The 46220-nt window shown below is 73.3% G+C and carries 33 protein-coding genes and 2 pseudogenes; 5 read left to right on the top strand and 30 right to left on the bottom strand.

What is annotated here, in order from left to right; genetic code table 11:
- Positions 1–117: pseudogene (locus tag AB0Q99_RS31835) on the top strand (ATP-binding protein); the annotation flags it as partial.
- Between the two features lie 76 nt (positions 118–193).
- Here AB0Q99_RS31835 and cimA read toward each other — a convergent pair.
- The 4 genes from cimA to AB0Q99_RS31815 form a co-directional block, all read right to left on the bottom strand.
- Positions 194–1798, bottom strand: coding sequence for a citramalate synthase (gene cimA / locus AB0Q99_RS31830; RefSeq protein ID WP_363577305.1), 1605 nt, complete (start codon positions 1796–1798; stop codon positions 194–196).
- A gap of 389 nt (positions 1799–2187) precedes the next feature.
- A complete protein-coding gene (locus AB0Q99_RS31825; protein ID WP_363577303.1) occupies positions 2188–3300 on the bottom strand; it encodes a branched-chain amino acid aminotransferase in 1113 nt (370 codons plus the stop codon).
- A gap of 245 nt (positions 3301–3545) precedes the next feature.
- Positions 3546–4583 carry a 3-isopropylmalate dehydrogenase gene (locus AB0Q99_RS31820; RefSeq protein ID WP_363577301.1) on the bottom strand — a complete coding sequence of 346 codons (1038 nt, stop codon included), beginning with the start codon at positions 4581–4583 and terminating at the stop codon, positions 3546–3548.
- Between the two features lie 59 nt (positions 4584–4642).
- The gene (locus AB0Q99_RS31815) at positions 4643–5209 is read right to left on the bottom strand and encodes a Uma2 family endonuclease (RefSeq protein WP_363577299.1); all 567 of its coding nucleotides are present in this window, start codon (positions 5207–5209) and stop codon (positions 4643–4645) included.
- 158 nt (positions 5210–5367) lie between these two features.
- Here AB0Q99_RS31815 and AB0Q99_RS31810 point away from each other — a divergent pair, with 158 nt between their 5' ends.
- Positions 5368–7854 (top strand): YfhO family protein, encoded by a 2487-nt coding sequence (locus AB0Q99_RS31810; RefSeq protein ID WP_363577297.1) that lies wholly within the window; start codon positions 5368–5370, stop codon positions 7852–7854.
- A gap of 74 nt (positions 7855–7928) precedes the next feature.
- On the opposite strand, the gene AB0Q99_RS31805 is transcribed toward AB0Q99_RS31810, so the two are convergent.
- From AB0Q99_RS31805 to AB0Q99_RS31685, 25 genes and pseudogenes are all read right to left on the bottom strand, one after another.
- Positions 7929–11285 carry a S8 family serine peptidase gene (locus AB0Q99_RS31805; protein ID WP_363577295.1) on the bottom strand — a complete coding sequence of 1119 codons (3357 nt, stop codon included), beginning with the start codon at positions 11283–11285 and terminating at the stop codon, positions 7929–7931.
- A gap of 264 nt (positions 11286–11549) precedes the next feature.
- Positions 11550–11711, bottom strand: a complete 162-nt coding sequence (locus AB0Q99_RS31800; protein ID WP_363577293.1) for a hypothetical protein — start codon at positions 11709–11711, stop codon at positions 11550–11552.
- 346 nt (positions 11712–12057) lie between these two features.
- On the bottom strand, positions 12058–13644 hold the full coding sequence (serA, locus tag AB0Q99_RS31795) for a phosphoglycerate dehydrogenase (protein WP_363577313.1): 1587 nt from the start codon (positions 13642–13644) through the stop codon (positions 12058–12060).
- Between the two features lie 243 nt (positions 13645–13887).
- Complete coding sequence (gene ilvC, locus AB0Q99_RS31790; RefSeq protein WP_363577291.1) at positions 13888–14886, bottom strand: ketol-acid reductoisomerase; 999 nt, start codon at positions 14884–14886, stop codon at positions 13888–13890.
- Positions 14887–15007: 121 nt separating this feature from the next.
- Positions 15008–15532 (bottom strand): acetolactate synthase small subunit, encoded by a 525-nt coding sequence (ilvN, locus tag AB0Q99_RS31785; RefSeq protein ID WP_363577289.1) that lies wholly within the window; start codon positions 15530–15532, stop codon positions 15008–15010.
- Between the two features lie 32 nt (positions 15533–15564).
- A complete protein-coding gene (locus AB0Q99_RS31780) occupies positions 15565–17418 on the bottom strand; it encodes an acetolactate synthase large subunit (protein ID WP_363577287.1) in 1854 nt (617 codons plus the stop codon).
- Positions 17419–17745: 327 nt separating this feature from the next.
- Complete coding sequence (locus AB0Q99_RS31775) at positions 17746–20652, bottom strand: EAL domain-containing protein (RefSeq protein ID WP_363577311.1); 2907 nt, start codon at positions 20650–20652, stop codon at positions 17746–17748.
- A gap of 524 nt (positions 20653–21176) precedes the next feature.
- On the bottom strand, positions 21177–24224 hold the full coding sequence (locus AB0Q99_RS31770; protein ID WP_363577285.1) for an AAA family ATPase: 3048 nt from the start codon (positions 24222–24224) through the stop codon (positions 21177–21179).
- A gap of 134 nt (positions 24225–24358) precedes the next feature.
- Positions 24359–24517, bottom strand: a complete 159-nt coding sequence (locus AB0Q99_RS31765) for a hypothetical protein (protein ID WP_363577283.1) — start codon at positions 24515–24517, stop codon at positions 24359–24361.
- Positions 24518–24754: 237 nt separating this feature from the next.
- Entirely contained in the window at positions 24755–26257 is a 1503-nt protein-coding gene (gatB, locus tag AB0Q99_RS31760) for an Asp-tRNA(Asn)/Glu-tRNA(Gln) amidotransferase subunit GatB (RefSeq protein ID WP_363577281.1), read from the bottom strand.
- Complete coding sequence (locus AB0Q99_RS31755) at positions 26254–26904, bottom strand: hypothetical protein (protein ID WP_363577279.1); 651 nt, start codon at positions 26902–26904, stop codon at positions 26254–26256. The genes gatB and AB0Q99_RS31755 overlap by 4 nt, the downstream gene beginning before the upstream one ends.
- Positions 26901–28214 (bottom strand): AAA family ATPase, encoded by a 1314-nt coding sequence (locus AB0Q99_RS31750; protein ID WP_363577277.1) that lies wholly within the window; start codon positions 28212–28214, stop codon positions 26901–26903. The genes AB0Q99_RS31755 and AB0Q99_RS31750 overlap by 4 nt, the downstream gene beginning before the upstream one ends.
- A 69-nt stretch (positions 28215–28283) precedes the next feature.
- Entirely contained in the window at positions 28284–28544 is a 261-nt protein-coding gene (locus AB0Q99_RS31745) for a hypothetical protein (protein WP_363577275.1), read from the bottom strand.
- On the bottom strand, positions 28541–30034 hold the full coding sequence (gene gatA / locus AB0Q99_RS31740) for an Asp-tRNA(Asn)/Glu-tRNA(Gln) amidotransferase subunit GatA (RefSeq protein WP_363577273.1): 1494 nt from the start codon (positions 30032–30034) through the stop codon (positions 28541–28543). Before gatA ends, AB0Q99_RS31745 begins: the two co-directional genes overlap by 4 nt.
- 5 nt (positions 30035–30039) lie before the next feature.
- On the bottom strand, positions 30040–30336 hold the full coding sequence (gene gatC / locus AB0Q99_RS31735) for an Asp-tRNA(Asn)/Glu-tRNA(Gln) amidotransferase subunit GatC (protein ID WP_363577271.1): 297 nt from the start codon (positions 30334–30336) through the stop codon (positions 30040–30042).
- Positions 30337–30536: 200 nt separating this feature from the next.
- A pseudogene (locus AB0Q99_RS31730) lies at positions 30537–32285 on the bottom strand (bifunctional diguanylate cyclase/phosphodiesterase); the annotation flags it as partial.
- 385 nt (positions 32286–32670) lie between these two features.
- Positions 32671–34959: an NAD-dependent DNA ligase LigA gene (ligA, locus tag AB0Q99_RS31725; protein ID WP_363577269.1), complete on the bottom strand. Its 2289-nt coding sequence runs from the start codon at positions 34957–34959 to the stop codon at positions 32671–32673.
- An 18-nt stretch (positions 34960–34977) separates the two neighbouring features.
- Positions 34978–35988: a methionine synthase gene (locus tag AB0Q99_RS31720; protein WP_363577267.1), complete on the bottom strand. Its 1011-nt coding sequence runs from the start codon at positions 35986–35988 to the stop codon at positions 34978–34980.
- 83 nt (positions 35989–36071) lie between these two features.
- The gene (locus AB0Q99_RS31715) at positions 36072–36761 is read right to left on the bottom strand and encodes an SDR family oxidoreductase (protein ID WP_363577265.1); all 690 of its coding nucleotides are present in this window, start codon (positions 36759–36761) and stop codon (positions 36072–36074) included.
- Positions 36762–36774: 13 nt separating this feature from the next.
- The gene (locus AB0Q99_RS31710) at positions 36775–37299 is read right to left on the bottom strand and encodes a TIGR00730 family Rossman fold protein (protein ID WP_363577309.1); all 525 of its coding nucleotides are present in this window, start codon (positions 37297–37299) and stop codon (positions 36775–36777) included.
- 96 nt (positions 37300–37395) lie between these two features.
- Positions 37396–37809, bottom strand: a complete 414-nt coding sequence (locus AB0Q99_RS31705) for a type II toxin-antitoxin system VapC family toxin (RefSeq protein WP_363577263.1) — start codon at positions 37807–37809, stop codon at positions 37396–37398.
- A gap of 31 nt (positions 37810–37840) precedes the next feature.
- Positions 37841–38107 (bottom strand): prevent-host-death protein, encoded by a 267-nt coding sequence (locus AB0Q99_RS31700; RefSeq protein WP_363577261.1) that lies wholly within the window; start codon positions 38105–38107, stop codon positions 37841–37843.
- 34 nt (positions 38108–38141) lie between these two features.
- Positions 38142–38699, bottom strand: coding sequence for a Uma2 family endonuclease (locus AB0Q99_RS31695; protein WP_363577259.1), 558 nt, complete (start codon positions 38697–38699; stop codon positions 38142–38144).
- A 129-nt stretch (positions 38700–38828) separates the two neighbouring features.
- On the bottom strand, positions 38829–39965 hold the full coding sequence (gene mnmA / locus AB0Q99_RS31690; RefSeq protein ID WP_363577257.1) for a tRNA 2-thiouridine(34) synthase MnmA: 1137 nt from the start codon (positions 39963–39965) through the stop codon (positions 38829–38831).
- A gap of 50 nt (positions 39966–40015) precedes the next feature.
- Entirely contained in the window at positions 40016–41197 is a 1182-nt protein-coding gene (locus AB0Q99_RS31685; RefSeq protein ID WP_363577307.1) for a cysteine desulfurase family protein, read from the bottom strand.
- A gap of 331 nt (positions 41198–41528) precedes the next feature.
- Here AB0Q99_RS31685 and AB0Q99_RS31680 point away from each other — a divergent pair, with 331 nt between their 5' ends.
- Positions 41529–42296, top strand: coding sequence for an IclR family transcriptional regulator (locus AB0Q99_RS31680; protein WP_363577255.1), 768 nt, complete (start codon positions 41529–41531; stop codon positions 42294–42296).
- On the opposite strand, the gene AB0Q99_RS31675 is transcribed toward AB0Q99_RS31680, so the two are convergent.
- Positions 42202–42861: a trimeric intracellular cation channel family protein gene (locus AB0Q99_RS31675; protein ID WP_363577253.1), complete on the bottom strand. Its 660-nt coding sequence runs from the start codon at positions 42859–42861 to the stop codon at positions 42202–42204. The genes AB0Q99_RS31680 and AB0Q99_RS31675 overlap by 95 nt on opposite strands.
- Positions 42862–43503: 642 nt before the next feature.
- On the opposite strand from AB0Q99_RS31675, the gene AB0Q99_RS31670 reads away from it, so the two are divergent.
- On the top strand, positions 43504–44709 hold the full coding sequence (locus AB0Q99_RS31670) for a cytochrome P450 (protein ID WP_363577251.1): 1206 nt from the start codon (positions 43504–43506) through the stop codon (positions 44707–44709).
- Positions 44706–45977, top strand: coding sequence for an MFS transporter (locus tag AB0Q99_RS31665; protein WP_363577249.1), 1272 nt, complete (start codon positions 44706–44708; stop codon positions 45975–45977). Before AB0Q99_RS31670 ends, AB0Q99_RS31665 begins: the two co-directional genes overlap by 4 nt.
- Positions 45978–46220 lie beyond the last annotated feature (243 nt).

Below are 46220 nucleotides of genomic sequence, written 5' to 3'. Positions count from 1 at the left end.
GCCCTCCAACTCAGCGCCGACACCCCCGTCGTCACCCTCGACGCCCGACGCCGCGACAGCGCCAAGAGCGCCCTCATCACCCTCGTCGAACACGCCCTCCTCGCCCGACTGCGGTGACCCAGGCGCCCGTGACCCGTCGGACCTCACCCGAAGTCCGACGGGTCGTCGCCGTGCCCCCGGCCGGGTGCCCGGTCTACTCGGTGGGCTCCAGCCCGGCACGGATCAGGCCGTAGGTGTACGCGTCCTCCAGCGCCAGCCAGGAGGCGGCGACCACGTTGTCCGCGACGCCGACGGTGGACCAGGTGGACGTGCCGTCGGTGGACTCGATCAGCACCCGGGTCTTGGACCCGGTGCCGTGCTGGCCCTCCAGGATGCGGACCTTGTAGTCCACCAGCTCGAAGGTGGCCAGCGGCGGGTAGATGCCCTCCAGCGCGGTGCGCAGCGCCTGGTCCAGCGCGTTCACCGGGCCGTTGCCCTCGCCGACGGCCGTGCGGCGCTCGCCCTTGGCCCAGAGCTTGACGGTCGCCTCGTTGCCGGAGACCCCCTGCGGGCCCTGCTCGCTGATGGTCCGCCAGGACTCCAGGGTGTAGAAGCGGTCCCGGCTGCCGCGCACCTCGTCGCGCAGCAGCAGCTCGAAGGAGGCGTCGGCGGACTCGTAGGTGTAGCCGAGGTTCTCCTGCTCCTTCACCTTGGCGACCACCCGGCCGGCCAGGTCCCGGTCCGTGGACAGGTCGTAGCCGAGCTCCTTGCCCTTGAGCTCGACGGAGGCCCGGCCGGCCATGTCGGAGACCAGCATCCGCATGGTGTTGCCGACCCGCTCGGGGTCGATGTGCTGGTACAGGTCCGGGTCGACCTTGATCGCGGAGGCGTGCAGGCCCGCCTTGTGGGCGAAGGCCGAGTAGCCGACGTACGGCTGGTGGGTGGAGGGGGTCAGGTTGACCAGCTCGGCGATCGCGTGCGAGATCCGGGTCATCTCGGCCAGCCGGCCCGCGGGCAGCACCCGGCGGTCGTACTTGATCTCCAGCGCGCCGACCACCGGGAACAGGTTGGCGTTGCCGACCCGCTCGCCGTAGCCGTTGGCCGTGCACTGGACGTGGGTCGCGCCGGCGTCCACCGCGGCCAGGGTGTTGGCGACCGCGCAGCCGGTGTCGTCCTGGGCGTGGATGCCGAGCCGGGCGCCGGTCGTGGCCAGGACGTCGGCGACGATCTCCCGGACGCCGGCCGGCAGCATCCCGCCGTTGGTGTCGCAGAGCACCACCACGTCCGCGCCGGCCTCGTGCGCGGTGCGGACCACGGCGAGGGCGTACTCCCGGTTCGCCCGGTAGCCGTCGAAGAAGTGCTCGCAGTCGATGAACACCCGGCGGCCCCGCGAGCGCAGGAACTCCACGCTGTCCCGGACCATCTCCAGGTTCTCGTCCAGGGTGGTGCGCAGCGCCAGCTCCACGTGCCGGTCGTGCGACTTGGCGACCAGGGTGATCACGGGGGCGCCCGAGCCGACCAGCGCGGCCAGCTGCGGGTCGTCCGCGGCCCGGCCGCCGGCCCGGCGGGTGGCGCCGAAGGCGACCAGCTGCGCGTGCTCCAGCTCAAGCTCGGCGGCGGCGCGGGCGAAGAACTCGGTGTCGCGCGGGTTGGCCCCGGGCCAGCCGCCCTCGATGAAGCCGACCCCGAACTCGTCCAGGTGCCGGGCGATGGCCAGCTTGTCCGCCACCGTCAGGTTGATGCCCTCGCGCTGGGCGCCGTCGCGCAGCGTGGTGTCGAACACGTGGAAACTGTCGTCGGTACGGCTGACCTCGGTCATGACCCCTGGTTCTCCGTTCGGGGAGGTTCGTACTGCTCTGGCCGGATGGGTGGTCCCGGCTCCACTGTCCAGGATCTCGCGCGCGGCCCCGGTGTCCCCGGGCCCTTCGTGGGGGCCCTCGGCCGGTCCGGGTGGCGGTGCTCGACGGGGCGGTGCCCGACAAAGCAAAAGACCCCTCGCGGGTGCGAGAGGTCTGCGCGCGGGTCTGGACGCTCGTGGTCGCTCCGCATCGGGTCCTGCGGGAGCGGTCACTGCGGACCGGCGCGCCTGCTGCTAATGATCAGCGAAAGCGAGGACACCCTCGCAGTCTGGCACAGCTCCCGGGATCCGGCCCGCCCGTCTCGCGATGCGAAACGCGGCAGGCCGGAGCGGGTGCGGGCGTCCCGGAATCAGACGATCTTGTGCAGCCAGCCGTGGGTGTCGGGGGTCTGGCCGCCCTGGATCGACAGCAGCGCCTTGCGCAGCTCCATGGTGACCGGGCCCGGCTCGCCGGTGCCGACGGTCCAGTCGGCGGCGGCGGACTTCACCGAGCCGACCGGGGTGATGACGGCGGCGGTACCGCAGGCGAAGACCTCGGTGAGGGTGCCGTCGGCGTTGGCCTGCTGCCACTCGTCGGTGGAGATCTTCCGCTCCTCGACGGCGTAGCCGAGGTCGGCGGCGAGCCGGAGCAGCGAGTCTCGGGTGATGCCGGGCAGCAGGGCGCCGGACAGCTCCGGGGTGACGATCTTCGCGTCCGCACCCTCGCCGAAGACGAAGTACAGGTTCATGCCGCCCATCTCCTCGACCCACCGGTGCTCGGCCGCGTCGAGCCAGACGACCTGGTCGCAGCCCTTCTCGGCGGCCTGGGCCTGGGCGACCAGCGAGGCGGCGTAGTTGCCCGCGCACTTGGCGGCGCCGGTGCCGCCGGGCGCGGCCCGGACGTACTCCTTGGACAGCCAGACCGAGACCGGCTTGATGCCGCCCTGGAAGTAGGCGCCGGCCGGCGAGGCGATGATCATGAAAAGGTAGGAGTTGGCCGGACGGACACCCAGACCGACCTCGGTGGCGAACATGAACGGGCGCAGGTAGAGGCTCTGCTCCGGCTCGTTCGGGACCCACTCCTGCTCCTGCCGGACCAGCAGCTCCACGGCCTCGACGAAGGTCTCGACCGGCAGCTCCGGCATCGCCAGGCGGCGGGCCGAGGCCTGGAAGCGGGCGGCGTTGGCCTCCGGGCGGAAGGTGGCGATGGAACCGTCGGCCTGGCGGTAGGCCTTCAGGCCCTCGAAGATCGCCTGGCCGTAGTGCAGGGTCATGTTCGCCGGGTCGATCTCCAGCGGCGCGTACGGCGCCAGCTGGGCGTCGTGCCAGCCCACGCCCTCGGTCCAGCGGACGGTGACCATGTGGTCGGTGAAGACCCGGCCGAAGCCGGGGTTGGTCAGCCGGGCCTCGCGCTCCGCTGCGGGCAGCGGGTGGGCGGAGGGCTTGAGGTCGAACGTGATGGGCGCCTGGGTGGGCGTGCTCATGGCTGTTTCCTTCACCGTGGGGTTGGTCCGGGCCCCACCGCCGCGGAGACGCCCCGGCGATCGAACGCCGGAACGAACGCACAGCGGCACGGCCCACTGTCGATACTCGCATCCAGAGGGCCGTGCCGAACAGCCGCCGACTCCTTTGAGAGCTGCAAGCTGCGGTTATGCGGTCCGGCCCACCTGGCCGGAAACCTTGTCGGATCCGGCCCGCTAGCCGGAACCCCGATCTCGGATCCGGCCCGCTAGCCGGATACTCGACCGGCGAGCGCGTCGCCGACCCGGGAGGTGCTGCGGGTGCCGGAGCGCTCGGCCAGGTCCGCCGCGACGGCGGCCTCGACCCGGGCGGCCTCGGCGGCGAAGCCGAGGTGCTCCAGCAGCATGGCGACCGACAGCACGGTGGCGGTCGGGTCGGCCTTGCCCTGGCCGGCGATGTCCGGCGCCGAGCCGTGCACCGGCTCGAACATGGACGGGAACTCGCCGCTCGGGTTGATGTTGCCGCTCGCGGCCAGGCCGATCCCGCCGGTGACGGCCGCGGCCAGGTCGGTGAGGATGTCGCCGAACAGGTTGTCGGTGACGATCACGTCGAAGCGCTCGGGCTGGGTGACGAAGAAGATGGTCGCCGCGTCGACGTGCAGGTAGTCGGTGGTGACCTCGGGGAACTCCGCGCCGACCTCGGCGAAGATCCGCGTCCACAGGTGCCCGGCGTGCACCAGCACGTTGTTCTTGTGCACCAGGGTGAGCTTCTTGCGCGGCCGCGCCTGGGCCCGGCGGTAGGCGTCGCGCACCACGCGCTCGATGCCGTACGCGGTGTTCAGGCTGACCTCGGTGGCCACCTCCTGCGGCGTCCCGGTGCGCAGCGTGCCGCCGTTGCCGACGTACGGGCCCTCGGTGCCCTCGCGGACGACCACGAAGTCGATGTCCGGCTCGCCGGCCAGCGGGGACTTCACCCCGGGGAAGAGGCGGCCCGGACGCAGGTTGATGTGGTGGTCGAAGGCGAACCGCAGCTTGAGCAGCAGCCCGCGCTCCAGCACGCCCGACGGCACGCTCGGGTCGCCGATGGCGCCCAGCAGGATCGCGTCGTGCGACTTCAGCTCGGCCAGCACGTCGTCCGGCAGCGTCTCCCCCGTCCGGTGGTAACGCCGGGCCCCGAGGTCGTACTCGGTGGTCTCCAGCTTCACATCGGCGGGAAGCACGGCACCCAGGACCTTGAGGCCTTCGGCCACCACTTCCTGGCCGATGCCATCACCCGGGACAACTGCGAGACGAATGGTGCGAGACATGCTCGGACCCTACTCCGCCGTCCCAGGGGCTGACACCTGGCGTCCACCATCCGGACGGATCAGCTCAGGTCGATCTCGACCGGGAACGGCCGGTCGACCTTCAACTGCTTGTGGTAGATCCCGGTGATGACATAGGCAGGAGTCGCCGGGTCCAACTCGTACACGTGGACGATCGGTTTCCCGTCGTCATCACTCTCGACCCGCCAGAAGTGCTTGATGCCCGCCGCCGCGTACTTGCGCGGTTTGGCGCCCCGGTCACGCTCCTCGGATTCCTCGGACACGACCTCGACGGCCAGCAACACGTCCACCGCCTCGCAGAAGGTCTGCTTCGGGCCGGTGACCCCCCGCTCGTCGACGACGAGCAGATCGGGCTCGGGCCGATTGCGCCGGTCCAGCCTGACCGTCATCTCCCGCCAGACCTGCCATCCCGTCGGCGCGGCATCTTCCAGCGCCCGCTCCAGCCTGCGGAGCGTACGCATGTGGAACGTGGTCTGTGGACTCACGAAGATCAGGCTCCCGTCGATCAGCTCGGTGTGCGGCGGGAGATCGGGCAGCCGGTCGAGATCCTCTGCGGTGTAGCCACCAGCAGGAGGCCGGATCCAGTCGGGGTACGGCGCGATGCTCATGGTTCCTCCCATACGGGGATCCTGACGGCCTTCCCAGGCTACTCGGCAAGGCCGTCCGGGACGCCACTCCTTCGAAGGAGCGCGTACGCCGCGTCCCGCGCCGGGGGCGCGCTTAGGGTGGCGAGGTCCGGGGTCCACTGGCAGAACGGGGCGCGTCGGTGAGGGACGAGCGGCGGCGGGAGGTGCTGGTCTGCGGGGGTGCGGCCGGGCTGGCGACCGGCGGGTACGCGCTGGCGGCGGGCCTGCGCGGGCAGTGGCCGACCGGCGCGGACGCGATCGCGGTGCCGTACCACGCCCACCTGTGGGACCTGCTGCACGGGCGGACCACCGGGGACCTGCTGTTCAACTGGAACAGCGGCTACGGCGTCCCGTTCCTGGCGGACTTCTTCGCCTACCTGATGAACCCGTTCTCCTGGCTCACCGCGCTCCTCCCCCGCGACCGGGGCGAGTTCGCCGTCCTCCTGGTCACCCTCGCCACCATCGGCCTCGGCACCGCGCTGATGGCCCGCCTGCTCGGCCGCCTCCACTCCGGACCGGGCCCGCTGCGGGCGCTCGCCGCCGTCGGGTACGGGCTGTGCGCCTGGGTACTGGACGTCGGCGGAGCCGCGCCGATGTGGCTCTGGGGCCTGGTCTCACTGCCGCTGCTCGGCCTCGCCGCCGACTGGTGCCTGCACGAGCGGCGCTGGGTGGCCGGGACCCTGTGCGTCGCCCTGGCCTGGGCGGGCAACCTGTACACCGCCGCGCTGGCCACCCTGGCCGCCGGACTCCTCTTCGCCGTCCGGCTGTTCGCCACCGCGCGGCCGCTGCGCCAACGGGTCCGGGCCACCGGCCGGGCCGTCACCATGGCCACCACCGGGGTGCTGCTGGCCTCCCCGGTGCTGTTCGTCGCGGTCCGGGCCGCGCGGAACGCCCAGCCCGAGTCCCCGGTCGAGCCGCTCGGCCCGTCCGGCCTCGGCGGGCACCTCGCCCAGCTGCTGCCCGCCACCCACGGCGGGCTGGGGCTGCCGGACGCGGCGATCGGCCTGCTCGGACTGCTGCTGGTGTGCGGGCTGCCGTTCAACCGGCGGGTACGGCCGCGGGTGCGGGCGGCCTGGTGCGCGGCGCTGGCGCTGGTGGGGCTCGGCTTCGTCTGGACCCCGACCCTCCTGGTCTGGCACGGCCTGGCCATCCCGGCCGGCGGGCCGTACCGGGTCGCCTTCGTGCTCAGCGGGCTGCTGGTGCTGGCCGGCTGGGTGTCGCTGGCGCACCGGCCGGACCCGCTGACCCTGCTCGCCGGCGCCGCCGTGGTCGCGGTGATCGCCGGGCTGGCGGCGGGCCTGTACTCGGTCCGCCCCGCGACCTGGGTGCTGCTGACCGCCGGCGGCACGGTGCTGGTCGCCGCGCTGTGGGTCCTGGACCGCCGGCACACCGACCGCCGGGCGACCACCGTCGCCACCTGGGTGATCGGCGGCGTGGTGCTCGGCAACGCCGTCTGGTCCGGGTACGCGGCGCTCGGCACGACACCCTCCGGCAGCGTCTCCCCGGCGGCCGTACGGGCCGGGCACGCGGCGGTCCGCGCGGCCGAGGACTGGCCGCTGGGCCGCAGCGACCCCGGCCCGCACGCCTTCACCCCCAACGACCCGCTGCTGCTCGGCGGCCAGGGCGGCGGCTACTTCAGCGGCTACCTGCCGACCGTCGCCGCGCTGCTGCCGCACGACCTCGGCGCGGGCTGGACGGCCGGCGGGCGGCAGACCGAGAGCGTCACCGACCCGGTCGGGCAGGCGCTGTTCGCCGTCCGCGCCCATCTGGACGACGGCCCGCCGCCGTACGGCTTCACCCCCGTCCGGGCCGCCGCGCCACCGCCGGTGACGGTGCTGCCGCCGGGCACCCGGCCGGACACCACCTCGGTCTGGTCCCGGCAGGAGTCGCTGCTCGGCAGCCGGGTGTACGACGCCCCGCTGCCCGTTCCGGCCGGCGGTCCGGCGCCCACCCTGCACGGCACCAGCGGCTGGTCGGTGCCGCCCGGCGACGAGGGCACCGTCCTCACCGCCGCCTGCGCGCCCGGCTCGACGGCCTTCTTCCACGGCCTCTGGTACCGGGGCACGGTCAGCGGCCTCGGCACCGGCTACCGCAGCGACGGCGAGCAGCCCACCACGGCCGTGGCGATCCACCTCCTGGGGACCGTCCCGGCGGACGGGGTGGTCCGGGTGACGCTGCGGTCCGACGCCGTCAGCCAGGTCCCGGCCCGCCCGATCGGCTGCCTGCGGACCGGCGCCCTGGACGCCGCCCTCGCCCGGCTCACCGCCACCGGCGCCACCCGGGTCGAGGCCGGCGGGCACACCCTGGCGGCGGCCCTCCCGGCGGGCTCCACGGGCACCGCGCTGCTCTCCGTCCCGGCCACCGAGGGCTGGACCTGCGCCGTCGACGGCGGCCCGCCGGCCGTCCCCACCCCGGTCCTGGGGATGATCGGCGTCCCGCTCGGGCCCGGCGCCTCCCGGATCGCCTGCTCCTTCCGCCCGCCCGGCCTCACCGAGGGGCTCACCGTCGCCTCCGCCACCGCCGGCGCCCTCGCCCTGGTCGCGGTCTTCAGCCGGCTCACCCGCCGTCCGACCCGCACCCCCCGCCGCGAACGGCGCGCGGCCGCGGGCGCGGACGCGGACGTGTAGCGCGTCCCCGGACGCACCGGGGGCGGCCCACCGACCGGTGTCGGCGGGCCGCCCCTGGTGACCGGATCCCCGGGTCAGGGCAGGGTCAGCACCTCGGCCCGCCGCGCGCCCCGGTTGAGGTGGTGCAGCAGCAGGAGCCCGGCGCCGTCGCCCGCCGTGCGGTGCACGGCGAGGAGGGCGCCCGGGCCGACCGGCGCCATCACCGCCGGGGGCCCGGTGAGACCGACCCGGGCCGCGAGGGCCGGGCGCAGGACGTCCACCGGGACGATCGGCCGGGTACCGCGCAGGCCGACGGCGGCGAAGGCCTCCGCCGGATCCGGCGTGCCGGAGCCGGCGACGCCGGTCCAGACGCCGTAGCGGACGGTGCTGTGACCGGGGCCGATGCCGGGCAGGGCGCTCAGCCGGACGGGCAGCAGCAGCACGTCGCCGTCCAGCAGCGCGGTGTCGGTGTCACCCCAGCGGGCGTTGAGCGGCTGGACGTCGAGTTCGGCCCCGGTGCGGGCGTCGAGGGCCCGGGAGACCAGGACGTCGCTGCCGCGCAGCCGGTCGGCCTTGAGGATGACGTCGGTGCTGCCGTCCCCGTCGGTGTCCAGCCCGACCCGCACGCCGTACAGCCCGACCGGGGTGGCCGCGGGGGCCCACAACTGCGCGCCCACGTACAGCCGTTCGGTGTCGACGGCGGCGCCGACCGCCCGCAGGTTCGCGGCCCGTTCGCCGGGGTGCTCGACGCAGACCTCCTGCCCGGGATCGGTGCCCTCCCCGGCGCCGTCCGGCCGGATGCCCGACCCCGGCCCGACGGCGGCGCCGCTGCCGGGCGGGCAGTCGGCCCAGCGGGCCCCCTCGCCGCCGAGCGCGAGGGCGGTGACCAGTCCCGGCGTCGCGCCCGGCGCCGCGCTGCCGCCGAGCGTGACGAGGTCGCCGTCCCGCGCGGTGCGGACGGCGGCCGTCACCGCGAGGTCGCCGGCCGGCCGCGGGGCGGCGAGCACCGGGACCCGCAGCTGCGGCAGGGCGCCGTCCGCGACCGGGGTCAGCAGCACCCGCCCGGAGAGTTCGCCGCGGTAGCTGCGCGCCTCGCCGCCCTGCACGGTGTCGATGGTCGGGTCGGGCGCCCGGCCCAGCGTCCCGGGGACGGCGAGCGTCACCCGCACCCGCGCGGTGCCGCCCGCCGGGACGTCGACCCTGGCCGGGGCCACCTCGAACGAGGCGCCGGGCAGCTCGGTGGCCGCCGCGTAGCCGGTGCGGTACGCCAGCGGCCGGTCCGCGTGGTTGCGGACCTCGATCTCCCGGGTGAGCGCGGTCGGCCCGCCGACCTCGACCGGCCCGAACGAGACGCCGACGCCGCCCTCCTCGGCGCCCTCCCCCGCCGCGTAGGCGACGACCGGCGTGCGGACCGCCTGGTCGACCCGGACCCGCCCGGCCCCGGTGCGCTCGGGACCGTAGACCGGCCCGCCGTGGTCGTCACCGACGTAGGTGTCCGTGGTGGTGTTCATCAACGCGGCCTTGACCTGCTCGACCGGCCAGTCCGGGTGCGCGGCCCGGACCAGCGCGGCGAGCCCGGCGACGTGCGGGCTCGCCATCGAGGTGCCGCTCTCGCGCTGGCCGGCCGTGCCGCTGCCGACCAGCGCGGACCAGATGCTCTCGCCGGGCGCCGCCAGGTCGGGCTTGACCACGCCGGGCACGCCGATGCCGCGCGAGGTGAAGTCGGTGAGGGTGTCGGCCCGGGCCGGCTGGTCCTGCCCGACCGAGCCGTGCAGCGGGTTTCCGGGGGCGGCGAGCCGGACCCGCACCGGCCCGGCGGCCGCGGCCCGCCGCAGGCGCTCGCCGTCGGCGCGGGCCAGCAGGGCGGCCGGGATGCGGTCGTCGCCGGCGATCTCGGCGAGGTGGTCGGTGTCGGCGGCGTACAGCGCGCCGATCGCGCCCGCGTCGGCGGCGTGGTCGGCCCGCGGGCCGGAGTTGCAGGCCCGGTCGGCGTCCCTGGTCTTCCAGGCGAGCAGCGCGATCTTCCCGGCCAGCCGCTGCCGGTCGGCCTCGTCGAAGGCCGCGCAGCCGTCCGACTGGTCGGCGGGCAGGGCGAGTTCGCCGCTCACCTCGGAGCCGGCCCAGCCCTGGTAGCGCTCGCTCCAGTGCGCCGGGACGACCCCGGCCAGGGCGGCGGGGTCGAGCACGGTGATGCCGTCCACGTCGGCGTGCCCGTGGACGGAGGCGGCGACGGTGATCGCCCGGGCGGCGGTGCCGGGGCTGCCGCCGATGCCGTAGACGTCGCCCTCGTTGCCCGCGGCGGCGACCACGACGGTGCCCAGCGCGGCGAGCCGGTCGACGGCCAGCGCGTCGGTGTCGTCGGCGCTGCCGAAGCGGCTGCCGAGCGAGAGGTTGACGACGTCCAGCCGGTCGCCCAGGTCGCCGTCGCCGTTCGGGTCGGCGGCCAGGTCGAGGGCCTCGGTGAGCCGGTCGGTGGAGCCGTCGCAGCCGAACACCCGGATCGCGTACAGCTGGGCGCCGGGTGCGGCGCCGGGGCCGACCCTGAACGCGGCCGGGTCGAGCCCGGGCCCGTACGGACCGGTGTACGGCCGGCCGTCGGCGGTGACGCCGTACCCGGCGGCGGTGCCGGCGACGTGGGTGCCGTGCCCGTTGCGCACGCAGTCGAGCGGGTTGTCGCCGGGGTGCGGCACCGGCTGGTGGTGCGGGGAGGCCGGGTCCGGGTCGTAGTCGTCGCCGACCAGGTCCCGGCCGCCGACCACCTTGGCGTTGGGGAACAGCGCGGGCGGCGCGGGCTTGCCGCGCTCGACCGAGCGGAAGGCCTCCTCGGTGCCGGGACCGCCGAAGTCGGCGTGGGTGTAGTCGATGCCGCTGTCGATGATCCCGATCCGCACGCCCTGCCCGGTGTCGCCGGCGAGCGCGGCCGCACCGGCCCAGACCTGCGGGGCGCCGGTCAGCGGGACGGAGTGGGCGTTGTCGCGCCGCTTGTCGACGATCGGGTGGACGGCCCGGACGCCGGGCAGCGCCCGCAGCGCGGGCAGCCGGTCGGCGGGCGCGCTGACCGCGAGGCCGGTGAGCAGGGTGCGGGTGCGGTAGAGCTCGCGGGTGGCGGGTGCGGCCCGGTGGACGGCCCCGGCGAGCCGGTCGAGCGCGTCCCCGGCCAGGGCCCGCTGGGCGGCGCCGGCCCGCGCGGCCTCCCGGCGGACGGCCTCCGGGGAGCGCTGCTCCCGTCGGGCCCCGTCGGCGGCGCGCCGCCAGGCGGGGCCGGCCGCCTCGGTGCCGAGTTCGAGCAGGACGGAGGCCGTTCGGCCGGCCCCCGGCGGTCCCGCGGTCGGTGGCCCCGCGGTCGGTGGGCCGCCCGCCGCCGGAGTGGCGGCGAGGACGGCGCTCCCGGCCAGCAGGGTCAGGGTGAGGCCGATCCGGACGAAGGGTCGGCGGACGGTTGGCAGACGCACTGGGCCCTCTCCCCCGGCCGGGGGGACTGATCCGCACTCCGTGTCGCTGACGCCCGCCCGCGCGGCCGTCGATCACCCTTCCGGGGGCCCCAAATTAGGATGATCGCGCCGGGCCGGACGAGCAACTTCCCTCGAACGGAACGGGGTTGCACTCTACGGAGTGACATGTCGTCAGCCCGTTCGGCCCAGTAGGCCGATGAACGCCACCGGTTCGGGCGGCCCGGCACCGGCCGCTCGGTGATGACCGGCGGTGCTCGGCGGCGCTCAGTGGTGGCCGGTCACGCCGCCGTTGTCCCGGCGGTCCAGCGAGCGCTGCAGGGCCGCGGCCGCGAACGGGTTCCGCTCGGCCGCCCGGCGGCGGCGCGGGGCGCGGACGGGGGTGGCGGCGGGGGCGGAGGTGGCGTGGCGGTCGGCGGTGGGAGGCATACCGGTGCTCCTTGGAAACGGCGCTGCCGGGGCGAGCGCGAGGGTGTGGGAGACGCAGGCGCCGCGCGTCCCGGGAAGGGTGGCGGTGGCGGCGGGAGGGAACGCGCGGAGCAGGGGTCACCTGCCCGTGGGGGCGCACGCGCACACGGGCCGCGCGCCCTGGCTACAGGGGCGGCACACCGTATGGCTCTTCCACGGTACGACCCCACCCCGGCCGTGTCTGCACGAATACTTGGATTTCCTACTATCTGAGACGGGGGTCACCCGGGAGCACGCAGCAGGGCCCGGACCACCGGTCGAACGGTGGTCCGGGCCCTGCTGGGGAGACCGGTCGGGGGCCGGAGGATCAGCCCAGGTCGACCGAGCGCGCGAAGCGGGCGCCGATCTCGGCGGCGATCACCGACAGCACCTCCTGCGGGATCTCGCTGTCCACGGTGATGGAGGCCAGCGCGCCGCCGCCGTCCCGGGCGACCTGCATGCCGGCGATGTTGATGCCGGCGTCGCCGAGGTGGCGGCCGAGCACGCCGACCACGCCGGGGCGGTCCTCGTACTTGAAGAAGGCCATGTGGTCGGTGAGCGCCACGTCCACGTCGAAGGCGTCCACGCCGACGATCTTCTGGGTCTGCTTGGGGCCGGCCAGCGTGCCGGAGATGGCGATCTCCTCGCCGTTCGCGAGGGTGCCGCGCACGGTGATCACGTTGCGGTGCTCGGGGCTCTCGCTGGAGGTGGTCAGGCGGACCTCGACGCCGCGCTCCTGGGCGAACAGCGGGGCGTTGACGTAGGACACCGTCTCCGCCACCACGTCCTCGAACACGCCCTTCAGCGCGGACAGTTCGAGCACCTTCACGTCGTGCTGGGTGATCTCGCCGCGGACCTCGACGTCGAGCCGGACGGCCACCTCGCCGGCCAGCGCGGTGAAGATCCGGCCGAGCTTCTCGGCCAGCGGCAGGCCCGGGCGGACGTCCTCGGCGATCACGCCGCCCTGGACGTTCACGGCGTCCGGTACCAGCTCGCCGGCGAGCGCGAGGCGCACCGACCGGGCGACCGCGATGCCCGCCTTCTCCTGCGCCTCGTCGGTGGAGGCGCCCAGGTGCGGGGTGGCGACCACGTTGTCGAAGGCGAACAGCGGGGAGTCGGTGCACGGCTCCTTGGCGTACACGTCCAGGCCCGCGCCGGCCACCCGGCCCTCGCGCAGCGCGCTCGCGAGCGCCTCCTCGTCCACGATGCCGCCGCGGGCGGCGTTCACGATGCGCACGGTCGGCTTGACCTTGTGCAGCGCCTCGTCGCCGATCAGGCCGATGGTCTCGGGGGTCTTGGGGAGGTGGACGGTGATGAAGTCCGAGACCTCCAGCAGCTCCTCCAGGGTGACCAGCTTGACGCCCATCTGCGCGGCGCGGGCGGCCTGGATGTAGGGGTCGTACGCGACGATCTTCATCCCGAACGCGGACATCCGCTGGGCGACCAGGACGCCGATCCGGCCGAGGCCGACGACGCCGAGGGTCTTCTCGCTCAGCTCGACGCCGGTGTACTTGTTGCGCTTCCACTCGCCCTGCTTGAGCGCGGCGTTGGCCGGCGCGATGTTGCGGGCGACGGAGATCAGCAGGCCGCAGGCGAGCTCGGCGGCGGTGACGATGTTGGAGGTCGGAGCGTTGACGACCATCACACCGGCCTTGGTGGCGGCGGCGACGTCCACGTTGTCCAGACCGACACCGGCCCGGGCGACCACCTTGAGCTTGCGGGCGGCGGCCAGCGCCTCGGCGTCGACCTTGGTGGCCGAGCGGATCAGGATCGCGTCGACGTCGGCGATCGCGGTGAGCAGCTCGGTGCGGTCGGCGCCGTTGCAGTGCCGGATCTCGAAGTCGGGGCCGAGGGCGTCGACGGTGGCGGGCGACAGCTCTTCGGCGATCAGAACGACGGCGGTCTTGGATGTCACAGTGCTCACGACAGTGTGTCCTTAACTCTGCGGTTCCCCCGGCACGTAGGTGGCGTGGAAGGGCGGGGGAAGGTGGCATGCCGCGTAGGTAGACGCACGACGCTGTGGGCCTGACGCGCACTCGGAGTGTATCGACGGGCTGGGTGCCAGGCTGCTCCCGTCCGGCGAAATCACCCGGACGAGAGCAGCCTACTTGTACAAGCGAGTTACAAAATCGAGCCGTTCAGGACGGCTCGTCGAGGATCAGGCCTTCTCGTTGACCCAGCTCATCAGCGAACGCAGCTTCTTGCCGGTGGTCTCCAGCAGGTGGTCCTCGTCGGCCTTCTTGTACTCGTTGTACTTGGGCAGGCCCGCCTTGTACTCCGCGATCCAGGTGTTGGCGAAGGTGCCGTCCTGGATCTCGGCGAGGACCTTCTTCATCTCGGCCTTGGTGTCGGCGGTGATGATCCGCGGGCCGGTGACGTAGTCGCCCCACTCGGCGGTCTCGGAGACCGACCAGCGCATCTTCTCCAGGCCGCCCTCGTACATCAGGTCGACGATGAGCTTCAGCTCGTGCAGGCACTCGAAGTAGGCGATCTCCGGCTGGTAGCCGGCCTCGACCAGGGTCTCGAACCCGGCCTTCACCAGGGCGGCGGTGCCACCGCAGAGGACGGCCTGCTCACCGAACAGGTCGGTCTCGGTCTCCTCGGTGAAGGTGGTCTTGATGACGCCGGCCTTGGTGGCGCCCAGGCCCTTGGCGTACGACAGCGCCAGGGCGAAGGCCTGGCCCGAGGCGTCCTGCTCGACGGCGACGATCGCCGGGACGCCGCGGCCCTCCTCGTACTGGCGGCGGACCAGGTGGCCCGGGCCCTTCGGGGCGACCATGCAGACGTCGACGTCCGCCGGGGGCTTGATGAAGCCGAAGCGGATGTTCAGGCCGTGGCCGAAGAACAGGGCGTCGCCGGCCTTCAGGTGCGGGGCGATGTCCGCCTCGTAGACGTCGGCCTGGATCGGGTCCGGGACCAGGATCATGATGACGTCGGCCTCGGCCGCGGCCTCGGCCGGGGTGACGACGCGCAGGCCGGCCTCCTCCGCCTTGGCACGGGACTTGGACTCCGGCTTCAGGCCGACCCGGACGTCGGCGCCGGAGTCGCGCAGGGACAGCGCATGGGCGTGGCCCTGGCTGCCGTAGCCGATGACCGCGACCTTGCGGCCCTGGATGATGGACAGGTCGGCGTCGTCTTCGTAGAACAGCTCGGCCACGGGGGCACATCTCCTTGCATCATGGTGCCGGGGTTCGCGGTATTCACCGTATTCGGTCCCGGCGGTTGTGGGGTCTTCGCTTCAGGGTTTGAGACGGGACGGGTCGCCGTCCCGCACCGTCCTACGCGCTGCGGTCCAGGGCGCGCAGCGACCGGTCCGTGATGGAACGGGCGCCGCGGCCGATGGCGACCAGGCCGGACTGGACCAGCTCCTTGATGCCGTAAGGCTCCAGCATCCGGAGCATGGCCTCCAGCTTGTCCGAACTGCCGGTGGCCTCGATGGTCACCGCTTCGGGCGACACGTCGACGGTCTTGGCACGGAAGAGCTGGACGATCTCGACGATCTGCGACCGGGTCTCGTTGTCGGCGCGGACCTTCACCAGGACCAGTTCCCGCTGGATCGCAGCGGTCTGGTCGAGTTCGACGATCTTTATCACGTTCACGAGCTTGTTGAGCTGCTTGGTGACCTGTTCCAGCGGGAGGTCCTCGACGTTGACCACGATCGTCATCCGGGACACGTCCGGGTGCTCGGTCGGGCCGACGGCGAGGGAGTCGATGTTGAAGCCCCGCCGGGAGAACAGGGAGGCGATGCGGGCGAGCACGCCGGGCTTGTTCTCGACCAGGACGGAGAGGGTGTGCTTGGACATGTGGTTCCTCAGTCGTTCCGGTAGGGGCGGGATCAGTCGGAGTCGTCGCCGAAGTCGGGGCGGACGCCCTTGGCGAACTGGATCTCGTCGTTGCTGGTCCCGGCCGCGACCATCGGCCAGACCATGGCGTCCTGGTGGACGATGAAGTCGATGACGACCGGGCGGTCGTTGATCTCCATCGCCTGCTTGATGACCGCGTCGAGGTCCTCGGGGCGCTCGCAGCGCAGGCCCACGCAGCCCATCGCCTCGGCCAGCAGGACGAAGTCGGGGATCCGGGTGCCCTGGGCCGGCGGCTCGATGCCGTCGTGGCCCGGGCCGGCGTGCAGCACGGTGTTGGAGTAGCGCTGGTTGTAGAACAGCGTCTGCCACTGCCGGACCATGCCCAGCGAGCCGTTGTTGATGACCGCGACCTTGATCGGGATGTCGTTCAGGGCGCAGGTGACCAGCTCCTGGTTGGTCATCTGGAAGCAGCCGTCGCCGTCGATCGCCCAGACCGGGGTCTGCGGGCGGCCGGCCTTGGCGCCCATCGCCGCGGGGACGGCGTAGCCCATGGTCCCGGCGCCGCCGGAGTTCAGCCAGGTGCCGGGCTTCTCGAACCGGATGAACTGCGAGCTCCACATCTGGTGCTGGCCCACGCCCGCGGCGTAGATCGCCTCGGGGCCGACCAGCCGGCCGATCCGCTCGATGACCTGCTGCGGCGAGAGCTCGCCGTTCGGGGCCGGCTCGTAGCCGATCGGGTAGGTCTTCTTCCACTCGTCGAGCTTCTCCCACCACTCGGCGTAGTCGCCCTTGTGGCCGGCGTCGAACTCGGCCTGGACGGCGACGATCAGATCGGCGAGCACCTCGCGGGCGTCGCCGACGATCGGCACGTCCGCCGGGCGGTTCTTGCCGATCTCGGCCGGGTCGATGTCGGCGTGGACGATCTTGGCGTACGGGGCGAAGCCGTCCAGCTTGCCGGTGACGCGGTCGTCGAAGCGGGCACCGAGGGTGAACAGCAGGTCGGCCTTCTGCAGGGCGGTGACGGCCGGGACGGAGCCGTGCATGCCGGGCATGCCCAGGTGCTGCGGGTGGCTGTCCGGGAAGGCGCCGAGCGCCATCAGGGTGGTGACCACCGGGGCGCCGGTCAGCTCGGCGAGGATCCGCAGCTCGGCGGTGGCCTGCGCCTTGATCACGCCGCCGCCGACGTACAGCACCGGGCGCTTCGCGCCGACCAGCATCTTCGCGGCCTCGCGGATCTGCTTGGCGTGCGGCTTGGTGACCGGACGGTAGCCGGGCAGGGCGGCCTCGACCGGCCAGCGGAAGGTGGTGGTCGCCTGCAGCGCGTCCTTGGCGATGTCGACCAGGACCGGGCCGGGGCGGCCGGTGGCGGCGATGTGGAAGGCCTCGGCGATCACCCGGGGGATCTCGGCCGGGTCGGTGACCAGGTAGTTGTGCTTGGTGATCGGCATCGTGATGCCGCAGATGTCCGCCTCCTGGAAGGCGTCGGTGCCGATCGCCTTGGAGGAGACCTGGCCGGTGATCGCGACGATCGGGACCGAGTCCATGTAGGCGTCGGCGATCGGGGTGACCAGGTTGGTCGCACCCGGGCCCGAGGTGGCCATGCAGACCCCGACCCGGCCGGTGGCCTGGGCGTACCCGGTGGCGGCGTGGCCGGCGCCCTGCTCGTGGCGGACCAGGATGTGGCGCACCTTGGCGGAGTCCATCAGCGGGTCGTACGCGGGAAGGATGGCCCCGCCCGGGATCCCGAAGACGGTGTCCGCGCCCACGGCCTCCAGGGAGCGGATGAGCGACTGGGCGCCGGTCATGGTCTCGACGACGTGCTGGGGAGCGGGAGCGTTGGCGGCCGGGTTGTCCCCGCGGCGGGGGGATGCGGCGTGCTCGGTCATCTGCCTGTCTCTTCTCGGGTTTTGCCGACCCGGCTGCGGGCCCCGGTGCTGCGAGGGTGGGGTCCCGGTCCGGGTCGATCGCCGGCTCTGCCTCAATCGTCCCGCGCGGTCCGACGAGGCGGACGTCTCGGGCGGCCGAGGCCAGGGGTCTTGCGGGGTGGAACAGCGTCAGTGCAACAAAAAACCCCTCGTGCCCAAGGGCATGCGAGGGGTGGCGCGTCGGTCTGTCACGAGCAGGGCGTGCGAGCCCTGTCAGCCGACGCGCCCGCCAAGTACGAGAATTCGGGTGCGCATGGCAACGACCATCCTCCCGTCCGGGGTGGCGTGTCAAGCAGGTGGGACGACCGTCTCGCCATGCGGACCCCCGGTCGGACCGCCGACGGCCCGGTGTTCGGGCAGGTCAGAGCCGCAGTGGTGAGGTACGACACGTCCCGGCGCGGCCTCCGTCCGGCCACTCGTCCGGGTGTCGGCGGCCGGAAAACCGCGCCGGGCGGGGAGCGAGCCCAGCGGCTTCGGCACCGGGTAACCGCGGCGGGCCAGCGCGCGGCGCAGCCGGGGTTCGTCCAGCGGCGGGGCGAAGGCCGAGCCCTGGGCCCGCCCGCAGCCCAGCTCCTGCAGCACGGCGACCTGGCGGGGCAGGTCCACCCCCTCGGCGGCGGTGGCCATCCCGAGGTCACGGCCGAGCCGCAGGGCGTGCCCGGCGAGCGTGCGGGCGAGCGAGGACTCGCCGAGGTCCTGGACCAGCGTGCGGTCCAGCTTGAGGCCGTCCAGGGGCAGCCGGGCCAGGGCGCCGAGCGAGCCGCTGCCGGCTCCGTAGCCGGCCAGCCAGGTGGGGACGCCGAGCCGGCGCAGCGCGGCCAGCCGGCGGCCGAGTTCGTCGGCGAGCGAGTCCGGTCCCATCCGGGACACCTCGATCACCAGCTCGCCGGGCCCCAGCCCGCTGTCGCGCAGCGCGGCGGCCACCGCCTCGTACAGGCCGGGCGAGCAGAGCCGCTCGGCGCAGAGCCGGACGGCCACCGGGACGGGCTCCGACGCGCCCTGGCCCCGGCCGGGCCGGCCGCGCCGGGCGGCGGCGGCGGTGGCCGCCTCGTGGACCAGCCAGCGGGAGAACCGGGCGGCCGCGTCACCGTGCTCCGTGGAGCGCAGGAACTCGGCCGGGGTGAGCAGCAGGCCGCCCGCCGAGCGCCAGCGGGGCTGCGCCTCGACGCCGGTCACCGTGCCGTCGGCGAGGTCCACCACGGGCTGGTGGACCAGGGTGAAGCCACCCTCCCGGACGGCGAGTCTGAGCCGTTCGTCCAGTTCGGTGCGGCGCTCCAGGTCGGCCCGCATGGCGGGGGTGTAGAGCACCACCCGGCCCTTGCCCTCGGACTTCGCCCGGTACATCGCGAGGTCGGCGTTGCGCATCAGCTCGTCGGCGGCGGTCCTGGGGTCGGCGGCGGGGCCGCGTTCGGGGGTGCCGAAGGCGATGCCGATGCTGGCGGCGACGCCGAGTTCGGCGCCGCCGATCCAGTAGGGCTCGGAGAGCGCGACGCGCAGCCGGTCGGCCAGCTCGTGGACCTGGAGGCGGCCGAGCGGGCCGCAGACCAGCGCGGCGAACTCGTCGCCGCCGAACCGGGCGACGGTGTCCCCGCAGCGGACGGCGCCCTGCAGCCGGCGGGCGGCCTGCACCAGCAGCTCGTCGCCGACCTGGTGCCCGGCGGAGTCGTTGACCGCCTTGAAGCCGTCCAGGTCGAGGAAGAGCACGGCGATCCCGGCGCCGGTCCCGCCCTGCTGGCCGCGGGCGCCGAGGGCGGCCCGCAGCCGCTGGGCGAACAGCGCCCGGTTGGGCAGGTCGGTGAGCGGGTCGTGGAACGCGTTGTGCTGCAACTGGGCCTGGAGCATGACGCGTTCGGTGACGTCCCGGCTGTTGAGCAGCAGCCCGTCGCGGTGCCGGCTGACCGTGGACTCGACGTGCAGCCACTCGCCGCCGCCGGAGCTGATCCGGCACTCGACCCGGGCGGAGGGCTCGGCGGTGCCCGGGGTGCGGTGGGTGGTGAGCCGGACCCGCGCGAGGTAGCGGCGGACCTCGGAGAGCACCCGGTCCACGTCCTCGGCGTGGACCAGGTCCAGCAGGTTGCCGCCGACCAGCTCCTCCGGGTCCCGGCCGTACACGCCGAGCGCGGCCGGGGAGACGTAGGAGAGCACGCCGTTGGCGCCGGCGATCATGATGACGTCGCTGGAGCCCTGCACCAGGGAGCGGAAGTGCGCCTCCTTGTGGGCGAGTTCCTGGGCCAGCGACAGGTTGTCGAGCAGCATCACGCCTTGCCTGAGGATCAGTGCCAGCCCGACGGTGCACGCGGCCGCGGCCACCACGCGGTCCAGCGCGCGCCCGCCGAGGGCGTTGTAGAGGATGCCGGCCGTGCAGACCGCGGCGGCGGCGTACGGGGTGAGCGCGCTGAAGGTGGTGGCCACCCGGCGGCGCGGCAGGCCGCCGGCCGAGGGGTGCTCGCGCAGCGGGCGGCGCCAGCACGGCGACCACGGCGCCCAGGCCAGCAGCAGGCTGCCGGAGAACCAGCCGGCGTCCAGCAGTTCACCGGAGTGGTAGCTGCTGCGCAGCCCGGGGGTGGTGAACAGGGCGTCGCACAGTACGGTGACGGCGAGCGCCAGCATCGCGGTGTGCACCGCAGCCCGGTTGCCGTCCCGGCCGCCGAAGCGCAGCCCGACCACCAGGCTGACCAGCAGGATGTCCAGCACCGGGTAGCCCAGGTTGAGCGCCAGCCGCAGCGGGGAGCCGTCCTCGCCGGCCGCGATCCGGCCGAGCGCCAGGCTCCAGCTGAGGGTGAACAGCGAGCCGGCGATCAGCCAGCCGTCGAGCAGCAGGCAGAGCCAGCCGGCCGCGGAGCGCGGGCGCTGGGCGAGCACCAGGACGCCGGTGATGGCGAGCGGGGCGAACAGCAGGAAGGCGTAGTCGGCGAGCGAGTCCCGGGGCGGCAGGGTGCGCACGACCAGCTCGTACCAGCCCCAGGTGCCGTTGCCGAAGGCGACCATGAGCGAGGAGAGGCCGAACAGCAGCCAGGCCGGGCGGGCGTGCCCGCCGACCGTGCAGCCGTGCACCAGGCAGGACAGCGAGGCCGCGAGGGCCGCTGCGGCCAGTCCGAAGTCCCCCATGAAGATGGAGAGTTGTGGCGATCCCCAGCCTGCGGCGGCGCCGGTGGCGTAGGCCAGGCAGAGCACCCCCAGGACGATTCCGGGCAGCGCGCGGCCCTCCGGGAGCCGGCGCAGCGGGCCGCGCCCGACGGGGGCGGGCGCGGTGTCGACAGCGGACGCGTCGGCGGGTGGTGTCCCCGGGCGTCCGGCTCCGGGCAGCACCGTATCGGTGGAGCTCACGCGGCCTCTCCCCCTCCGGCCCGGGGCCTCGCGCCCCGGCCACGGGCCACCGGCCGCGCGCCTCTCGGCCGTACGCGGTGGCCTGGCGCCCCGTCAGGACGGTGGCCCAGGGGGTGGGCGGCCGGTCCGCCGCCGCACCGTACCGATGCTCCCGCAATGGACCCTACACCAATTCCGTCACTCAATGACACGCACATTCAACTTAGAGTAATGGCGAGGGAGTGGGGAAAGGCCGCCGATTCCAACGGATCGGCCCGGTTGGCGGCGGCGCACGGGCAGGGGCACACGCGGCGCGCACGGGAGCACGCGGCGGCGCTCGGCTGCCGGGACCGGCCCGCACGACGGCGGCCCGGCCGCCCGGAACGGTGGCGGGCCCGGCGGCGGGCCCGCGCTCAGCGGCCGGACGGCGCCAGGTCGTCCGGGAACAGCCGCAGCCGGTGCGCCAGCGCGGCCGCCTCGCCCCGGCCGCCGACGGCGAGCTTGCCCAGGATGTTGGAGACGTGCACGCTCGCGGTCTTCGGAGAGATGTACAGCTCCTCGGCGATCTGCCGGTTGGTCCAGCCGCGCGCGAGCAACCGGAGCACGTCCCGCTCACGGGGGGTGAGGTTGAAGGAGTCCCCGGCGCAGACCGCCGGAGCCGGCTGCGCCGCGGCCCGCTCGGCGGGGGCGAGGCTCAGCCCGGCCCGCTCGGCGAGGCCGGCGATCTGCGCCCCCAGCAGCCGGTCGTCCCGGACGGCCGCCAGTTCGGCCGCCTCGCGCAGCAGTTCGGCCCCGGCCTCGCGCCGGCCCGCCTGCACCTCGGCCTCGCCGGCCCGCAGCAGGGCCAGCGCGAGCGGGTACGGCAGGCCGGTCGGCCGCAGCGCCTCGACCGCGGCGGCCCACTGCCCGGGGTCGTCGGCGCCCTCGGCGCGGGCCAGTTCGGCCTCCAGCAGCCGGGCCCAGCCGTGGTGCAGCGGCGCCCGGGGCCGCAGCCCGGCGGCCGCCGCGGTGATCGCGGCCAGCGCCCCGGCCCGGCCCGCCTCGGCCTCCGGCAGGCCCCGGATGTCCGCCTCCACCCCGGCGCCCTCGGCCAGCAGCGGGTAGACGTCGGACTCGTGGCCGAGCCGCCCCTCCTCCGCCAGCGCGGCGAGCAGTTCGGCCCGGGCCTCCAGCGGCCGGCCGCCGAGCGCGGCGAGCCGCACCGCCAGCCGGCTGATCGGCACGCCGTGCTGGACCTGGCCGACCCGGTTGGCCGACCGGGCCTGCGCCAGCATGGTCGCCGCGGTGGCCAGGTCGCCCTGCAGCAGGGCGAGTTCGCCGCGCATCCGGTCCAGGAACTCGGCGTGGGTGCCGCTCAGGCTGGTCAGCTCGCAGGCGGCGAGCACCTCGGCGGCCTCCCGGACCCGCCCGAGGTCGGTCAGCGCCTCGACCAGGTTGCCGGTCAGGATGGTGCCGATGTTGCGCAGCAGGCCGTTGCCGTCCGCGAACTCCAGGCCCTCGCGGGCCAGCCGGACGGCGTCCTCGGCCCGGCCCAGCCCGCGCTGCATGCTGGCCAGGTTGTTGATGCCGCGCAGCAGGAGGTCGGGCACGCCCAGCCGGCGGGCCCGCTCGACCGCCCCGGCGAGCTCGGTCAGCCCGCCCTCGGCGTCGCCGTGCACGTCGTAGCGCAGGCCTGCGAGGGTCATCCGGGCGTGCACCTCGACCGAGTGGGCGCCGACCTCCTCGGCGATCCGGATCGCCCGCTCGGCGAGTTCGAGGTGCTCGGTGCCGGGCTTCTTGAGCATCGCCGAGCCCGCGCCGAGCGCGAGCACCTCGGCCTGGACGGCGGACGGCGGCAACTGCTCGACCAGCCGCAGCGCGTGGCGGATCTCCTCCTCGTCGCCGGAGCGGCGCAGGCTGCCCAGCATCCGGGCCCGGTTGATCCGGAACCAGGCGGCGCGCACCGGGTGCACCGTCTCGTCGACCAGCCGCAGCCCGCGCTTGGCCAGGCTCAGGCCGCGCTCGCGGTCGCCGCAGCGCCGGGCCGCGACCACCGCCTCGGCGAGCACGTCCTCCAGCTGGATCCGGTCGCACTCCTCGTCGGCGGCGCTGTGGTCGCAGGAGCCGGGCGGGTAGGTCTCGGCCCAGTCGTACGGGCGCAGGGTGTGCGCCAGCACGTCCTCGGAGACCATGTCCCACAGCTCCAGGGCCCGTTCCAGCATGCCCAGCTGCTCGGCGAAGGCGTTGCGGCGGCGGGCCGCGCGGGCGGCGTCCAGGGCGGTCGGCAGGGCCCGGGCCGGATCGTGCGCGTGGTACCAGTAGTTGGCCAGCCGGGCGGGCAGCGCGTCGGGGGAGAGCAGCTGCGGCTGGGCCTCCACGGCGAGCGCGAACGTGCGGTTGATCCGGTGGCGTTCGCCGGGCAGCAGGTCGTCCGAGACCGCCTCGCGGACCAGCGCGTGCCGGAACCGGTAGCCCTCGCCCTCGCTGTCCGGGCGCAGGATGTTGGCGCCGACGGCCGACCGCAGCGCCTCGATCAGCGCCTCCTCGTCGTCGTCCAGGACGGCGGCCAGCAGCGCGTGTTCGACGTGCGAGCCGCCCTCGGCGGCGATCCGCACCACCCGCTGGGCCTCCTCGTCCAGGCCCTCGACCCGCACCAGCAGGATGTCCCGCAGCGAGTCGGTCAGCCCGGCGCCGCAGCCGTCCTGGAAGGCGGTGGCCAGTTCCTCGACGAAGAACGGGTTGCCCTCCGAGCGGCGGTGGATCCGGTCCACCAGCTGGCGGTCGGGGGCGGCGGTGCCGAGGATGCCGGCCAGCTGGGCGGCCACCTCGCGGCGGTCGAACCGCGCCAGTTCCAACCGCTGGACGGTGCGCAGCCGTTCGAGCTCGGCGAGGAAGGGGCGCAGCGGGTGCCGGCGGTGCAGGTCGTCGCTGCGGTAGGTGGCGACCAGCAGCACCCGGGAGCGGTGCAGGGTTCGCACCAGGAAGGCGAGCAGTTCGCGGGTGGAGCGGTCGGACCAGTGCAGGTCCTCGACGGCGAGGACGAGGGTACGCTCCGCGCCGAGCCGCTCGAACAGCCTCGCGGTGTGCTCGAACAGCCGGGCCCGGCCGTACTCGTCGTTGGGTTCGCCGTCCGCCTCGCCGAACTCGGAGAGCAGTCGGGCGAGATGGCCCTCGCTGCCGGCCGCGGCGGCCTCGAACTCGGCGCCCAGCGAGCGGTGCAGCCGGCGCAGCGCGGCGGCCAGCGGCGCGTACGGCAGGCCCTCGGCGCCGACTTCCGGACAGCCGCCGAGCGAGGTGAGCGCTCCCCGGTCGGCGGCGCGCTCCAGGAACTCCTCCAGCAGCCGGGTCTTGCCGACGCCGGCCTCGCCGCCGATCAGGACGGCCTGCGGGCTGCCGGTGCCCGCCCGGCGCAGCGCGTCGGTCAGTTCGGTGATCTCGCTGCCACGGCCGACGAAGACGGGGCTGACCGATATCTGCTGCATGGGGGCGAGCATGCCATAGCCGGTGGGGGCCGGCCGAGGGGTTATCTCCCCCGGCGAACGCCCGGAGGGGGAGGCGCCGACACTCGGCGTCTCCCCCTCCGGGACTCCGTCGGCACCCTCCGGGTGCCGCACCGTCAGCATTCGGGCCGACGAACGGGGCGCCGCGCGAAGCGGGTGGCCACCGGGCGCTGCCGACGGCGGGCGGCCTGCTTGGCCTCGCGCACCAGGCGCTCGTGCTCGGCGCGGGCCACGAGCTCGTGGGCCTGTTGCTGGAAGGTCCGGTACTCGATCACTTGGTTCCCCCTGCGGGTCTCGCACTGCGTTTCGCTGACAGGTAAGAGCTTCCTCTCCCAGTGGGGGGTGCGGCATCGGGAGCGTGCCCGATCTTCCGGGGCCCGGACGCCTTAGATCGGGCCCCGGAAAAGGTTTGAGGCCCGACCTCACCCCAATACAGAGGTGAGATCGGGCCTTAGGCCTTACTTAGAGGGCCTTAGATGCCTTAGATGCCTTAGGAAGGCAGGCTTGACAGCCTAGGCGCCCAGCTTCTCCAGGATCAGGTCCTTCACCCGGGCGGCGTCGGCCTGGCCGCGGGTGGCCTTCATGACCGCGCCGACCAGCGCCCCCACGGCCTGCACCTTGCCGTCGCGGATCTTGGCGGCGATCGCCTCGTTCTCGGCGATGGCCTGGTCCACCGCGGCGCCCAGCGCGGAGTCGTCGGAGACCACGGCCAGACCGCGCTGCTCGACGATCGCGTCCGGCTCGCCCTCGCCGGCCAGCACGGCCTCGATGACCTGACGGGCCAGCTTGTCGTTCAGCTTGCCCTCGGCGACCAGCGCCGCGACCCGGGCGACCTGCACCGGGGTGATCGGCTGCTCGCTCAGCTCGGTGCCGGTCTCGTTGGCGCGGCGGGCCAGCTCGCCCATCCACCACTTGCGGGCCTGGTCGGCCGGGGCACCGGCCGCGATGGTCTCCTGGATCGGCGCCACCGCACCGGCGTTGAGGACGGACTGCATGTCCTTGTCGGACAGCCCCCACTCGGCCTGCAGCCGGGCGCGGCGCACCCGCGGCAGCTCGGGCAGGGCGGCGCGCAGCTCCTCGACCCACGCGCGGGCGGGGGCCACCGGCACCAGGTCCGGCTCCGGGAAGTAGCGGTAGTCCTCGGCGTTGTCCTTGATCCGGCCCGAGGTGGTGCTGCCGTCGTCCTCGTGGAAGTGCCGGGTCTCCTGGACGATGGTGCCGCCGTCGGTCAGGACGGTGGCGTGCCGCTGGATCTCGAACCGGGCGGCCCGCTCCACGCTGCGCAGCGAGTTGACGTTCTTGGTCTCCGAGCGGGTGCCGAACGTCTCGGTGCCGTTCGGGCGCAGCGACAGGTTGACGTCGCAGCGCATCTGGCCCTTGTCCATCCGGGCCTCGGAGACGCCGAGCGAACGGATGACCTCGCGCAGCTCGGCGACGTACGCCTTGGCGACCTCGGGGGCGCGCTCGCCGGCGCCGACGATCGGCTTGGTGACGATCTCGATCAGCGGGATGCCGGCCCGGTTGTAGTCGAGCAGCGAGTGGGTCGCGCCGTGGATGCGGCCGGTCGCGCCGCCGACGTGGCTGGACTTGCCGGTGTCCTCCTCCATGTGGGCGCGCTCGATCTCCACGCGGAAGGTCGAGCCGTCCTCCAGCTGCACGTCGAGGTAGCCGTTGAAGGCGATCGGCTCGTCGTACTGCGAGGTCTGGAAGTTCTTGGGCATGTCCGGGTAGAAGTAGTTCTTCCGGGCGAACCGGCACCACTCGGCGATCTCGCAGTTCAGCGCCAGGCCGATCTTGACGGCCGACTCCACGCCGACCGCGTTGACCACCGGCAGCGAGCCCGGCAGGCCCAGACAGGTCGGGCAGGTCTGGCTGTTCGGCTCCGCGCCCAGCTCGGTCGAGCAGCCGCAGAACATCTTGGTCTTGGTACCGAGCTCGACGTGGACCTCCAGGCCCATCACCGGGTCGTAGGAGGCCAGTGCGTCGTTGTAGGACACCAGGTTCATGGTGCTCACAGGAATCCCTTCGTAATCAGTGCGTCTTCGGTGTCCGCAAGCCATCGTTGGTACGACGGCAGCTGGGAGAGAAGCTCGAGGTCGATGTGTCGGGCGAGTAGTTCCATGCTGTCGTCGAGGACCCCGCCGTGTCCCGTGCCGGCGATCGTCTGCCAGACCCGCTTCGCGTAGGCCGGGTGCTCCGGGCTGTTGTGCGCCTTCTCCACCGCGGCCGGGGACTTGTACGGGTACGCGGCCGGCTTCGCACCCGCGATCGAGCGCAGGACCGCCTCCCGGTCGGCCAGCATCCAGGACTCGGTCATCCGGACCGGGACGAGCGCCACCGGCTCGGCGGACTTCGTCCCCCGGGCCCGCTCACGGAGCTGCGCGGTCAGCTTCTCGGCGGTGCCGCGCTCCTTCTCGTCGCTGTGCACGAAGATCAGGTGGCACTCGCGCGCCAGCTCCCAGGCGGCCTCGGCCACCTCCTCGGCGGTGCCCGAACCGGTGATCATGCGGTCGGAGAGCTCGCACGGGTGCACCGCCACCGGGCCCGGCGCCCGGGCGAGCAGCAGCTCGTCCAGCTGCCGGGTGATCAGGGTACCGAGGAAGGGCGCGTCGCTCACGCCCTCCACGACCAGCCCGGGGTACAGCGGCCGGTGGCCCTTCACGCCGCACCCCGTTCCAGCCGGCGCAGCAGCCGGTCCACCGCCTGCGGGGTGGTGGAGCCGCCCGGTTCCGCCTCAGGGTCCCGGGGCCGCAGCGGGCGCGCGGTGGTGATCCGGGAGACCGTCCGCCGCTGCGGGTCGACGTGGTTCGCCTGGTCCAGGAAGACCACGCCGCCGGAGAGGTCGGTGCGCAGCGCGGCCAGCAGGGCGGGCGAGTGGGTGGTGACCAGCAGCTGGCCGGGTGCGGTCCGGTCCGGGGCCGGCAGTCCGGCGTCCCGGCCGAGCCGGCGGACCAGGTCGGCCACCTGGGAGAGGTGCATGCCGTTCTCGATCTCCTCGACGGCGAGCACCCCGGCCCGTTCCCGGTCCCAGTGGGCGGCCAGCAGGGCGAGGGCGCGCAGGGTGCCGTCCGACAGCGAGGCCGGCGAGACCCAGCCGGTGTGCTGGAACTCCACCTCGAAGTCGTACTCGCCCCTGGTCCGGACGACCTCGGTGCGGAGGTCCCGGACGCCGGGGACGAGTGCGGCGAGGTCGGCCAGCAGCCGGGTGCGGCGCTCGGGGTCGGTGGTGGCGATCCGGTCCAGGACGACCGCGAGGTTGCCGCCGTGCGGCTCCAGCGGGCCGTCCGCCTCGGGCCGGCCGAGCTCCCGCAGGGCAGCGGGGTCGAGGGCGTACGGCTGCCAGGCCGCGGTCTCCCGGGCGGCCAGACCGAGGAGTTCCAGGGTGCCGGCCGCCTCGGCGCGCAGGTCGAACAGCTCGTCGGCGTCGGTCACGGTCGGGTCGCCGAGGATCGGGCCGCCGATCGTGGCGGCCCAGGCGCCGGTCCTGGCCGTGAACGCGTCGCGGGCCCGGACGAGGTCGGCCCGCAGGTCGTCGGAGTAGCCGAGCCGGTCCATCCAGTCGGTGTGCTCCAGCCGGCTCACCCAGATCCGGCTCTGGCCGCGGACCAGCGCGGCCCGCCCGGGCGCTCCCGGCCGGGAGCCGGTCCGGGCCGGCCCGACCTCCACCCGCAGCCGGACCGGCAGCGGGCCGTCGGCCGAGGGCACCACGGCTCCCACGGTGATCCGGAACGAGTCCCGCAGCGGGGCACCGTCGGCACCGCCCCGGTGGAAGAGGTCGCGGACGGCCAGCCGCCGGTCGCCGGCCACCGTGGCGTCGAAGCCGCGGTGGACCGTTCCCGACACCAGCCGCAGCGCGTCGAACAGGTTCGACTTGCCCGCGCCGTTGACGCCCAGGAGCACGGTGACCGGATGCACATCGAGCTCGAAGCCGACGAACGACTTGAACCCGTCGATGCGGATCTGGGTGATCATCTCCTACTCCTGTCCTTCCCCCCGGGGGCACGGCGGGCCCGGGCCGTCAGCCCGGGCCCGCCACGGCCGCTAGCCCAGCAGCACGTCGTCGGAGCCCAGCCGACGCAGCTCGCGCACCAGCAGGGCGGTGCCGGTGATCAGCGCGGCGGCGCCGACCAGGGCGTTGACCAGCTTCAGGGTGTCGCTCTCCTCGCGCGCCCTGCGGACGTCCTTGGCGATGGAGACGGCGCCGAAGGCGCTGGTGCCGATGGACAGCCACAGACCGGGCTTGGAGTGCTTGAAGCCCTTGAGCGAAGCGGACGGGGCCTTCGCCTTCTCGATCTTGCTCACAGTGCCGGTGCCTCCTCCAGCAGGGTGTGCCCCCACTTGTCGTTGAGCGCGGCCTCGACGGCGCCGCCCACGCGGTACAGGCGGTCGTCCGCCATCGCGGGTGCGATGATCTGCAGGCCGACCGGGAGATTGTCCTCCGGGGCCAGGCCGACCGGCAGTGACATGGCCGCGTTGCCCGCCAGGTTCGACGGAATCGTGCACAGGTCGGCCAGGTACATCGCCATCGGGTCGTCGGCGCGCTCGCCGATCGGGAAGGCGGTGGTCGGCGTGGTCGGCGAGACCAGCACGTCCACGCCGGCGAAGGCGGCGTCGAAGTCGCGCGAGATGAGCGTGCGGACCTTCTGGGCCGAGCCGTAGTAGGCGTCGTAGTAGCCCGAGGACAGGGCGTAGGTGCCCAGGATGATGCGGCGCTTGACCTCGTCGCCGAAGCCGGCCTCGCGGGTCAGCGCGGTGACCTCCTCGGCCGAGCGGGTGCCGTCGTCGCCGACCCGCAGGCCGTAGCGCATCGCGTCGAAGCGGGCCAGGTTGGAGGAGCACTCGCTGGGCGCGATCAGGTAGTACGCCGGCAGCGCCAGGGTGAAGGACGGGCAGGAGACCTCGACGACCTCGGCGCCCAGCTCGCGCAGCAGCTCCACCGACTCCTCGAAGCGCTGCATCACGCCGGCCTGGTAGCCCTCGCCGGCGAACTCCTTGACCACGCCGATCCGCATGCCGCGGACGTCGCGCATCCGCGCGGCCTCGACCACGGCCGGGACCGGCGCGTCGATCGAGGTGGAGTCCAGCGGGTCGTGCCCGGCGATGGCCTCGTGCAGCAGTGCCGCGTCCAGCACGGTGCGGGCGCACGGGCCGCCCTGGTCCAGGCTGCTGGAGAAGGCGACCAGGCCGTAGCGGGACACCGAGCCGTAGGTCGGCTTGACGCCGACGGTGCCGGTGACGGCGCCGGGCTGACGGATCGAGCCGCCGGTGTCGGTGCCGATCGCCAGCGGGGCCTCGAAGGAGGCCAGCGCGGCGGCCGAACCGCCGCCGGAGCCACCGGGGATGCGGGTGAGGTCCCACGGGTTGCCGGTCGGGCCGTAGGCGGAGTTCTCGGTGGAGGAGCCCATCGCGAACTCGTCCATGTTGGTCTTGCCGAGGATGACGACGCCGGCGTCCTTGAGACGGGTGGTCAGGGTGGCGTCGTACGGCGGGATCCAGCCTTCGAGCATCTTGGAGCCGCAGGTGGTCGGGATGCCCTTGGTGGTGAAGACGTCCTTCAGCGCGAGCGGGACGCCGGCCAGCGGGCCCAGCTCCTCGCCCTTGGCGCGCTTCTCGTCGACGGCCCGGGCGGCGGCCAGCGCGCCCTCGGTGTCGACGTGCAGGAAGGCGTTGACCTTCTTGTCGACGGCGTCGATGCGGTCCAGGTGCGCCTGCGCGACCTCGACGGCGGACACCTCGCCCTTGGCGATGGCGCTCGCGGTCTCGGCGGCGGTGTAACGAATCAGCTCGGTCATCTCGGTCAGTCCTCCCCGAGGATCTGCGGCACACGGAAACGCTGCTCCTCGGCGGCGGGGGCGCCGGACAGCGCCTGCTCCGGGGTGAGCGAGGTCCGCACCTCGTCCGCGCGCATGACGTTGGTCAGCGGCAGCGGGTGGGAGGTCGGCGGGACGTCCTGTCCGGCGACCTCGGAAACGCGGGCGACCGCGCCGATGATCACGTCGAGCTGCTCGGCGAAGTGGTCCAGCTCTTCGGGCTTCAGCTCAAGACGCGACAGCCGGGCGAGGTGGGCGACCTCCTCGCGCGTGATGCCAGGCATGCAGCGATCCTCAGGGTGAGTTCTGGTGAGGCCCGACGGTGCCTTGCGGGCGGTGCCGGGCCCGGGCAGGAGCAGCCGGGTCCGGCGCTCCGTCCTCATGGTCTTTGGACCCCATCCTATGGGGCCCGGACCGGCCACCGGCCAACCCGCGAGCCGCGGTGCCCGTCACCGCCGGGCGGACGTCCCCGCCGCGGGGTCCGTCACTGCGGCCGGAAGCGGGCCCAACTCTGCGTGCCGGGCGCCTTGATCTCCATCTGCGCGGCCTGCACCGCCTGGACCACCGGGGGCAGCACGGGCGGGAGGACCGGCGGGAGCGTCGGCGGCAGCACCGGCGGGATGGCCGGCTGGACGATCGGCTTGCCGCCCTGGACGGGCTTGCTCCCCTGGATCGGGTGACGGCCGGCGCGCAGCGGGGGCGGCGCGCCCAGCCGCTCCACCGGCGGGGCGCCGGTGCGGTGCACCCGCAGCCAGGCGGTGGCCTGCTCGGCGGGCAGCGCGGCCGACACCAGCCAGCCCTGGACGGCGTCCACGCCCATGCAGTGCAGCCGCTCCCAGGTCTCGTCGTCCTCGACGCCCTCGGCGACCACGGTCAGGCCCAGCGAGTGGGCGAGCTCCACCGAGCAGCGGACCACCGCCGCGTCGTGGTCGTCGGCGACCATCCGGGAGACGAAGGAGCGGTCGATCTTCAGCTCGCCGACCGGCAGGCTGCGCAGCCGCACCAGCGAGGAGTGCCCGGTGCCGAAGTCGTCCAGGGACATCCCGACGCCGTAGCCGCGCAGTTCGGCGAGGGTGTCGGCGGCCCGCCGGGAGTCGTCCAGCAGCAGCCGTTCGGTGATCTCCAGCTGGAGCGCGTGGGCCGGCACCTGGTGGCGCACCAGGTGGCCGGCGACGCGCTGGGCGAAGCCGGGGTTGAGCACGTCGCGGGGCGAGACGTTGACCGCGACCTGCACCTGCAGCCCCTGGTCGCGCCAGTACGCGAGCTGGCCGACCGCCGCCTCCAGCACGTAGTCGGTGAGCCGGGGCATCAGGCCGCTGGACTCGGCGAGCCCGACGAACTCGTCCGGCGAGACCCGGCCCTGGCCGGGGCGCTCCCAGCGCAGCAGCGCCTCCAGGCCGACCACCCGGCCGTCGAAGGCCACCTTCGGCTGGTAGTGCAGTTGCACCTCGCCGGTCTCCAGGGCCCGCCGCAGGTCGCCGAGGAGCCCGATGCGGTACGGGGTGTCGGCGTCCTGGGTCTCGTCGTACTGGGCGACGCCGCTGCAGCCGCGCTGGGCGTGGCCCATCGCGACGTCGGCCCGGCGCAGCAGCGACTCGGCGTCCTGGGCGTGCTGGGGGTAGACGCAGACGCCGCCGCTGGCCTCCAGGACGAGCAGCAGCCCGTCCAGCCGGATCGGGGCGGCGAGTTCGGCGATCAGCGCCTTGGCGACCCGCTCCAGGCTGTCCGGGCAGTTGATGCCGGGCAGCAGGACGGCGAACTCGTCGCCGCCCATCCGGGCCACCATCGGGCGGCCGCGCCGGTAGTGCCGGGGCAGGCCCGCGAAGACGTCGTCGATGGACTCCCGGGTGGCGCTGCCGGCCGGGCCGCCGGAGCGCAGTGCGCGGTGCAGTCGGCGGGCGATGTGAACCAGCAGCCGGTCACCGGCCGTATGACCGAGCGTGTCGTTGAGTGACCGGAAGCGGTCGAGGTCGAGCAGGATGAGACCGACGCTGTAGCCCTGATCGCACTCCGCGATCGCCTCCTGGGCGGCCAGCAGTAAGGCCTGGCGGTTGGGCAGGTCCGTCAGGGGATCGGTCAGTTGGTCGCGGGCGCGGTCCCGGGCGATCCGCCAGGCCGCCACCAGCACGGCCAGGGGCACCGCGAACAGCGGCAGCAGCTCGGGTTCGTACCGGTAGACCAGGACGGCCAGCGGGATGAGCGGCGCGGCTCCGGCCAGCAGCACGCCGAGCAGCAGGACCGCACCCGCCACCCCCTGCGGCGGGCGTGTGGGCGCACCGCCGGTCGTACGATCCATAAGCCCTGTCCTCCGTCGGGCCCGCCCCGTCAGGCCGCCTTACGGTGAGGCACCGTGCCGGTACCGACAGCTGCCGGGCATGGAGCGACCCCGAGAAGCACCGGCTCAGCCGGTGCCCCCACCCCTGCTGACACTCTGTTGCGCTCCAGGGTATGCCGGGGTCCACCCGGTGGGCAGACTTTCGGACAACCGGAAACGCGCCACCGCGCCCGGGTGTCGCACAGTGACACAATGCCCGCTTTCACTGCACGACATCCGGTGACGTTGCATCAGGACGATAACAACACCGGCCCGGCCGGACGCCGCTCGGGTCCGCTCCGGATCAGCCTTCGGCGGGCGCCTCCGACGGCCCGGCGGCCTCCTCGTGCTCCGGAATCCCCAGGTGGGCACGGGCGGCGGCCGGTCCGTCGGCCAGCAGCACGGCGAAGCCGGCGTCGTCCAGGACCGGCAGTCCGAGCTGAACGGCCTTGTCGTACTTGGACCCTGGGTTGTCACCGGCGACCACGAAGTCGGTCTTCTTCGAAACCGAACCGGTCACCTTCGCTCCGCGCGAGGTCAGCGCCTCCTTGGCGCCGTCCCGGGTGTGCCCGGCCAGCGTGCCCGTCACCACGACGGTCAGCCCCTCCAGCGGACGCTCCGCCTCCTCCTCGTCCGCGAACTCCTCGGTGAAGCGGACGCCGGCGGCGCGCCACTTCTCCAGGATCCCCCGGTGCCACTCCTCCTGGTACCACTCGACCACCGACCGGGCGATGATCGGCCCGACGCCCTCCACCGCGGCCAGCTCCTCCTCGGTGGCCGAGAAGATCCGGTCCAGGTCGCGGAACTCCCGGGCCAGCTCCTGGGCCGCGACCGGCCCCACGTGCCGGATCGAGAGGCCGTTGAGGAACCGCCAGAGCGGGCGGTCCTTCACCCTCTCCAGGTTCTCCAGCAGGATCACGGCGGTCTTCTTGGGCTCGCCCTTCTGGTTCGCGAAGAAGGTCGCCCGCTTCTCCTCGCCGGTGCTGTCGTCCAGCTTGGGCATGCCGGTCTTCTGGTCGCGCACCAGCACCTGGATCGGCAGCAGCTGCTCCATCGTCAGCCCGAAGATGTCGCCCTCGTCCTTCACCGGCGCCTCGGCCGGCTCCAGCGGCTGGGTCAGCGCGGTGGCCGCGACGTAGCCGAGGCCCTCGACGTCCAGCGAGGAGCGGCCACCCAGGAAGGCGATCCGCTCGCGGATCTGGGCCGGGCAGAACTGGGCGTTCGGGCAGCGCAGGTCGATGTCCCCCTCGGCCATCGGGCGCAGCTCGGCCCCGCACTCGTGGCAGTGCGAGGGCATCACGAACTCCCGCTCGGTGCCGTCCCGCAGGTCGTACACCGGGCCGAGGATCTCCGGGATGACGTCACCGGCCTTGCGCAGCACGATGGTGTCGCCGAGCAGGACGTCCTTGGCCTTGACGACCTCCCGGTTGTGCAGCGTCGCGTACTGCACCATCGAGCCGGCCACCTTCACCGGCTCGGCCAGCACCGCGTACGGGGTGGCCCGGCCGGTGCGGCCGATGCCGACCTTGATCTCGGCGAGCCTGCCGGTGACCTCCTCCGGCGGGTACTTCCAGGCGATCGCCCAGCGCGGGGACTTGGAGGTGGCGCCGAGCCGGCCCTGCAGGGCGATCTCGTCCACCTTGACGACCACGCCGTCGATCTCGTGCTCGACCGAGTGCCGCTGCTCGCCGAAGTGCGCGATGAAGGCCCGCACCTCGGCGAGCGTCCCGACCACCCGGTTGTGCCGGGCCGTTGGCAGGCCCCAGTCGTGCAGCAGCCGGTAGGCGTGCGACTGGCTGTCGACGTCGAAGCCGACCCGGGCGCCGATGCCGTGCACCACCATGTGCAGCGGGCGGGAGGCGGTGACCAGCGGGTCCTTCTGACGCAGCGAACCGGCGGCGGCGTTGCGGGGGTTCATGAACAGCCGGATCATCGCCCGGCGCTGCTTGCCCTCCTTGACGCGCTCCTCGTTCTCCTGCCGGCGGCGCTCGTTCTCCTCAGCGAAGGAGGCGTTGAGCGCGTCGAAGGCCTCGGTCGGGAAGTAGACCTCGCCGCGGACCTCCACCAGCTCCGGGACGTTCTCGCCCTTGAGCCGGTGCGGGATCTCCTTGATGGTGCGGACGTTGGCGGTGATGTCCTCGCCCGCCCGGCCGTCGCCGCGCGTCGCCGCCTGCACCAACTGGCCGTTCTCGTAGGTGAGGTTGACGGCCAGGCCGTCCACCTTGAGCTCGCACAGGTAGTGGTAGTCGATGCCGTCCAGCTCGCCGGCGACGCGCCCGGCCCAGGCGGCGAGTTCGTCGTCGTCCATCGCGTTGTCGAGGCTGAGGAGGCGCTCGCGGTGCTCGACCTCGGCGAACAGCTCGGTGGGGGCGCCGCCGACCCTCTGCGTCGGGGAGTCGGGGGTGACCAGCGCCGGGTGCCCGGCCTCCAGCGCCTCCAGCTCGCGCATCAGGGCGTCGAACTCGGCGTCGCTGACGACCGGCGCGTCCTGCTCGTAGTACCGGGCGCGGTGGTCGGTGATCTCCTGTGCCAGCTCGGCGTGCCGCCGGCGCACCTCCGCCGGGACGTCCTCCCAGCCCTCGACAGCCGTCACCGCAAGCCTCCTACGTTCTCATTCCGGGTTGTCCACCAGGCTCTGCGCCGCCCGTACGCTCTGGGCCAACGCCCTGCGCGCGTACGCCGGGGAGGCCCCGGCCAGCCCGCAGGTCGGCGTCACCAGCACGCGGCGGCCCAGCAGCTCCGGGGCGAACCCGAGCCTGCGCCACAAGGTCCTGACACCCTGGACACTACCGGCCGGGTCGGACATCCCCAGGTCAGTGGAGGGGACGACACCCGCGAGGAACACCGTGCCCGCCTCCACGGCCTCGCCGAGGTCGTCGTCCGAGCGCTCGGTGAGGAGGGAGAAGTCCAGCGAGACACCGGCCACACCGGCCCGGCGCAGCAGCGGGATCGGGACGTCCGGTGCGCAACTGTGCACCACGACGGGCGCGTCCAGGCCGCGGACCACCTCCCGCAGCACCTCCTCGGCGACCTGCCGGTCCACCGCGCGCAGCCGCTGGAAGCCGCTGGCGGTCTTCACCGCGCCGGCCAGCACGGCGGGCAGCGAGGGCTCGTCCAGCTGCAGCACGACCTCCGCGCCCGGCACCCGCTTGCGGACGTCGGCGAGGTGGCGGCGCAGGCCCTCGGTGAGCGAGCCGGCGATGTCCCGGCAGGCGCCGTGGTCGGCGAGCGCCTTCTCGCCGTGCTTCAGCTCGATGCTCGCCGCCAGCGTCCACGGGCCCACCGCCTGGACCTTGAGCGCACCCTGGTAGCCCTGGGTGAACTCCTCCAGGGCGTCCAGGTCCTCGCCGAGCCAGGAGTTGGCGCGCCGGGTGTCCCGGCCGGGGCGGTCGGTGAACCGCCAGCCGCTCGGCTCGGTCTGCGCGAACAGCTCCACCAGGAAGCCGGCGCCGCGCCCGATCATGTCGGCGCCCGGCCCGCGGGCGGGCAGTTCGGGCAGGAACGGCAGCTGCTCCAGCGCGCCGGTGGAGGTCTTGGCGGCCTCGCGGGCGTCGGTACCGGGCAGCGAGCCGACGCCGGTGGCGGCGCCGCGCAGGTCGGGGAAGGGGTGTGGGGTGCTCACCCGTCCGAGCCTAGTGCGCGGCGCCGGTGCCCGGTCTCAGCGGCCCGGTCCCGGCCCGGCGGCCCGGTCCCGGCGAACCGGCCTCAGCGGCCCGGGCGGACGGTGATCTCGGTGATCTCCGCGTCCCGGGAGGCGTCCAGGGCGGCGATGACCGCCCTGGCGACGGACTCGGGCTCGATCCAGCGGGCGGCGTCGTAGTCCTTGCCCTCCTGCTGGTGCACCTTGGCCTGCATCGCGGTGGCGGTGCGGCCCGGGTAGACCGAGGTGACCCGGACGCCGCCCGCGTGCTCCTCCTGGCGCAGCGAGTCGGCGAGCGCCTTCAGGCCGTGCTTGCTGGCCGCGTACGCCGACCACTCGGCGTGGGCGTGGTGGCCGGCACCGGAGTTGACGAAGACGACGTGGCCCTTGGCCAGGCGCAGCGACGGCAGCAGCAGCCGGGTCAGCTCGGCGGGGGCGATCAGGTTGACGTTGAGCGTCTCCTGCCACGCCTTCACCGGCAGCTCGCCGACCGTGCCCAGCTCGACCACCCCGGCGACGTGCAGCAGCGAGTCCAGCTCGACGGGCAGCGCCTGGTGCCCGAAGGCCCAGGACAGCTTGGCCGGGTCGCCGAGGTCGCCGACCAGGGTGTTCGCCCCGGGGAATCGCTCCCGCAGCGCGGCGGCGCGGCGGGCGTCGCGGGCCAGCAGCCAGAGGTCGTCCCCCCGCTCGGCGAGCTTCCCCGCCAGGACGGCGCCGATGCCCGAACCGGCGCCGGTGATCAGATGTGCAGCCATGGGTCCGATCCTCTCAGGCCTTGAGCTGCGCAAACACCTCGGCGGGCGTGTCGGCGAAGGTGATCAGCTCCGACAGCGACCGGGGCAGGAAGCCCTCGGCGTCCATCCGCTCCAGCTGGGTCCGCAGGCCCGAGTAGAACCCCTCGGTGTCCAGGACGACCACCGGCTTCTCGAACATCCCGTGCTTCTTGAGCTCCAGCACCTCGGTGACCTCGTCCAGCGTGCCCAGCCCGCCGACCAGCACCACGATCGCGTCCGCCCGGGCCGCCAGCTCCGCCTTCCGCTCGGCGAGGTCCCGGGTCATGACCAGCTCGTCGGCGCCCACGTACCCCTTGTGCTTCAGCATCTCGACCATCACGCCGACCAGCTTCCCGCCGGCCGCCTTCACCTCGTCGGCGAGCAGGCCCATCAGTCCGGCGTTCGAACCACCCCACACCAGGGTGTGCCCGCCCTCCCCGAGGAGCCGGGCGAACTCGGCGGCCGGGGCGGAGTAACGGTCGTCGAGGGAGTACGCGGAGCAGAAGACGCAGATGTTCATAGTGCCCATTGGTCTATCACGCCTCCGCTCGCCGGCATGACGGAGGCCCCTGCCTGGTCGGCGGTTTCCAGGGCCTCGGATCCCGGCCCCGATGAATCAGGAATGCTCGACCAGCGGCCTGGTCACCGCAACCACCGTAAGAAGCCCTTCCAGCCCTTTGAAATCGTCCGGGTTGGTGGTGAACAACGGCAGATCCTCGGCGATCGCAATCGCCGCGATCATCAGGTCCGCCACTCTTCGCCGGGGCTTGCGACCTGATCCGACCACCGCCGCACAGACCCTCCCGTAGATCCGGGCCGCCTCGGCATCGAAGGGAATCGGGTCGAACTCGTGCTCCGCACGCTGGAGCACGTCGAGGCGCCGGGCGCGCTCGGCGCGCTCGTCGTAGTCGTTCTGCTCCTCGTTCCGCCGGACCTCGTGCGGTCCGGCGGAGAGCTCGGCCGGAGTGATCACGCTGATGGCCATCTGGGCCGGCAACTCGGCCGGGTCCACCCGCCTGCGCAAACTCATGAGGTTGGTGTCGAGAAGACCTTACTCGTGGTCAGCGGCCACGGGAACCGTCCGCCCAATGCTCGGCCGTAGCCTCCTGGCCGGCCCGGAAAGCGTCCGGGGAGATGTCCGGAGCGCTGTGGGACATGGCGGAGAACTCGGCCCGGGATACGAACCGCCGACGACGCGACGGGAGCAGTTCCCCGATCCGATGCCCGTCCCTGGTCACGGTGAAGGACTGGCCGGCCTGGACGGCGTCCATGATCTCCTCGGGCCTGCTGCGCAGGTCCCGCTGGGTGATCTCGGGTTGCACTGACATGCGTCCAGACCAGGGAGGGCCTGGCTGCGGCGGATCAGTCCTTGTACGGGAGGAGCTTCGACAGGCTGAGCGTGAAGCCGAAAGGTTCCGGGATACCGATCGCGTCGCCGAACTTCCGGTCGCTGCGGGTGTGGTAGCGGTCGTGGTTCGGCTCGGAGAACAACGTCACGGTCTGCTGGCGCGGGTCGACGATCAGATAGAGCGGGATACGCATCACGGCGTAGTCGTGCAGCTTGTCCATCCAGTCGTTCCCCGGATTGGACGGCGAGACGATCTCCACGGCGATCAGGGCTTCGGCGGCGGGGGCCTTGTTGCCCGGCTCGGACAGGACCTCCACCGGCAGGTACGTCAGGTCCGGCTCCCGCCCCTTCGAGACGTCCGGGCTGACGATCTCACTTCGCTCGCTGGGGAGGTAGCCGTCGGGGGCGTGCTGCTCGAACTGCCGACGCACCTGAGCCACGTTGAGCTGATGGATGTTGGAGGGCGATGCCTGCATGATCAACGTGTCTCCGGACCACTCGATCCGGACACCCTCGGGGGCGATCCGCTCCAGTTCCTCGATGAAGTCGCGGTGCTGCTCGTAGAAGGTCATGCCGTCCTCTCCGGAGGATGTGCCTCGGGCGTCGCGTTCCCGTCCACTATGACGCAACCCGGCGACGCCCCGCGTGCCCGGCCGTCCGCGCCCGATCGCGTCGCCGAAGGCCGCCGTCCCCGGAGGGCGCTACGCGCTGACGGCCGGGCGCTCGGTGGTGGCGATGGTGGCGGAGCCGACGACGCGGGTGCCGTCGTACAGCACCACCGCCTGGCCGGGGGCGATGCCGCGCACCGGGCTGTCCAGGCGTACGCGCAGCTCGCCGTCGACCACCGAGGCGGACACCGGCACCTCCTCGCCGTGGGCGCGCAGCTGCGCGGTGTAGCGGCCGTCGGCCAGGGCCTCGGTGCCGCACCAGCGGGGGCGGATGGCGGTCAGCGCGGTGACGTCCAGGCCCTCGACCGGGCCGACCGTCACGGTGTTGTTCACCGGGGAGATGTCGAGCACGTACCGCGGCTTGCCGTCCGCCGCCGGGCGGCCGATCCGCAGGCCCTTGCGCTGGCCGATGGTGAAGCCGTACGCGCCGTCGTGCTCGCCGAGCTTGGTGCCGTCGACGTCGAGGATGTCGCCGGTGGCGGTGCCGAGGTGCCGGGCCAGGAAGCCCTGGGTGTCGCCGTCCGCGATGAAGCAGATGTCGTGGCTGTCCGGCTTCTTCGCCACCGCCAGGCCCCGGCGCTCGGCCTCCTCGCGGATGGCGTCCTTGGTGGTGTCACCGAGCGGGAAGAGCGAGTGGGCGAGCTGGTCGGCGTCGAGCACGCCGAGCACGTACGACTGGTCCTTGGCGCCGTCCACCGCCCGGTGCAACTCGCGGGAGCCGTCCGGCAGATCGACGATCCGGGCGTAGTGGCCGGTGCAGACGGCGTCGAAGCCGAGGGCGATCGCCTTGTCCAGCAGCGCGGCGAACTTGATCTTCTCGTTGCAGCGCAGGCAGGGGTTGGGCGTGCGACCGGCCGCGTACTCGGCGACGAAGTCGTCGATGACGTCCTCGCGGAAGCGCTCGGCGAGGTCCCAGACGTAGAACGGGATGCCGATGACGTCGGCGGCCCGCCAGGCGTCCCGGGAGTCCTCGATGGTGCAGCAGCCGCGGGCGCCGGTCCGGAAGGACTGCGGGTTGGCGGACAGTGCCAGGTGGACGCCGGTCACCTCGTGCCCCGCTTCGACGGCCCGGGCGGCGGCGACGGCGGAGTCGACCCCGCCGGACATCGCCGCGAGCACGCGCAGTCGGCCGGTGGACGGAGTGGTCGGGGCACCCGGGAAGTCAGTCATGGTGACTACAAGAGTACGTGGCCGCCGAACCTGCCCGACCCCGGAACCGCCTACCGCCGCACCGACGCCAGCCCGGCGTTGCGGGCCCGCTGGACCACCGGGCCGATGGCCTCCGCGAGCGCCGTGACGTCCTCCGGCACCGAGGTGTGGCCGAGCGAGAACCGCAGCGAGGCCCGGGCCAGCAGCGGGTCGACGCCCATGGCGAGCAGCACGTGGCTGGGCTGCGGCACCCCGGCGGTGCACGCCGAGCCCGTCGAGCACTCGATGCCGGCCGCGTCGAGCAGCATCAGCAGCGCGTCGCCCTCGCAGCCGGGGAAGGAGAAGTGGGCGTTGGCCGGCAGTCGGCCCTCGGTGGCCGGGTCGCCGTTGAGCACCGCGTCCGGCACGGCGGCCAGCACGGACGCCGCCAGTTCGTCCCGCAGCCCGCCGAGGGTCACCGCGTGCTCCTCGCGGTGCTTCACGGCCCAGGCCGCGGCGGCCGCGAAACCGGCGGCGCCGGGGGCGTCCAGGGTGCCGGAGCGCACGTCGCGCTCCTGCCCGCCGCCGTGCAGCAGCGGTACGGGCGCGGCGCCGCGGGAGAGCAGCAGGGCGCCGATGCCGAACGGGCCGCCGACCTTGTGACCGGTGACGGTGAGCGCGGTGAGCCCCGACTCGGCGAAGGAGACCGGGACCTGACCGAGCGCCTGCACCGCGTCGGCGTGCATCGGGATGCCGTACTCGGCGGCCACGGCGGCGAGTTCGCGCACCGGCTGGAGGGTGCCGACCTCGTTGTTGGCCCACATCACGGTGACCAGCGCGACCGCCGCGGGATCGCGCTCGATCGACTCGCGCAGCGCCTCCGGGTGCACCCGGCCGTACGCGTCGACCGGCAGGTACTCGACCGCGGCGCCCTCGTGCTCGGAGAGCCAGTGCACCGCGTCGAGCACCGCGTGGTGCTCGACCGGGCTGCACAGCACCCGGGTCCGGACCGGATCGGCGTCCCGGCGGGCCCAGTAGAGGCCCTTGACCGCCAGGTTGTCGGACTCGGTGCCGCCGCCGGTGAGCACGATCTCGCTCGGGCGGGCACCCAGCGACTCGGCCAGCGACTCGCGGGACTCCTCGACCACCCGGCGGGCCCGGCGGCCGGCCGCGTGCAGGGACGAGGCGTTGCCGACCACCCCCAGGTGCGCCGTCATCGCGGCGATCGCCTCGGGCAGCATCGGCGTGGTCGCCGCATGGTCCAGGTATGGCATAACCATCCGATTGTAGAGGGCCGCACCGCGCGCCCCTCCAGGTCTGCGCATCGATCCGGCCATCACGCGGACGGACCGGCTCCGGCCACCCGCCCGGACCGGGCCCGGCCCCGCCCGCGCACCGCTCCCGACCTGCCCGCGAGCCCTTCCCGAGCCATTCCCGAGCCCCTACCGGACCCCTCCCGAGCCCCGCCCCGCCCCTTCTCGACCGGCCACGCCGCACACTGGTCTGTACCAATGCCGGACAGTCCCGTCCGGCACTGGTTTGTACCACTACGCCCCCCAGCGGATAGCCTGGCGCCACTTCTCAGCCGGACCAACGGGGGGCGCCATGTCGCAGTCGGTCGATCGCGCGCTGACCCTGCTCGACGCGCTCGGCGAGGCGCCGCTCTCGCTGGAGCAGGCCGCCGGCAGCCTCGGGGTGCACAAGTCCACCGCGCTGCGGCTGCTGCGCACCCTGGAGGAGCACGGCCTCGCCCGCCGCCAGCCCGACCTGCGCTACCGGCTCGGCGGCCGGGTGCTCTCGCTGGCCCACCGCGCGCTGGAGGACTTCGACGTCCGGCAGGTCGCCGCGCCGTACCTGGCCGCGCTCAACGCCCGCTGCGGCTACACCGTCCGGCTCGCCGTGCTGCACGACGGCGAGGTGCTGTACCTGGACGAGGTGGCCGGGCCGGCGGCGGCCGAGCCGTCCCGGATCGGGCGCCTCGCGCCGGTGACGGGCACGGCGGTCGGCCGGGTGCTGCTTGCCGGGCTGCCCGCGGACGGGCCGGGCGAGGAGGCCGAGCTGGCGGCCGTACGCCGCCGGGGCTGGGCGGCGGAGTCCGCCGAGCACCGGGAGCCGGTGACCTGCGTGGCCGCCCCGGTCGCGGGCAGCGGCGGCCGGACGGTCGCGGCGTGCGCGCTGAGCGCCCCGGCCGGGCAGGTGCCGCCGGCCGAACTGGCCCGGATGCTGCCGGAGTTGCTCTGCACCGCCGAGGCGATCTCGCTCGCGTACGGCGGCTCCCCTACTCCTCGCTGGTGCGAGAACCGTTGCGGTGCCAGGCCCGCGGCGCGCGCCAGCCGTACTTCAGGGCGAGCATCCGCAGGCCGAAAGCGGTGAGCGCGGCGGCGGTGCCGGTCGCGCCGGTGAGCCGGTCCGCGCCGATCAGCAGCGCGACCAGGGTGGAACCGACCAGGGCCGGCACGGCGTAGATCTCCCGGTCCCAGCGCAGCAGCGAGGGGATCTCCCCGGCCAGCACGTCGCGGATCACGCCGCCGCCGGCCGCGGTCACCATGCCGAGCGCGATCGCCGCGACCGCGCCGAGCCCGTAGTCGTGCGCCTTGGCCGTGCCGGTGACGCAGAACAGGCCGAGCCCGAGGGCGTCCAGGGTCTGCACCGCGAGGTTGATCCGCTCGACCTCGGGGTGCAGGAAGAACACCACCAGCGCCGCCGCGAGCGGGGTCACGAAGTAGCCGAGGTTGGTGAAGGCGGCGACCGGAGTCGCCCCGATCACCAGGTCGCGCATCACGCCGCCACCCAGCGCGGTGACCTCCGCCAGGACGCAGATCCCGAAGATGTCCATGTTCTTGCGGACGGCGAGCAGGCCCCCGGAGAGGGCGAAGACGAAGATGCCGACGAGGTCCAGCGACTGCTGCACGTCGGTGGGGAAGATCTGCGAGGTCACCACACAACTATGACCCGATCGGACGATTCCCCTCCGCTTGCCTCCTCGGGGGGCACCCCCTCCGACCCGGCACCGGCCCACCCCGGCCCACCCCGGCCCACCCCGGCCCACCGCCGAGCCGGACACACTACGCAGACTTGACATGAACACCAAATTTCGCCATATTCGCGAAATGCCGCGAATCATACGGCCGGGGAAATGAAATTGGTGCCGCCTTCCTGAATTCAACATTCCACTTGCCCGGGTTGGCCGGTTCGGGGAGTTTGCCCCGGAATTAAGTCATGGACGAGGGCGAATGGCATTGATAGTTTCACTCCCATCGAGAGAAGCACTCGGGCTTCGAACACGAAAAACCGGAGAGGAGCCTTCCGTGCGTTACAACGACTGAAATCCCTGATGCCGATTGCACCGGCATCCCTGGTGTTCGAACGTCAACAGTCCGCGCCAGTGGCCGGGCCTTTTAACTCGGGTAGGTGAATTTCCATGCGCTACAACGACTAATATATTGCCCGAACCGCGGCTGAGCCCGGTATCGTCGGCGAGAATTGGCGCCGGACCCGGATGCGTCCGGGTCCGGCGCACGCTCTTCGGCCCAGCGAGAAAACGGGCCTCCATGGCCGTTCAAGAACCCAGGGATTGTCCATGAAACTCCCGGTCCGCTATGACCCCCTCGACAGTTCGACGCTCGCCGATCCCTATTCGGTCTACGCGGAGTTGCGCGCGTCGGAGCCCGTGCACTGGCACGAGAAGATGCAGAGCTGGGTGCTGACCCGGTACCGCGACTGCCAGATGGTGCTGCAGAACCCCACGGTGTTCGCGACGGACTGGCGGCGGGCCGGCGAGTCGGTCTCCGAGCCGTGGCTGAGCCTGCAGACCCTCGACCCGCCGGACCACGGCCCGCTCCGCAGCCTCTTCATGAACGCCCTGCGTGCCCAGGACCTGGAGGCCGTCGGCGAGCACGGCGAGGCCCTCGTCGGGTCGCTGCTCGACGACCTGGAGGGCAGGGCGGAGTTCGACCTCATGTCGGAGGTCGTCGAGCCGCTCGCCCTGGCGACCATCTCGGAGCTGATGGGCATCGACCGGCCCGATGTCAGGACCTTCGCCGCGATATCGGATGCCATCGTGCGGAGCATGGACGCCGGATTGGCGCCCGAGACCGCCGGCGACGGAATCGAGAGCGGTGCCGAACTCAGGAAACTCGGCATCGAGGCCCGTGGCCGGCTGAGCGAAATGGTCGAGTCGTGGTTCACGACCAATCCGCAGCCCGGCCTGCTGACCCATGTCGCCGGCAACCGTGCCGAGGTGGAGGTCGCCGATTCCTTCGTCCGGAACACCGTGCGGGTCGTCTTCCAGTCCGGCTACAGCTCGATCGTCGCGGGCGCCGGAAATGCCATGCTGGCGCTGCTGGAGCACCCCGAGAAATTCGAGGCGATGCGCGACCCGGCCCTGCTGTCGAGTGGTTTCGACGAGCTCATGCGCTACGACGCCGCGGTTCAGGGGACCAGCCGCATCGTCACCGAGCCCGTCGTCGTCGGATCCGTCCAGCTCAAGCGCGGAGACGTCGTCGTGGTGCTTTTCGGCGCGGCAAACCGTGATCCCGAAAAATTCACCAGGCCCGACGAAATCATTCTGGACCGGACACCGAATCAACACATGGCATTCGGCCGGGGCCCGCACACCTGTGTCGGGAACCTGTTCACCCAGGTGACGTTGCAGGCGCTGATCAGGGCCATCCTGCGGCGCCCGGCGCCCCTGCGGACGGCCGGTGAGCCACTGCGCCAGCGCACCGCGACCATGCGCTACCTCGCGACGTTGCCGGTCACCTTCCAGGATGCCGACGCCACGTGACCGGCACGGATACGGCGGCTCCCCCGGCCCGGACGAGCGCTGCCCGGCTGGCCCTCGCCAGGGCGGTCCCGCCGGCCGGGCCGGTGCGCGGACTGACGCTGTCCACGTTCCTGACCACCCTCGGGGACGGGCTGTTCGCCACCGTCAGCGTCCTCTTCTTCACCCGGGTGGTGGGTCTGCGGACGGTGGACGTGGGCATCGGGCTCACCGTTGCCAGCCTGGCCGGCCTGCTCGCCGCCCTGCCGATCGGACACCTCTCCGACCGCATCGGACCGCGGCGGGTCCTGCTCGTCCTCACCGTCGCCGCGGGGCCGGCGGTGCTGTGCTACCTGGCGGTCGGTTCCTTCTGGGCGTTCGCCGTCGTGGCGTGCACGGTCGGCGTCGCGCAACGGGGCTGCCGCACGGTCCTGCCCGCCCTGGTCGCCCTGATCGCCTCGGCCGAGGAGCGGGTGACCGCACGCGCGCACCAGCAGGTCGTGAGCAACATCGGGATCTCACTCGGCGCGGGAGCCGCCGGCGTGGCCCTGTACCTGGACACCAGGGCCGCTTACGAGGCGCTGGTGGTCGTCGCGGCGCTGGCCTACTCGGGGTCCGCCCTCGTGCTGAACCGGATCCCGGTGCGGCAGCCGCCTCCCGCGCACGTCGGGAAGCAGCCGCTGGGGGCAGCGCTCAAGGACCTCCGGTACCTGCGGTTCACCGGGCTGAACGCCGTGCTGTCACTGAACGGCGCCCTCATGGAGATCGCCCTTCCGCTGTGGCTGGTCACCCACACCGAGGCTCCCGCCTGGCTGTTCAGCGCCCTGATCGTGCTGAACACGCTCCTGGTCGTGGTCTTCCAGGTCCGGGTGAGCTCCAGGGGCAACGACACCACCCCGGGTTCGTGGGGACGCATCTCGCGCCTCGGCGGGCTCTTCCTCGGCTTCGCCTGCCTGCTGTACGGCGCCGCCGGGTGGGGGAACACCCTGGTCGCGACCGGCGTCCTCGGCTTGGGGATGATCGCCCACACCTGGGGGGAGATGTACCAGGTCTCCGGCGAATGGGGGCTCGGCTTCCAGCTCGCCCCCGAGCACGCGACCGGCCAGTACCAGGGAGTCCTGGCCATCGGCCGTGGGGCCGCCAATGTCGCCGCGCCGGTCGCCCTGGTGGCGGTCGTCGGGGCCGGCCAGTACGGGTGGGTGGCGCTGGCTGCCGCCTTCCTCGCGGCCGGGCTCGCGATGCCCGCGGCGACCCGGCTGCCCGTCGGCGGGGGCCGCGCCCCCGACGCGTGAGCAGAGTCGCGCCGCCCCACGGGACGCAAGCCCCGGGCACCACGATGCGCCGCACCGGACAGCCGACAGGCCGTTCCGGTGCGGCGCATCGCTGCGTGTGGACCCGTCGGTCCGCCTCGATCGATCCGCGTCGAGGGAGACGGCACCGGCTAGTCCCATCCTTCGCACATGACACGTTCGGGTGAATGGTCGGTACGACCGGTGCTTGCGGGGTGGTTGTTCGCTTTGATAGGGGCGTGCCGA

This window comes from Kitasatospora sp. NPDC086791, assembly GCF_040685975.1.
Classification (GTDB): Bacteria; Actinomycetota; Actinomycetes; order Streptomycetales; family Streptomycetaceae; genus Kitasatospora.
The sequence above is the reverse complement of the archived record's forward strand: the minus strand, read 5'-3'. Positions and strand labels throughout refer to the sequence as shown.

Excerpts from the sequence above, each read along its gene's own strand:
- cimA (WP_363577305.1), bottom strand. The coding sequence starts at position 1,798 with ATGACCGAGGTCAGCCGTACCGACGACAGTTTCCACGTGTTCGACACC.
- AB0Q99_RS31825 (WP_363577303.1), bottom strand. The coding sequence starts at position 3,300 with ATGAGCACGCCCACCCAGGCGCCCATCACGTTCGACCTCAAGCCCTCC.
- AB0Q99_RS31820 (WP_363577301.1), bottom strand. The coding sequence starts at position 4,583 with ATGTCTCGCACCATTCGTCTCGCAGTTGTCCCGGGTGATGGCATCGGC.
- AB0Q99_RS31815 (WP_363577299.1), bottom strand. The coding sequence starts at position 5,209 with ATGAGCATCGCGCCGTACCCCGACTGGATCCGGCCTCCTGCTGGTGGC.
- AB0Q99_RS31800 (WP_363577293.1), bottom strand. The coding sequence starts at position 11,711 with ATGCCTCCCACCGCCGACCGCCACGCCACCTCCGCCCCCGCCGCCACC.
- ilvN (WP_363577289.1), bottom strand. The coding sequence starts at position 15,532 with ATGTCCAAGCACACCCTCTCCGTCCTGGTCGAGAACAAGCCCGGCGTG.
- AB0Q99_RS31780 (WP_363577287.1), bottom strand. The coding sequence starts at position 17,418 with ATGACCGAGCACGCCGCATCCCCCCGCCGCGGGGACAACCCGGCCGCC.
- AB0Q99_RS31770 (WP_363577285.1), bottom strand. The coding sequence starts at position 24,224 with ATGCAGCAGATATCGGTCAGCCCCGTCTTCGTCGGCCGTGGCAGCGAG.
- AB0Q99_RS31750 (WP_363577277.1), bottom strand. The coding sequence starts at position 28,214 with ATGATCACCCAGATCCGCATCGACGGGTTCAAGTCGTTCGTCGGCTTC.
- gatA (WP_363577273.1), bottom strand. The coding sequence starts at position 30,034 with ATGACCGAGCTGATTCGTTACACCGCCGCCGAGACCGCGAGCGCCATC.
- gatC (WP_363577271.1), bottom strand. The coding sequence starts at position 30,336 with ATGCCTGGCATCACGCGCGAGGAGGTCGCCCACCTCGCCCGGCTGTCG.
- AB0Q99_RS31715 (WP_363577265.1), bottom strand. The coding sequence starts at position 36,761 with ATGGCTGCACATCTGATCACCGGCGCCGGTTCGGGCATCGGCGCCGTC.
- AB0Q99_RS31710 (WP_363577309.1), bottom strand. The coding sequence starts at position 37,299 with ATGAACATCTGCGTCTTCTGCTCCGCGTACTCCCTCGACGACCGTTAC.
- AB0Q99_RS31705 (WP_363577263.1), bottom strand. The coding sequence starts at position 37,809 with ATGAGTTTGCGCAGGCGGGTGGACCCGGCCGAGTTGCCGGCCCAGATG.
- AB0Q99_RS31700 (WP_363577261.1), bottom strand. The coding sequence starts at position 38,107 with ATGTCAGTGCAACCCGAGATCACCCAGCGGGACCTGCGCAGCAGGCCC.
- AB0Q99_RS31695 (WP_363577259.1), bottom strand. The coding sequence starts at position 38,699 with ATGACCTTCTACGAGCAGCACCGCGACTTCATCGAGGAACTGGAGCGG.
- mnmA (WP_363577257.1), bottom strand. The coding sequence starts at position 39,965 with ATGACTGACTTCCCGGGTGCCCCGACCACTCCGTCCACCGGCCGACTG.
- AB0Q99_RS31685 (WP_363577307.1), bottom strand. The coding sequence starts at position 41,197 with ATGCCATACCTGGACCATGCGGCGACCACGCCGATGCTGCCCGAGGCG.
- AB0Q99_RS31680 (WP_363577255.1), top strand. The coding sequence starts at position 41,529 with ATGTCGCAGTCGGTCGATCGCGCGCTGACCCTGCTCGACGCGCTCGGC.
- AB0Q99_RS31670 (WP_363577251.1), top strand. The coding sequence starts at position 43,504 with ATGAAACTCCCGGTCCGCTATGACCCCCTCGACAGTTCGACGCTCGCC.